This is a genomic window from Kribbella sp. NPDC026596, from assembly GCF_040638415.1.
Lineage (GTDB): Bacteria > Actinomycetota > Actinomycetes > Propionibacteriales > Kribbellaceae > Kribbella.
In genome coordinates this window covers 1-54,601 of sequence record NZ_JBEZYF010000013.1, presented here as the reverse complement: position 1 = coordinate 54,601, position 54,601 = coordinate 1, and the positions used below count along the sequence as shown (strand labels likewise).

Sequence of the window (54,601 nt, the reverse complement as noted above, 5' to 3'; positions counted from 1 at the left end):
GCGCTCTCGAGCGTCGTCGACACGACCACCAAGCGCAACGCGTTCAGCTGCGGGGCGATCGCCTCGTCGGCGGACGCCTCGGTCGGCCAGAACGCCACGAACAACCGGTACGTCTCGGCGCCGAGCAGCATGGTGTCGACGTTCTCGAGCAACGCGAGGTTGTCGTCGTCGGAATGCTCGGCGATCGAGTCGAAGAACTCCAGCCCACCGTCCAGCCCGGCGGCGTACCCGTCGAGGGTGACGTACTCCTGAAAGATCAGTCGCCTCATCCAGCGAGGCTACCCGAATCTCTTCCCCTCACCGCGGGCAACGGCCAGCAGCACGAGCCCCGACAGAACCAGCAGAACCACCATGGTGACGACGAATGTCAGCACATCTCTCCCCGTATCCCAACCCCAACACTGAGCATGACGTGCTCAGTGCACCAAAAGTTCCCCGAACGCCTTCGCGATCTCGTCGACCTGCCAATCCAGCGAGCTCGGCGTCGTCACCAGCTCCACCCACGACCAGCCCGGTACGTCGGCCGGCTGCCAGGGACCGCAGATCGACTCGCGCGTCGTCTCCATCCGCTCGACCGCGGACAGCTCGATCGCCTCGGCCGCGCGAGGCGCGTAGAGCCGGAACGAGTTGGTGTGCGGCGGTTCCGGGAAGACCCGGAATCCCTCGCTCTGCAAGGCCATCGCGAGCTCGACGGCCCGCTGGTAGAGGTCGTCCATCGCCGGCAGCACTGTCCGCAGTCCGTCGCGCGCGGACACGGCGTACGGGAAGAGCGAGTACAGGTTGCCACCCAGTCGCCGCTGCCAGCGCCGTACCTCGGCGATGACGTCATCCGGCCCGGCCAGTGCCGCACCACTCACGCCACCCAGCACCTTGTAGAAGGACACGTACACCGACGACGCGAGCGCGGCGATCTCCGCCAGGCTGTGCTCCAGGTACGGCGCGCTCTCCCACAGGCGAGCGCCATCCAGATGCAGTGGTACGCCGCGCTCCGCACAGGACTCGGCGAACACCACCAGCTCATCCCATGACGGCAGGACGAACCCGGCATCGCGCAGCGGCAACTCCAGCGTCACCGCGGCCAGCTTCCCGGGAATGGCGGCCAGCTCGTCCGGCCGGGGCTGACGCGGATCGGAGGTCAGCCGCTCGATGCGGAGGTGGTGCACCTCCTCGAGTGCGTTCAGCTCGTGCACCAGCAGGTGTGAGAGCCCGTGCACCGCTACCCGGCTGGTCCCCGCACGATCGGCGTACACGCGCAGGACGCTCTGCTGGGCCATGATGCCGGTCGGCAGGAACACTGCCGCCGGCTTGCCCAGCAGCTCGGCCACCTCCTGCTCCAGCGCCGCGACCTCGCCACCGTTGCCATAGCTGTCACCCTGGTCATCGGTGGCGACCTCCGCGAGCCGACGCAGCCGGTCCGGCACGGAGACCCGTCGGTGCGAGAGCCAGCGCTCGCAGTTGTCAGCCGCGGCCTTCCGGCGGGCCCTTAGGTCGTCAGCGGTAGTAGGCACGCTTCCATCCTCTCGTGCGCTGCAACCGGGTTGTTCAGATGGTGGCGGTCACCACGTGTTCTCCCTGAAGAGTCTTGATCTCCACTGAACGGACCTGGTCGAGCGGCACCAGGACTCCACCGCCGAAGGCGCTGCCTTCACGGGCTGCCTTCGGGGAGACCACCCAGCTGCCGGCGACCCAGGTCTTGCCGGACGTGTCGGTGACGAACATCTGGCACTGCGCTCCGGCCTTCAGACCCGTGATGTTCACCCGGACCCAGCTCCAACCGGCCCGCGGCTCGACTGTGGTCGCCATCTTCGTGCCGGTGGTGGCGTCGGTCGCGGTGACTTCCTTGTAACCGGCCACGGGCTCGTCGGCCTGCGGTGCGGTCTGCCGGCCGAGGGCTACCCCTCCAACGAGCGCCCCGGCGACCAACACGAACGCGGCTGCGACCAGCAGCCAGCGGGACCGCCGCTTCACCTTCACGGGGGCCGCAGCCGGAACTGGCTCGGGAGCCAGCGCCCGCACCTCCCGCAGCGTGCGCTGCAGCAACAGGTCGCCGCCCTCGGGTGGGCCGTCCAGGAAAGCCTCCGGTGGCACCTCGCCGAGGAAGTCGTTCATCTCCTGCAACTCGGCCAGTTCGGTCCGGCACTCGGCACAGGTGGCCAGGTGCTCGTCGACCTCGTGGACCTCGTCGGGCTCGAGCGCACCCAGGGCGTAGGCGCCCAGCTGCGTACGGTCATGCTCACTCATTGGGCCACCTCCGCTTCTGTTCCTGCCATCACCGCGCGCAGGGCTCGGAGGGCGTAATACGATCTCGATTTCACGGTACCGGGTGGGACACCCAGTTCCTTCGCGGCTTCGGCCACCGACCGGCCGCGGTAGTACAACTGCACCAGCACCTCGCGATGCTCCGGTGACACCTTGTCCAAGGCGTCCAGCACGACCATGGTGTTCACCACTGCCTCGGAGTGATCACTCTCCACCGGCGGTTTGTCCACCACGTCGGCGACCTCGGCCGGCCGCACCGCCCGCGCTCTGGCCCGGTCGGTGACGATGTTGCGCGCCACCGTCAGCAACCAGCCCCGGATGGACCCCTTGCCCTCGGCCAGGTCGTCGGCGTGCTTCCACGCCCGCACCAGCGTCTCCTGCACGACGTCCTCCGCCGCGGCCCGGTCGCCGGTGAGCCGGGTCGCGTAGGCCAGCAGGCTGCGCCCGTGCTCGGCGTACAGGGTGCGGATCAACGTCTCGGCGGCGTCCGGCCCTGGGTAGTCACCCACCGTCCGTACGATAGGGGATTCCCCGCCTTTGGCAATGGCCGGGACCCACCGCGGCAGAGTTTCAGTAGCCGTTGCCATTACCGGAGCCGGACGGCTGCGTGGTGATCTTCTTGCCATCCGCGCCGACGACCCACCAGACGCCGCCGACTGCCTGGCCTTTGGCGTCACCGGCCTGGGCGTCACTCGCGAACAGGTAGAGCGGCAGTCCGCCGATCGCCAGCTGCTTGCTTCCGTCGGACCGGGTGATCGTGCTGACCAGGGAGGTGTCGATCCCATCCAGCTGCGGAGTCCCGTCGCCGGCCGCCACCACCGGCCACTTGGCCAGGCAGTCGCCCTGGCAGTTCGACTTGCCAGAGGTGTCCTTGTCGAAGATGTACACGGTCCGCCCGTTGCCATCGACAACGACCTTGCCGAGGCCGCTGACGTCCGCGGTGGCCAGCTTCGCCGCCGACCCGGTCTGAGGAGCGGACTGTGACGCACTCGCGCTGGATCCGGACCCGGAGCTCGAGTCGTCGCCGCCACCACACGCGGTCAGCCCGGCCAGGCCGAGCGCCATCACACCGATCACACTGCCCGGTCGCTTCATCAGATCCTCCTCGGTTGACCGACCTCACCCGCCATACGTGCGGATCGCGCGACCGGTTCAACCGGGAGGGTTATCGTCACTTCCATGAGCCAAGAGATCCCGGCCGCGGTCCAGCGCGCGCTCACCGCGATCGACGAGCAGGACAACGACGCGTTCGTGGCGGCGTTCGCCCCGGACGGTTACGTCGACGACTGGGGCCGCCAGTTCCGCGGGCCGGACCGGATCCGCTCCTGGAGCGAGAACGAGCTGATCGGCAAGCGGGCCACCTTCACCGGCACCGAGGTGTCCACGCCCGGCAACCCGCTCACGATCGTCACCCAGGTCGGCGGCGACGGCTTCAACGGCCCGTCCCACTTCACCTTCGACGTCCAGGACGACCAGCTCGCCTCAATGACGATCACGGCCTGAACAAAACCTTCCCGTCCCGCCCCGGCCGCCGGGCGTGCTCGAGCGCCTGCGCGTACTCCCCCAGCGAGTACGTCGCCTCGACGCGCACCCGGAGTACGCCGTCCACCACCAGCCGGGCCAGATCGCCGTACGTCCGCTCGAGCTCCGCCCGGGGCGCAGTAGTCAGCCAGTTGACGATCCACAGGCCAGTCAGCCGCAACTGCCGGTAGATGTGGTCCCCGAGCCCGATCGCCGGCGGCTCCCCGGTCACCGACGAGTAGCTCACTACCGTGCCCTCGAACTCGGTCGCCTGCGCCAGTGCCCCGACCGTCGCGTCGCCGGTGCCGTCGAGCACCAGCTTCAGCCGGTTGTCCCCCAGCTCGGCCTCGATCCGCTCGGCCAGATCGCCGCCGTCGACGACAACCGCGTCGGCGTCCAGCGCGACCGGCCGTCGTACGACGCTCAGCACCTTGAGACCAGCGTGCTTCGCGAGGGCCGCCGCGTACTGCCCGACGGCGGAGTTCCCCAGGTTTTGCCCGATCCAGTCCCCTGGCTTCAGGTCGACGTACTTGGTGAGCGCGAGGTGGGCGGTCAGCGGGTTGATGCCGAGCATCGCGAGCTGCAGCGGGTCGCCCTCGTCCGGGATCGGAATCACGTTGGCCGCCTTGACGACGACCTGTTCCGCCCAGGTCCCCTGCTCGTAGTTCGGCAGGATGAGCACGCGCCGGCCCAACAGTTCGGCACTGCCCTCGACCACTCGGCCGACGCCCTCCGAGCCGAGGGCGAACGGGACCTCGATCCGGTAGCCGTAGTTGCCTGAGGCAAGCATGCTGTCGACCGGGTTGATCGTCGCCGCCTCGATCCTGACGAGCACCTCGTCCGGGCCGACGGTCAGGTCGGGATCGTGGTCGAGGACGGCGTTCTCCAGCACGTCGCCCAGGGCTTTCAGGATCAGCTGCATGATCAGGCTCCCGTCGTCAGGACCATGCGGAACCGGGCCGCGCCGGACAGCATCCGCGCAAACGCCTCGGGCGCCTGGTCGAGCGGGACGCGCTCGACCATCGGGCGGACGTCGTTGCTCAGCGCGAAGGCGAGGTTCTCCTCGTTCTCGCTCGGGGTGCCGGTGAGCGAGCCTTCGATCGAACGGCCGCCGAAGATCAGCGACCCGGTCGTCACCTCGATCGGGTCGGTCGCCGCACCGACGACGATCAGCTTGCCGCGCAGGCCCAGACCGTCGACCAGCGGCGTCATCGAGGCACCGCTGGCCGCAGTCGCCACAATCACCCGGGCGCCACCGAGCTCCTGCAGCGCCTTGGCCGGATCCACCGCCGCACTGTCGATGTACTCGCTCGCGCCAAGCTTCAGCGCGAGCTCGCGCTTCTCCTCGCCGCGCGCGATCGCGACCACTCGCAGCCCGAGCTTGGCGGCGTACTGGATCGCCAGGTGCCCGAGTCCGCCGATGCCCTGGACGGCGACGAGATCCCCGGGCCGCGCCGCACCCTTGCGCAGGCCGTTGAACACCGTGATCCCCGCACACAACAGCGGCGCCGCCTCAGCCGCGTCCCACTCCTCCGGTACGCCGACCAGCCCACTGGCGGGCGTGGTCAGGAACTCGGCGTACCCACCGTCGATGGTGTCGCCGGTAATGGGCTGGTTCGAGCAGTAGACGAAGTCGCCGCGGCGGCAGTTCGCGCAGACGCCGCACGGGCCGGCCAAGTAGCCGACGCCGACGCGCTGCCCGACGGTCCAGGTGGTCACACCGTCGCCGATCGCGTCGATCCGGCCGACCACCTCGTGGCCGGGGACGATCGCCGTACCGGCCGGGTGGTTGCCGAAGAGGTTGTGCACGCCGACGACGTCGCTGTGGCAGACGCCGCAGGCCTCGACGGCGATCCGGACCTGGCCGGTACCGGGGGCGGTGAGTTCGCGCTCGACCAGCGTGAACATGCCGTCCTCGACGGCCTCGATCGCACGGTAGGTGGTCATGGACACTCCTTAAGACGGTCGGTCATCTTGCTCTCGGTACAAGAAGGCCGTCCCGGGGTCGGGACGGCTTCTCAGGTCAGGAGGGCGTCGAAGGTGATGGTGAAGAAGATGGCGAAGGCGTCGCCGGTCTTGTCCGCGCGCGCCTGCAGCAGGGTGCCCTCCCAGGCGTTGGTCAGGTAGTGGGCCGTCGGCCGCGGATCGAGCGAGGCGCGGATCTCCCCCGCCTCCTGGCCCTCGGCGATCGCGTCGGCGAGCATCTCCGACCACTGGTCGAAGCTGCCCTTGACCCGCAACCGCAGCGGCTCACTGTGATCGACGATCTCGGCGCTGAAGTTGCCGAACATGCACCCGCGAGCGAAGTCCGGCAGCTCGTCACGGAGGAACTCGAAGTGCCGCCGGATCCGCTCCACCGGCGGTATCTCCTGGTTGGCGAGATCACTCAGCCGGCGAGAGTCGCCGTACCGCTCGAGAGCAACCGCGGCCAGCGCCTCCTTGCTCTCGAAGTGGTTGTAGAACGACCCCTTCGGAACCCCGGCCCGGTCCGTGATGTCCTTCACCCCAGCCGCGTTGAACCCGCGCTCCAGGAACAGGTCCACCCCAGCCCCCAGAATCTCTTCCTTCATACTCCGCCGCGCCATGCCACCAATATGACCGGTCGTCTCAGATTGCGCAAGCCCGCCCCGGCGATCAGACCGCCCGTACCGTCAGCAGGTCGTCGAGCCCGTGAAAGTCCGCTGCGTTGCGGGTGTAGAGCGGCAGATCCCGGCTGGAGGCAATCGCGGCGATCATCAGATCCATGCGCCGGGGCCGGGGATCTCGTCCAGCCGCGACCGTCAGCGCCACGAAGGTCCCGTACCGAGTCACCGCGTTCCCGTCGAAGGGCAAGGGGTCGAACGCTCGCACCGCTGAACTCAGTACCTCAGCCCGAGCAGCCCGGATGAACGGATCCTTCGCCATTCCGACACCCTGGTGCAGTTCTGCCAGCGAAATGGCCGTCAGCTCGGAACGCTGCGGGAGGTCGGCGATGTCCAGAACCAGCAGATCGATATAGGTGCAGGTGTCGAGGACACCCACTGGCAAACGCTCGCTCATGCGCGCTCGAACGGGTCATCATCGTCGCCGATCCGGTCCTCCGACCCGAAGAACTCGTCGGCCTCCCTCCGCATCGCAGAGGCGTCGATCCGAGGCAGCAGCCGATGCTGGGCGACCAGATCCTCAGTGGTCGGCTGACGCCGCGTGGCGAGCGGCCGCAACTCGGCGACTTCCGCGCCGTTGCGGGTGATGTGGTAGGTCTCTCCCGCCTCGACAGCATCCATCACCGCCGCGGAGTGGTTGCGGAACTCACGCTGGGTGATGATCTTCATACCACCAGCGTAGCGCGATGAGACACAGCTCGCTACACCGGTTCGGGTTCGCGGATTCGTTGGGAGATTACGGCGGAGACGCCGTCGCCGCGCATGGTGACGCCGTAGAGGGCGTCGGCGACCTCCATGGTGCGCTTCTGGTGGGTGATGACCAGGAGCTGGCTGTTCTCGCGGAGCTCTTCGTAGATCTCCAGGAGGCGGCCGAGATTGGTGTCGTCCAGGGCCGCCTCGACCTCGTCCAGGATGTAGAAGGGCGAGGGGCGGGCCTTGAAGAGCGCCACCAGGAAGGCGACGGCGACCAGGGAGCGCTCACCGCCGGAGAGCAGCGAGAGGCGCTTGACTTTCTTGCCGGGCGGGCGCGCCTCGACGTCGATGCCGGTGGCGAGCATGTCGTCGGGATCGGTCAGGACCAGCCGGCCCTCACCACCGGGGAACAGCCGGCTGAAGACGTGCTCAAAGGCGGTCTCGACGTCGCGGTAAGCCTCGGTGAAGACCTGCTCGACCCGATCGTCGACCTCCTTGACGATGTCCATCAGGTCGCGGCGGGACTTGCGCAGGTCCTCCAGCTGCTCGGACAGGAACCGGTGCCGCTCCTCCATCGCCTCGAACTCCTCCAGCGCGAGCGGGTTGATCCGCCCGAGCTGGTTGAGTGCGCGCTCGGCCTGCTTGAGCCGCTTCTCGACCTTGGTCCGGTTGAACGGCTCGCCCTCGAGCTCCAGCGTGCCGTCGTCGCCGTCCTTCGGCAGCGGCGGCACCAGCTGGTCCGGGCCGTACTCCGCGACCAGGGCGTCGACCTCGATCCCGATCTCGCCGAGCGCCTTCTCGTAGAGCTGCTCGAGCCGCATCTTCTGCTCTGCCCGGGCCAGCGCGTCGCGGTGCACGATGTTGGTCAGCTGCTCGAGGTCGGAGCTCAGGTTCCGCGTTGCGGACCTGGCCTGCGCCAGCGCCTGCTCGCGATCCGCCCGCTGTGCCTGGATCGCCGCCCGCTCGGACGCGGCCTGCTGCAGGGAGGACTCCAGCCGGGCGAGCACGTGACCAGCCGCCAGGTGCACGGCCTGGGCCGCCTCCGCCTGGCGGGCGCGACGTGCCGCCCGCGCGATCGCCCGCGCCCGGGCCTCGCGCTCCTGCCGCGCCGCGCGCTCGAGCGAGTCGGCCCGTCCGGACAACGCCCGTGCCCGCTCCTCGGTGGTCCGCAGGGCGAGCCGCGACTCCATCTCGGTCGCGCGCCCCGCCTTGGCCGCCTCGGCGAGCCGGTCGCGCTCCGACGTGTCCGGCTCGTCGCCATCGTCGTCGAACGCCTCGGCGTCCATCAGCCGCTCTTCGAGCTCAGCGAGACCGGAGAGGTTCTTGTCGCGCTCCTCCTCGGCCGCGGCGATCGCCTCGGCCATCCGCTGCGCCTCGCCGCGGGACGCCTTCGCCAGCGACCCGAAGTGCGCCAGCTGCTCGGCGACGGCCGCCATCGCGGCGTCCGACTCGTGCAGCCGGGCCAGCGTGATCTCGACGGACTCCTTCTGCCGGGCCCGCTCGTCCTCCAGCCCTGCCAGCTCGAACCGCAGCCGCTCGCTGCGCGCCGTCGCCTCGGTCAGCTTCTCCGCCGCCTCGTCGACCGCGGACTGCACCTCGATCAGGCTCGGCGCCGCGTCCGAACCGCCGTACGCGAAGTGCGCTCCGAGTACGTCGCCTGCCCGGGTGGCGCAGGTGACGTCGGGCAGGTTCCGTACGAGCGATCGCGCCGCCGGCACGTCGTCCACCACGGCCACCTTGCGGAGCAGCCGTCGCAGCGCCGGCCGAAGGCTCTCCGGGCATTCCACGACATCGACGGCGTACGACGATCCGTACGGCAACGGAGGCCACAGCGTGTAGTCGTCGGCCGGTGCGTCACCGAGCAGCAACCCGGCCCGGCCGAGATCGTGCTGCTTCAGGTGCCCGACGGCCTGCAGTGCGGCCTCGGTGTGCGTCACCGCGACCGCGTCAGCGGCCTCACCGAGCGCGGCCGCGATGGCGGTCTCGTACCCGGTCCGCACGCTCAGCAGGGCAGCGACCGAGCCCATCAGGCCGTTCACCTGCTCGGAGGCGGCCAGTAGGGCGCCGGCGCCGTCCTTGCGGTTCAGGCCGAGCTCCAGGGCTTCCTTCCGCGCGGCCAGGCCGGTGCGCTCGCGCTCGGCGTCGCGCTCCTCGGCCCGCAGCTTCGCCAGGCGCTCGTCCATCTCATCGAGAACCGCCTGGGCGGCCTCGTACTGGTCGTCGAGGCCCTTCTCGCCGGCATCCAGCCCGGCGACCTGGGTCTCCAACGCGGTGAAGTCGTGCTGCGCCTTACCGGCCCGGACCTCGGCCTCGTGCATGTTGCTGGCGAGGCGGCCGATCTCGGATTCGGCGGCGGCCGCGCGGCTCTGCAGCGCGTTCACCTGGCCGGTCAGCCGGGCCAGGCCCTCGCGGCGGTCGGCGGCGGCCCGGATCAGCGCGGAGATCCGGCGCTCCTCCTCTGCCTCCTGCGACTCCAGCTGCTGGCGGCGCTCGATGGCCTCCGCGAGCAGCTCGGAGTGCGCCTCGACCTCGGCCTCGATCTGCGCCTCGGTCTCGCGAACCCGGGCAGCCTCCAGCTCGAGCTCGTCGGGGTCGCGCCCGGACCGCGGGCCGTCGTCGGCTTCGTCGTTCAGCGACCGGATCCGATCCGCCGCGATCCGCGCCGTGCCCTTGATCTTCTCGCCGAAGCCGGACAGCTGGTACCAGGTGTCCTGGGCGGCCTGCAGGGCCGGCGCGTCCTCGCGGAGCGCGTCCTCGAGCTCGGCCTCCAGGTCGCGGGCCTCGCGGAGCTTGGCCTCGGTCTCGGTCCGGCGCTGGGTCAGCGCGGCCTCGTCCCGCAGCTCCGCCTCGAGCGCCGACTGCGCCTGGACGATGTCGTCGGCCAGCAGCCGCGCCCGGCCGTCCCGGACCTCGGCCTGGATCGTCACCGCTCGCCGCGCCACCTCCGCCTGGCGCCCGAGCGGTTTCAACTGGCGGCGGATCTCGGTGATCAGGTCACCGAGCCGGTGCAGGTTGCCCTCGGTGGCCTCCAGCTTCCGGATCGCCTTTTCCTTGCGCTTGCGGTGCTTCAGGACACCGGCCGCCTCCTCGACGAACCCGCGCCGGCCTTCCGGCGTGGCGCGCAGGATCGAGTCGAGCTGGCCCTGGCCGACGATGACGTGCATCTCGCGGCCGATACCGGAGTCGCTGAGCAGTTCCTGGACGTCCAGCAGGCGGCAGCTCTGGCCGTTGATCTGGTAGTCCGACCCGCCGTTGCGGAACATCGTCCGGCTGATCGTCACCTCGGCGTACTCGATCGGCAGAGCGCCGTCGGCGTTGTCGATGGTGAGCACCACCTCGGCGCGGCCCAGCGGGGCGCGGCCGGAGGTGCCGGCGAAGATGACGTCCTCCATCTTGCCGCCCCGCAGCGACTTGGCGCCCTGCTCGCCCATCACCCAGGCGAGGGCGTCGACGACGTTCGACTTGCCGGAGCCGTTCGGGCCGACGATGCAGGTGATGCCCGGTTCGAAGTTCATCGTCGTGGCCGACGCGAAGGACTTGAAGCCTCGGAGCGTCATGCTCTTCAGATACAAAGCGATGCTCTCCAACCCGTGAAAGGACAGACGATACCTGGGGAACCGTCGTAACTGCTCGTGACGCTGCCGCTACCCGGGGGAAGTAGTTCCGCCTCGCAGTCTACAAAGAGATTGCGGCGAACCCGTGGAGGCCGACCGATCAGAATGGCCGGCAAAGATCAGGGAGCACAACATTCGGTGAACATACAACCGGCGGAGGCCCGGACGGGGGCCACCGCCGTGGTGATGCGGACGGTAGAGATGGAACTCTGTTGTCGCGGCTCGGGTCCTCAGACCGAAGCAGGGGCGCGCAGTGCCTCGTCGACGGTGAGCAGTCTGCCCTCGTGGACCTGTGCGACGAGATGGTCGTTCTCTGCCTGAAGCCGCATCACGTGCGCCTCCAGATCGGCGACACGCCGGTTGAGCAGACGAACCTGCTCGAGCATGCGCGGGTCAGTGCCTCCAAGGTGCCCTAGAAGAGCCTTGGCCATTGTGCTGTCCTCCGGAAGGGTTCTGGCCGGGTGCGCCCCTGAGTCCTGGTCACGAACGGAGCGCTGAAAATGTGTGCCGTCTTTCAGGGTGACACCGGCGAGGCCGACGGTCAACCTGGGCCACGTTTATTAACGATACCTCGCTCACCAGCGGACATGGCGCGGAACCGGCTGACATTTCGGGCACCGGTACGACGAACGGTTCATGAACGGCTCCCGACGAATCGGGCGGCCGTCGCGCGGGCACGGCGATCCCTCTTGCCCGTAGACGTTCAGGCCACGCTCGAAGTAGCCGGATTCCCCGTTGACGTTGACATACAGGGCATCGAAGCTGGTCCCGCCGACGTCCAGCGCGGCGGCCATCACCTCGTGGGCGTGCCGGACGATCTCCCTTATCTGTAAGGGTTTCATCGTTTCCGTCGCCCGGGCGTAGTGCAGCTTGGCGCGCCACAACGCTTCGTCAGCGTAGATATTGCCCACTCCGCTGATCGCGGTCTGGTCCAGCAGAGCCCGCTTCAGACCGGTCTTGCGGCGCCGGATCGCGGCCACGACGGCCTCCGGATCGAACAGAGGATCGAACGGGTCGCGGGCGATGTGAGCGATCTCCGCGGGCAGCTCGGCACCACCCTCGGAGTACGACAGACCACCGAACATCCGCTGGTCCACAAATCGGACCTCTCCGCCGTCGTCGGCGAACCGGAACCGGACCCGCAGGTGCGGCTCGTCCGGCGCGCCGATCGGCTGGACCCGGAACTGCCCGCTCATCCCGAGGTGGGTCAGCACCGCGTCCCCGGACTCCAGCGGCAGCCACAGGTACTTCCCGCGCCGAGCCGGTTCGGTGAACACCTGGCCCTTCAGCCGGGCCACGAAGTCGTCCGGCCCGGCGGCGTGGCGCCGTACCGGGCGGGGGTGCAGGACCTCGACCGCGTCGATGGTCCGGCCGGTGGTGAACTGCGCCAGACCCCGGCGGACGACCTCTACTTCGGGAAGCTCAGGCACCTCAGGGCTGCTGTGAGGGGTCCGTGCTGTCCGGGTGCGCGGCGCGCAGGGCTTTCCAGGCGGTTTCGGCGGCTTGCTGCTCGGCTTCCTTCTTGCTCCGGCCGATGCCGTGACCGTACGTGTCGGAACCGATCCGGACCCGCGCCTCGAACGTCTTGGCGTGGTCCGGCCCGGACTCCGCGATCACATACTCGGGTACGCCGACGCCGAGCTGAGCGACCAGCTCCTGCAGCGAGGTCTTCCAGTCCAGGCCTGCACCGAGCCGGGCCGACGACTCCATCAGGTCGTCGAACAGCGTGTGCACGACGCCCCCGGCGGTCTCGAAGCCCCGGTCCAGGTAGACGGCGCCGATCAGTGCCTCGACGCAGTCGGCCAGGATCGACGACTTGTCCCGGCCGCCGGTCGCTTCCTCGCCCCGGCCCAGCCGCAGGTACTTGCCGAGCTTGAGGTCGCGGGCGACCCCGGCGAGGGCACGCATGTTGACCACGGCGGCGCGCAGCTTGGCCAGCCGGCCCTCGGACAGGTCCGGATGGTTGCGGAACAGCGACTCCGTGACGATGACGCCGAGCACGGAGTCCCCGAGGAACTCCAGCCGCTCGTTCGTCGGCAGCCCACCGTTCTCGTACGCGAACGAACGGTGGGTGAAGGCGTGCTCCAGTAGTGCGTCAGCCAGCGATACGCCGAGCCGCTGGTTCAGCTCGGCGTAGAGCCCCGTTTCGTTGACCGAATTCACTTCCTGGTGCCGTTTAGCTCTCGACGACCTGGCGACGCTCGCCCTTGGCGCCGTACTGACCGCAGGTCGGGCAGACGGTGTGCTGCAGGTGCTTCGCGCGGCAGGCGGGGTTCACGCAGGTCACCAGCGACGGGGCAGTGGTCTTCCACTGGGCCCGGCGGCTGCGGGTGTTGCTGCGCGACATCTTCCGCTTCGGAACGGCCACGGTTATGACTCCTCGGTTCGGCCGGGGGCTGGTTGACCCGGCCGGCTAGCTGACGTGTATTCGGTCTTCAGTTGTCCTGCGGTCGTTCATCCTGCTGGAGCAGGCCGCCGAGGGCCGCCCAGCGCGGGTCGACTCCGTCCTCGTGCTTGTGGCCGGGTTCGTCCGCCAGGCGTACCCCACACTCGGGGCACAGGCCCGGACAGTCGTCCGTACACAACGGCTGGAACGGCAGTGCGAGCACCACCTGGTCCCTCAGCACCGGCTCGAGGTCGATCAGATCGCCCTCCATCCGGCTGGCCTCGTCCGGTCCGGCTTCGCTTTCCGGGTAGACGTACAGCTCCTGGACGTCAGCGAGAAACTCGTCCTCGATATCGACCAGGCACCGCGCGCACTCCCCGACCAGTCGGCCGCGGGCCGTCCCGGTGACGAGAACCCCTTCGACAACCGATTCCAGCCGTAGATCGAACTGGATCGGATCGCCTTCGGGGACACCGATCACGTCGATTCCGAGATCTGCCGGCGCCGGTGCCGTGAAGGTGACTTCGCGCTGGGACCCGGCGCGGCGCGACAGCTCGTGCGTGTCGATCACGAGTGGGGACCGCGGGTCCAAGACGCTCAGGACATCCCTTTCAGGCGTGGGCAGGGCAAGATCTCGGTCTCATCGAGACCGGTGCTCTACATTACCAACTCCCCGGCCACACGCCCAATTCGGGGGTAATCCTAGAGTTTCGCGAGTAACCGTGCGTGAACGGCTGGCGTCACGAACGAGGATACGTCGCCGCCGAGGCGGGCGATCTCCTTGACCCAGCTGGAGGAGATGAAAGCGTTCTCCGCGCGGGTCGGCAGGAACACCGTGTCCACCCCGGTCATCGCGTGGTTGAGCTGGGCCATCTGCAGCTCGTAGTCGTAGTCGGCGGCCGACCGCAGGCCCTTCACGATCACCCCGGCGCCCTCGGCCCGGCAGTAGTCGACCAGCAGACCCTCGAAGGTGCCGATCCGGACGTTGCCGAAGGGCGCGGCGAGCTCGGTCAGCATCTCGATCCGCTCCTCGGGGCTGAACAGCCGGTTCTTCGACTGGTTCACCCCGGCCGCGACGATCACCTCGCCGAAGGCGGCCGACGCCCTGGCGATGATGTCCAGATGCCCGTTGGTGGGCGGGTCGAAGGTCCCTGGGAAGACCGCCTTAGCCATGGCGGTGACCGTACCAAAGGCGGGCCTCGCCGTACTTGCGATCCCGTAGCGCGGCGAATCCGTCCGGCCACTCCCACGGCTCCCGCTTGCCGCGCTCGACCACGACCACCGCGTCGTCGGCCAGCCAGCCCTTCGCGGCCAGGTCGGTCAGCACGTCCTGCAGCTCGGCCGTCTCCAGCTTGTACGGCGGATCCGCGAAGACCAGGTCGAACCGCGCCGGGCTGTCCCCCGACGCGACCTTCTCCACCGGGCGCGTGAGCACGGTCGCGCCGGGCAGGTCGACGACCTTGATGTTGGCCGCGATCACCTCGGCCGCTTTCCGGTCGGACTCCACCAGCACGGCGCGCGCGGCTCCCCGGGACAGTGCCTCGAGCCCGATCGCCCCGGATCCGGCGTACAGATCTAGGACGGCGAGCCCGTCGAAGCTGCCGAACTCCGACTCCAGCGACGAGAACAGCGCCTCCCGGACCCGGTCGGCGGTCGGGCGTGTCCCACTCCCCGCCGGTACGACGATCCGCCGCCCACCCGCCGCGCCCCCGACGATCCGCGTCACGGGGCCTCCCGGTCTGGACTGAGGAGCGCAGGGAGCGAAGCGACTGGAGCGACGAGGGAAGACCGGGAGGCCCCGCCCCGTGACCCCCGCGCCGGAGGCGCGGCATTCAACACAGTCACGTCTTCTCCAAGTACTCGGTGGTCTCGGATTCCAGGGCGCTTCGCACGAACGATCGCAGCGCGGGGTACTCGGCGAGGTCGGCATCGACCGAGACGATCGAGTTGGCGACGTGCCGGGCCGCGAAGATGACGTCTTCGTCCCGCAGCACGCTGAGCAGCTTCAGGCTGCTCCGCCGGCCCGACTGCGCCACGCCGAGCACGTCGCCCTCGCGCCGCGTCTCCAAGTCGATCCGGGACAGCTCGAACCCATCCGTGGTCGAGGCCACCGCGTCCAACCGCCCGTACGACTTCGAACCAGGCCACAGGTCCGTGACCAGCAAACAGAGCCCCGGCACGCGACCACGCCCGACCCGGCCGCGCAGCTGGTGCAGCTGCGAGATGCCGAACCGGTCCGCGTCCATGATCACCATCGTCGAGGCGTTCGGTACGTCGACACCGACCTCGATCACCGTGGTGGCGATCAGCACGTCGATCTCGCCGGCGGCGAAACGCGACATCACGGCGTCCTTCTCGTCGGCGGGCAGCCGGCCGTGCAGGATCTCCACGCGCAGGTCGTGCAGGATCTCGGCCAGCGCTTCCGACACCTGCATCACCGAGATCGGCGGGCGGGCCGGCTTCGTCGACCCGGGTCCGGCCGGCGGCTTGTCCTCCTCGCCGAGGACGAACTCGCCTTCCTCGTCGGCCGCATTCTTCACGTCGTCACCGATCCGCGGGCACACGACGTACGCCTGATGGCCCTTGCCGACCTCCTCGCGGACGCGGGTCCAGGCTCGCTGCAGCCAGTCCGGCTTCTCCTTGGCCGGGACCACGGACGACTGGATCGGCGACCGCCCGGCCGGCAACTGGGTCAGTGTCGAGACCGCGAGATCGCCGAACACCGTCATCGCCACGGTCCGCGGGATCGGCGTCGCCGTCATCACCAGCACGTGAGGCGTGTTCTCCCCCGACTTCTGGCTCAGCGCGGCCCGCTGCTCGACGCCGAACCGGTGCTGCTCGTCGACCACCACGAGCCCGAGATCCGCGAACTGGACCTTGTCCTCGAGCAGCGCGTGGGTCCCGACCACGATCCCCGCGGCACCGCTGGCCGCGTCGAGCATCGCCGTACGCCGGGATGCCGCGTTCAGCGAACCGGTGAGCAGACCGACCCGGGTGGCATGCTCCGCGCCGCCGAGCATGCCCTGCTCGGCCAGGTCACCGAGCATCTTGGTCAGCGTGTTGTGGTGCTGGGTGGCGAGCACCTCGGTCGGGGCGAGCAGAACCGCCTGACCGCCGTTGTCGACCACCGACAGCATCGCTCGCAGCGCGACCACGGTCTTGCCGGAGCCGACCTCGCCCTGCAGCAGCCGGTGCATAGGGTGCGGGCGGGCGAGGTCCGCGAAGATCTCCTCCCCGACCTCCGCCTGACCTTCAGTCAGCTTGAATGGCAGCCGCTGGTCGAACTCGTCCAGCAGGCCGCCTTCGGTGCGCGGCCGCGGTACGGCGTTGAGCGCGTCGGTGACCGCCCGGCGCTGGGCCAGGATCGTCTGCATCACCAGCGCTTCCTCGAACCTGAACCGCTGCTGCGCGTCCCGGATGTCCTTCTCGGTGTCCGGCAGATGCACCTTCTGCAGGGCTTCCCGCAGGCCGAGCAGCTTCTCGTTGCGGAGGATCAGCTCCGGGATCGGGTCGTCGAGGCGCTCATCCAGGCTGTCCAGGACGATCTTCACCGAGCGCTCGATCGTTGCGGTCGGCAACTTCGCGGTCGCCGGGTAGAGCGGCCGGAACGGACGGGCCCGGCGCTCGATCTCGGCCTCGGACAGGTCCTCCTCGTCGAGGATCTCGGTGCCCGGGCTCTTCAGCTGCATGATGTCGCGGAACATCGTCACCTCACCCCAGAACAGGGCGGCGGTCCCGGGCGTCAGCTTGGTCGCCAGCCAGGGCTGGTTGAAGAAGGCCAGCTCCAGGTCGCGCCGGCCGTCGGTCACGACGACCTTGGTCAGCGTCTTGCGCCTAGCCCATTTCTGTACGTCGGTCAGCGGGATCTCGGCCTTGGTGTCCAGCGACCGCACGGTGACCTTCTTGACCCGGCCGTTCACGGTCGCCTGGTCGCCGACCTCGAGCTCGTCGAACGGGGTCAGCTCACCCTTCTTCAGGTACCGCCGCGGGTAGTGCCGCAAGAGCTCGCTGACGGTCTCGATCTCGAGCACGTCCGCGAAGGTCTTGGCCGTCTTGGCACCGAGGAAGTCGCGGAGCTTCCGGTCCATATCCGTTTTCATTCCACCCCGATCAGCAACGGGTACCTGTCCTGCCCTCCGTCGTACACCACGACATCGACATCTTTGCGGTTCCGCCGGACGTGCCGCTCCAAAGCTTCGGCCAGAGCGGGGTCCGCGTCCCGTCCGGTGACGATCGTGAGCAGCTCACCACCGCCGCCGAGCAACCGGTCCACCACGCCGAACGCGGCCGCCTCCAGGTCTTCGGTGATCAGCGCGAAGTCGCCGTCGACCACGCCCAGCGCGTCGCCGATCCGGCACCGGCCGGCCATCGTCCAGGCGTCCTTGACCGCGATCGTCACGGCGCCGTGCCGGGTCTGCCCGGCCGCGGCGGACAGGTGGACGACGTCGTCGTCGAAACTGCGCTCCGGGTCGTGGATGGCGATCGCCGCCAGGCCCTGGACCTGCGCCCGGGTCGGGATCACGGCCACCCGGATCCCGTCCTGCCGGGCCGCGGTCGCGGCGGCCTCGGCGACCGCGATCGAGTCGTTGTCGTTGGGCAGGATCACGATCTCCGGTGCCTTCGAGCGCTCGATCGCCTGCAGCAGCTCACCGGTCGAACACCGCCGGCCCGGACCGCCTCTGATGATGTGCGCGCCGGCCTCGGCGAACAGCTCGGCCAGCCCGTCGCCGGCCACGACCGCGATCACCGCCCGGCTCGGGACAGGCTCGTGGTGGTGCGCCTGATCGGCGAAGTGCGTCACCCGGATCCGGTGTGGCCGGCCGATGTCGATGCCCTGCTCGACCGCGGCGCCGACGTCGTCGGTGTGGACGTGCACGTTCCACAGCCCGTCGCCGCCGACCACGACGACCGAGTCCCCCAGGCCGGCGAGGTTCTGCCGGAAGTCGCTGATCTTGTCGTCCGGCGCGTCGAGCAGATACATGACCTCGTACGCCGGGCCCTCCGGGCTCAGGTCGCCCGTACTCTCGGTCGGCACCCGCGCGGGTACGTCGACCCGCACGAGCCGCCCGGTGAGCACGGACTCCATCGCGCCGAGGATCACGACCAGGCCCGCTCCCCCGGCGTCCACGACGCCCGCGCGCCGCAGTACGTCGAGCTGCTCGGTGGTCTTGGTCAGCGCCTGCCGCGCGGACGCGACGGCGGCCAGGCAGACGTCGGCCAGGCTCTTCCCGTCGTTCGCGGCCGTCATCGCTCCGGTCGCGGCGGCGCGGGCGACGGTCAGCATGGTCCCCTCGACCGGCTGCGCCACCGCGCCGTACGCGGCATCGGCGGCGTACTTCAGGGCGTCCGCGAAAGCGACGGGCTCGCTCATGCGTGGATCGGCGAGGACCCCCTCGGCCTGGTCGCGCGGCAGGTTCTCGGCGAGGCGGAGACCGCAGGCGCGGACAAGCTGGGACGTGATGACGCCGGAGTTGCCGCGCGCGCCCAGGAGCGCGCCGCGGCCGAACGCCTGGACTGCCTCCGCGAAGGTCAGCTCACCCTGCGGCAGCGCGTCGCAAGCGGCCTCCCAGGTCAGGTAGAGGTTCGTCCCGGTGTCACCGTCCGGGACCGGGTACACGTTCAGCTCGTCGATCTCGGTCCGCGCGCGCCCGAGCTCGGCCAGCGCGGTCCGGGCCCAGGCCCGCAACACCTCGACGGTCAGTTCCTCCACGCCCGGAAGGCTAACCGGTCCGCCTACTATGTGCTGTGCTCTCCCCGGTCCTGTTCTCGGTTGCTGCTGACAGTTATGAGTGGGCTGTGCGGGAGATCCGGGGTGAGTTCGGGCGCTCAGTACGCATCGAGCGGGTCAGCGGGGACCTTGGGCGGGTCATGGACGGTCCGACGGTGCACGAGCTGGCTGAGGCGTGTGATGCCGGGCGGATCATGTTCGTGCGGCACCTGACCGTCGAGATCGCGAGCTTCGAGGAGCTGCCGCCGGACTACGAGCTCGCCGAGCTGGTGCTGGGTGAGCTGACCGAGTATCCGAAGGCGCTCGCCGTGCAGGCCTGGACGGACAACGCCGGCACGGGCGGGTCGTCGTACCACCGGATCGAGCAGGCGCTTGGCGAGCGTGGGGTGACCGTGACCCGCTCCGGTCAGGAGTTGGTCGTGTCGTGCTTTGTCGGCCGCCGGGCGACCCTGCTCGGGCTCAACCGGCTCGAGGACAGCCTGTCGGACTGGCCGGGTGGGCGGATGCGGCTGGCCCGGGCCGACGAGCGGGTGTCGCGGTCGGAGTTCAAGCTGGAGGAGGCCATCGCGACCTTCGGGCTGCTGCTGCCGGCCGGCGGGAAGGCGGTCGACCTCGGCGCCTCACCGGGTGGGTGGACGAGGATTCTGCGGCAGCACGGGAAGGAAGTGTGGTCGGTGGACCCTGGTTCGCTGGACCCGCGGCTGCGGGCTGATCGCCGGATCCACCACGAGGCGACGACGGCCGGGCGGTTCTTCGCGGCGAACCGGACGCGGTTCGACGTGGTGGTGAACGACATGCGGATGGACCAGGTGCTGAGCGCCCGGATGATGGTCGACGCGGCCGCGCACCTGCGCTGCGGCGGGCTGGCGATCGTCACGCTGAAGGGCGGCGGGAAGAACCCGCTCGACGGCGCCCGGCGTGGTCTGGACGTGCTGCGCCAGGAGTACGACGTACTGCACGCGCGGCAGCTGCATCACAACCGCAACGAGATCACCGTGGTGGCGCGGAAGCTCTGAGAACACACGCGAAATAGGCGCCCGGGGTGATCCCGGGCGCCTATTTCAAGGCCCTACACGGAGTGAAAGCTGGGGTCAGCCGACGACGCGCTGGACCTTTCCTGCCTTGATGCAGGACGTGCACACCTTGAGCTTGGTCGGGGTGCCCTTGATGAGCGCCCGGACCGGCTGGATGTTGGGGTTGAACCGCCGGGGCGTGCGAGCCTTGACCCGGCGGATCATCGCGCCCTTACCCAAGCGGGCAACGCTGTTGCCGAACGTCGGCTGCTTGCCGCAGACATCGCACTTCTTAGACATGATTCTCCGTGTTCAGGGTCGTGACACCGACAGACCATGTTACATGCGGGCCGACGCACGACCAATTCGGTCCACAGCTGTGGATCAGGCAGTGAGGTAGGCCACTTCCTCGTCCGTCAGGGTCACCGACAGGCCCGGCGTCGAGGTCCGGGTCTCGCTGATGTGCCGCGGCCCGATCAGCGGGAACACCGGGTACGGCTGGTGCAGCAGCCAGGCCAGCGCGATCGCGGTCGGCTCGACGCCCTTGGCGGCCGCCAGCTCCCGGGCCCGGTCGAGGCGGCGGAAGTTCTCGTCGGAGTAGAAGCAGCGCACCAGCTCCTCGTCCGACCGGTCCTCCGGCTTGGCCCGTCCGGTGAAGAACCCGCGCGCCTGGCTCGACCACGGGAACAGCGCGACCTGCCGCTCCCGCAACCACGCCTGCGACTCGTCGTCGGACACGTGCCGGCACCCGGCCCACGGTACGTCGTACGCCCGGGCCAGGCTGAGGTGGTTGCTCAGCAGGGTGAACGGCTGCTTGCCGCTCGCCTCGGCGTACGCGTTGGCCTCGTCGAAGCGGGCGGTGGACCAGTTGGACCCGCCGAACGCCTTGATCCGGCCGGCCCTGAAGTGCTCGTCGAGGACGTCGACGAACTCGGAGACCGCGATCTCCTCGTTGTCGCGGTGCATCAGGTACAGGTCGACGTGGTCGGTCTGCAGCCGCTCGAGGCTCTCGTTCAGCTGCCGGGTGATCGACTCGGGGTCGCAGTGCGGCGTGTGCGCACCCTTGCCGATGACAACGACCTCGTCCCGGTTGCCGCGCGAGGTGAGCCACTGGCCGAGCAGCTTCTCGCCGCGGCCGCCGCCATAGATGTAGGCCGTGTCGAACGTCGTACCGCCGCGCTCGACGAAGTCGTCGAAGATCGCGGCCGCGTGGGTGAGCGTCTGCTGGTTGTCGACACCCATCACGAGCCGGGACACCTGCTTGTCCAGGCCGGCCACCTTGCCGTAGATCATCGGGGCGTCGTCGCGGCGCTTCAGCGGCCGGCCGGTCGCGGTCGGAATCAGCGCGTCGTCGCGCTCACTCGCGTACTGCTGCCCGATCGCGGCCCGCCAGGCGTCCTGGACGGTGAGGTTGCCGAGGGTGTCGGCCCAGCTCATCTCCGGGGCCTGCCGCTGAGCGATCGCCCCGGCGACCGCTTCGGCCTCGGCCGCGTAGATGAGGGCGGGCTCCGCGGAGATGTCCCGCGGCTCCTCCCCCACCTTGTGCAGGGTGACGTGGGTCGGCTTGCCGTCGCCGCCGAACCACGGGTCCTCGATGACGAGGTAGCCCTTGCTGCCGAAGATGCGGACCTGGTTCTGGTCCTGCAGCCGTACGCCGGTACTGACCTGAGCGGTCACGCCGCCGTCGAAGAACAGCGTCGCCACCGACCACTCGTCGGCGCCGGTCTCGCCGACGGTCCCGACCGCGGTCACGGCGGCCGGGTCGGCGAACGCCTGTCCGGTCGCCGCGCCGGCGATCAACCGCGCGTACGACACCGGGTAGCCGCCGACGTCGAGGATGCCGCCGCCGGCCAGTTCGTCGGCGAAGATCCGGCTCTCCGGCCGGAACCCGGCGGCGAACGCGAACGTGGCCTGGATCTGGTGGACGGTGCCGAGTTCGCCGTCGCGGACCAGCTGGGCGACCAGCTTGGTCTGCGGCAGGCAGCGGTACATGTACGCCTCCATCAGGAAGACGTCGTTGCGCACCGCGGCCTCGATCATCGCCTCGGCCCAGGCCTTGTTGATCGCCAGCGGCTTCTCGCACAGCACGTGCTTGCCGGCCTCAGCGGCCTTGATCGCCCATTCGGGGTGCATCGGGTGCGGCGTGGCGACATACACCGCGTCCACGGTCTCGTCGGCCAGCAGGTCGTCGTACGAACCGTGCCGGTTGGCGATGTTCCATTTGTCCGCGAAGGCGTTGGCCGAGTCGATCGACCGGCTGCCGACGGCGACGACCGCGTTGGCCGCCGACGTCGGCACCTGGCTGGCGAACCTCGACGCGATGTTGCCGGTGCCGATGATTCCCCAGCGAAGCTTGGTGTCAGTCAAGAGGAGTCCCGTTCTTGTTGTGGCAGGGTCAGAACTACGGTCAGAATTTCATCGCGCCGGCGGCGATGTCGGCGATGAAGGAGCGGGCGCCGATGATGAAGACGCCGATCAGCGGAATGACACTCATCAGGGCACCTGCCATCACCATCGAGTAGTCGGTGCCGTAGATGCCGTTCAGCTGCTGCAGTGCGACCTGGAGCGGCAGCTTGTTCGGGTCGGTCATCACGATCAACGGCCACAGGTAATCGTTCCAGACATTGATGAACGTGAAGATACCCAGGAACGCCAGGCCGGGCCGCAGCACCGGGATGCCGACGGTCAGGTACTGCCGGAAGAAGCCGGCGCCGTCGACCTTGGCCGCCGAGATCAGCTCGTCGGGGATGGCGCCGCGGGCGTACTGGCGCATCCAGAAGATCCCGAACGCGTTCGCCGCGCCCGGGATGATCAGCGCCTTCAGCGACCCGATCCAGCCGAACTCGGCCAGCGTCACGAACTGCGGCACCAGGGACAGCTGGGCCGGGATCATGAAGGTGGCCAGCAGCAGCCCGAAGAGCCACTTGCTGCCGGGGAACTCGTACTTCGCGAACGCGAAGGCGGCCAGCGAGTCGAAGAACAGCACCAGCACCGTCACCGCGAGCGCGACGATCACCGTGATCAGCATCGAGCCGAAGAAGTCGATGTTGTCGAGCACCTTGCCCATGTTCTCGAACAGGTGCGATCCGATCAGCAGCTTCGGTGGGTAGGTGAAGATGTCCGGCGTGGTGTTGGAGGCCATCACCACCATCCAGTAGAAGGGGAAGATCGACAGTACGACGCCGAACATCAGCACCACGTGGCTGACGATGTTCCGGGCTCGGTCAGCGCGCATCGGCCTGCTCCCTTCCGTTCGCGGTCTGTCGTGCGTTCCGGCGGGCGGCACGGCGGGCGATCCGCTCGTCACCACCGCCGATCAGCCGCCAGTTGATGATGCTGAACAACACGATCAGGATGAACAGGGCCCAGCCGATGGCGGCGCCGTACCCGAACTGGTTGTTCAGGAACGCGCTCTGGTACAGGTACGACACGATCGTCGTCCCCGAGCCGCCGGGGCCGCCGGTGTCGCCGAGCAGCACCTGGGACTCGGTGAAGATCTGCAGGCCACCGATGGTCGACGTGACGGCGGTGAACAGGATCACCGGGCGCAGCAGCGGCACGGTGATCCGCCAGAACGTCTGCCGCGGCGAGGCGCCGTCGACCTTGGCCGCCTCGTAGACGTCGCCGGAGATTGCCTGTAGGCCGGCCAGGAAGATGATCGCGTTGTACCCGACCCAGCGCCAGGTGACGATGGAGGCGATCGCGATCTTGATCCCCCACGGCTGGGTCAGCCATTCGATCTTGGTCAGCCCGATCGACTGCAGGAACGCGTTCAGCAGACCGAAGTTGTTGCTGAAGATCGAGCCGAAGACCATCGTGACCGCGACCACGGAGGTGACGTTCGGGATGAAGTAGGCGACCCGGTAGAAGCTGCGGAACCGGGTCGCGTTGTGCAGCGCGTTGGCGATCACCAGCGCCAGCAGCAGCATCGGCACGGTCGACAGCACCCAGATGATCAGCGTGTTGCCGATCGACTGCCAGAACTTCGGATCGCTGAGCAGATAGCTGTACTGCTGCAGTCCGACCCATTTCATCGCCCCGCTGCCGTTCCAGGAATGGAACGAGATCCAGATCGAGAACAGCACCGGGAACGCACCGAACACCGCGAACAGGATGAAGAACGGCGAGACGGCCGCGTACTGCGGCAGCGCCTGGCGGTACTTGTTCGGCGGCCTGGACGGCTCGGGGTCCTTGGTCGTGCTGATCGGCGCCGGGAGCACCTTGCTGATGACAGCCATCTCAGATCGCCCCCGCTCGGGTGAGTTCACGTTCGATCTGGCGCTGCGCGTCCGCCCAGGCCTGGTCCGGCGATTTCCCGGCCACTTCGACATTCACCAGCTCGGCGCCGAGCGGCGTACCGATGATGCTGTCGTACGGCGAGAAGTAGGCGCCGGGGTACTTCTTGGCCGACGCGGCGAAGACGTCGACGATCTTCTGGCCGCCGAAGAACGGATCCGGTGCGGCCATCGTCTGGTCGGTGTAGCTGGCCGGAGTGGACGGGAACAGCACCGGGTCGAGGAACGCCTGGGCCTGGTTCTTCGCCGACTCCAGCCAGCTGATGAACGCGAAGGCCGCCTGGGGGTTCTTGCAGTACTTCGTGATCGCCAGGAAGGACCCGCCACGGTTGCCGGCGCCACCAGGAGCCGCCGTCACCCGCCAGAGTCCCTTCGTCTTCGGGGCCGCGTTCTTCGGCCCGAGCTGCGCCCACCAGACGGCAGCGTTGTACGCGACCAGCTTGCCGTTGGTGACCACGGCGTTCGCGTCCGTCGTACCGGACTGTGCGTTCGCGGACAGCCCTTCCTTGACCACGCGGATCGAGAGGTCGAACGCTTGGCGAATGTGGTCCTGGTCGCCGATGTACTGCCCGTCCTCGGTCATGTAGCGCTTGGACTGCTGGGCCAGCGCGTAGCTGTAGACACCGGTGATGTTGTCCGTGATGGCCGAGCCGGGCACGGCGGCCTTGAGCTTCTTCCCGAGCTCGATGTAGCTGTCCCAGTCGGGCGCGAGCTCCGCGACCGCGGCCGGGTCGGTGTCGATGCCGGCCTTGGTGAAGATGTCGGTGCGGTAGAAGAGTGCGGTCGGTCCGGTGTCCATCGGGTAGGCCATCATCCGGTCCTCAGGCGTGATCCCGAGCTTCCACTTCCAGGGCAGGAAGTCCTTCTCGAGGTCGTTCGCGCCGAGCGTCTTGAGATCGATGAACTGGTCCTGGTTCGGGAAGTAGGTCGCCACGTCGTCGTTGATCGCGACGATGTCGGGTACGAGCGACTTGCCGGCCAGGGAGGTCAGCACCTTCGTCTTGTAGTTGGTCCCGATCCGGGTCATCGCCAGCTTCATGCCGTCGAACCCCGGGATCGCCTTCTCCGCCTGGCCGATCAGCCCGTCGTTGACGGAGCCGACCCAGGTCCACATGCTGAGCTCGTCGGACCCGCCGAGTGAGCTGCGGGAGCCGCACCCGGTGAGACCCGCGGCGGCCGCGGCGGAGCCGAGCGCGAGGAACTTCCTTCTACTCAAGGTCATACGCCTCACCTGGCGCTTTCTGTTGGATTTCGCCGGAAGGTGTCCAGATATGTTTAGGTAGCCATTAGGTAAGCGCATACCGACTGAACCGGTCAAGGGGTTGCCGTGGCCGGTCCCGGCAGGTGAACTGTTGGCGCCTGACAGGATGGCGGCATGGTCTCCGCCGTTCTCTTCGACGCCGACGGCGTCATCCAGCGCCCCAGCCAGGACTGGTGGTCGCGCCTGTCCTCGCTCGTCCCCTCCGACACCGACGCCTTCGTGGCCGACCTGATGGCGGCCGAGAAGCCGAGTCTGGTCGGGAAGGGCGACTTCCGTGACGCGGTGGCCGAGGTGCTCGCGCGCTGGAACTCGCCGGCCTCACTGGAGGAGGCGCTCGAGCCATGGCACTGGTTCACCGCCGAACCGGCGGTCATCTCGCTGATCGGCGACCTGCGGACGGCCGGGATCGGATGCCACCTCGCGACCAACCAGCAGGCGTACCGGCGGGCGATCATGCAGGACGAGCGCGGGTACGGCGGATGGTTCGACCAGACGTTCTACTCCTGCGACCTCGGGCTGGCCAAGCCGGATCCGGCGTACTTCCGGGCCATCCTCGCGGCGATCGACGTACCGGCGTCTTCGGTGCTCTTCATTGACGACAACGAAGCCAATGTGGCGGGCGCTGCGAGCGTCGGACTGCAGGCCGAACTGTTCGACCTGTCGGCCGGTGTCGAAGCTCTGGTCGGGCTGCTTCGGCGTTATGGGCTGCCGATTCCGGGCTGAGGTCTTGTGGTGCCAGGGCGGCTGTGGCATCGTCGCCGGGCAGATGACAACGTAGGACAGTCACCAGCCGCTCCCTGGAGGCACCACATGTCCGATCGCCGACGTCTCACCCTGACCCGCCGCCGCGCCCTCGGCCTCACCGCCGGGCTGGGACTCGGCTCACTGGCGCCGTCCTTCGCCTTCGGCGCCTCGCCTTCAGTGCGGCCGTCGTACCCCAAGGGGCAGCGGCCGCGGCTGCTGAACGTGCTGACCGAAGACTCCTTGAGCCCTGCTGAGCGGACGCTCGCGACCACGCTCCAAGGCCTGATGGCGCGCCGCGGTGGCGAGTCGCTGTACCTGAACATCCCGTCGCTGGGCTACCAGTTCTGGCTCGACGACCTCGTTTCCCGGTACGGCGTACGCACCCGGACCGGAGACCTGTGGAAAACCGTCAGCCGGTCGGGCGTCGACGGATATGTTCTCTTTCGAACGGGCACCCCGTCGGTCAACGTGGCGACCACGCTGGCCGGCCTGACCGATGCCGTCGCGATCGAGGAGAGCTTGGAGGCGACCGCGGTCCAGGCCGGACTGCGCAAGGTCCTGGACGTGCGGGACAAGGACGACCGCTGGGTGTTCGACAACTACTGGCCCCGGCTGCGGCACGACGTCGCGGTCGAGCAGAGAGGAGACTGGCCGGAGCGACTGCGGGACTACGTGACGATGGCGGGGACGCTCGCCTTCTTCGACGGCAACTCCGGCTTCCGCGCCGAGGTGGTCGACGCGCTCGACGACGACGCCACGGTGATCGGCTGGGGCGACGCGTCGAACGGCGAGGACGCCTTCATCGGCGTGAACTCGACCGCCGGCGTCAAGGCCCTGCCGGCCGACCATGCCCGCAACCTGTCGGTGCTGTCCGGCATCCGCCAAGACCGGCTGACACAGCGAGGACGCCCGTACGACCCTGCGCTGGCCGCCGCGACGTCCGCCGGCGAACCGGCTCAAGGCAACGACCTGAGCGGAGGGGGTGGGGGGAGGGCCCTCGAACCGGATCCGGATGCCCACTACGTGACCTTCCTGATCACCGACGGGGACAACATCCAGTGGATGCTGGGCGACTTCCCGACCGACAAGCGCTGGTTCGGCAGCCCCCGGCGCGGAGAGGTCGACCTCGGCTGGGGCATCTCACCGTCGCTCATCGACCTCGCTCCCTCGGTGATGCGCTGGTACTACGACCAGTCGCGCACGGACCGCTGGGTCGTCGGCCCGTCCGGCGGCGGCTACATGTACCCGAGCAGGTATCCGGCCGCCGCGTTGGAGAAGCACACCGCGTCACTCGCCCAATCGATGGGCCGGGCAGACCTATCCGTCGCCCAGATCATCGACTTCGACGCCTTCGAGAACACGAGCCTCTGGTCGTCGTACCTGAAGCGCCCCGAGATCGACGGCCTGATCTACCTCGAGTACTCCCGGTACGACGGCCTCAAGGGCAAGGTCGTGTGGTCCGAAGGCAAGCCGGTCATCTCCGCCCGCACGATGCTCTGGGACGGACTCGACGGCGCCGACGAAGCATCGGTCACCGCCGAACTCAACGCGGCCACCCGCAACCCACACTCCACCGCCGGTTACTCAGTCGTCGTGTGGCACGCCTGGAGCAAGTCCGTCGACAACGTGCTGGCGGTCGTCGACGGCCTCGCCTCACACGTGAAGGTCGTCCCGCCGGACACCCTGGTCAAGATGGCCGGCCGGTACGCCCGCCCGTAGGCGACGTCGGCTCGGAGCCCGCGCCGCCTAGGGACGACGCGGGATCAGAGCTCCCGGAAGTAGACCGCGACCGGGAGCTTGACGCAGCCGAGCCTCTCGTAGAGAGCCCGGGCAGGCGCATGGAAATCGTCACCACCGGTGCCGATCTCGACCATCTCCGCACCGTGCTCTCGCATCGCCTCGAACGCGTGCTCACAGAGAGCGGTGCCGAGATTGTCTCGACGATGCGCCGCCGCGACGGCCAGCAGCACGATGCTGCCGTGCCGACGGGCAGGCTCGACGGTCCAGGCGACATAGCCGCCCAGTACGCCGTTCTCCTCGGCGACCGCGACGTACTTGTGGCTGCCGGGGTCATGGAGTTCCGGGACCTGCTTGCGGTAGTCGTCACGCCAACCACCGTGCTGGATGGCGAAGACGGTCTCGCCGACGAGCGGGCGGAAGGAATCCTCGTAGAACGGCCGGAACGTCTCGATGGTCAGCTCGGTGATCCGAGCCAGGTCAGACTGCACGTACGAACGAATGAGCATGAAGTGTGCCTCTCGCACTGAAGGGAGTCGTGCAGCGCACGACCCGCTCGCAGTTCGCGACGCGGCGGGCCGATCTTCAGCGGCGAAGACGCCAGGCGGCGAAACACTCCATGCGCGTCATCCTAGTTGCTCGATTGACGCGGACCGCCAGGCCATCACAACACCGCCCCGATGACGACCTGCCGCTCACGAGTGGCGGGAGTCGGCAATTGTGATGGCCTGCAGGTCCGCACTCGCCGTGTCAGTCGACGTGCGGGACGGGTGGGGCGAGTCGGGCGGCGCCGTCGGCGGGGTCGCGGCGGAGGTGGAGGTCGTCTCGTCCGGTGCTCTCGTCCGGGTGGCCGGTTGCCGAGGTTTTCGGGCGGCGGCTCAGCAGGAAGAGGGCGGCAAGGAGGGGGAGGGTGATGAGGTACGCCGTTCGCAGGTCGACGACACGGGCGAGTACGGCGAGGGCCGCGGGAGCGACGAGGATCGCCGTACCGGAGGCTAGGGCTCCGATTGCCGCCAAACGGGCCGGACTGAGGCCGGGGGTTGCGACCAGGGCGGCCAGAGTCACCGGGTAGAGCGGCGCCACGCCAAGGCCTGCGACTGCCAGGCCGACAGCGACCACCGCGGGTGCGTCGAACAGGCTGACGAGCAGAGTGCCCGCGGCCGCGAAGATCCCGGCGGGTACGACAGGTGACCAGCCGCGCCAGTGGATCGGGCCGATCGCCCGTCCGATCGCCATACCGATGGGGAACGCGCTGCCGAGCAGTGCGGCTGTTGCCGTTGGCAACCCAGTGGCCACCAGCCGGGCCACCGCCCACACCACGAAACAGAACTCGACGGCCACGGCCAGCACCACACGCAGCCAACCGAGCCCGACAGCCACCACCACCTGCCGCTCCAGTCGGCGGCGGCCGGCTCCCGCTTCGCGGCGGGTGCCCAGCCATTTCCGGCCGAGGCCTACTGCGGGTGCGGAGTCGATCAGGACGGGAGCGCACGGCTCGTCGAGCTGGTGGGCAGGCTTCGCGCGTCGGGTGAGGATTGCGAGGAGAAGAAGGGGTGGGGTGGCGGCGAGCATGGCCAGGCGGCCGGTGGGGCCGAGGGAGTCGATGGCGCCGATGGTGATGGGCGCGAGGATGCCGGTGGCGCTGGCGACCGCGTTGACGCGGCTCAGTCGTGACGCCGCGGTCGGCCCGTCCAGCATGAGCGGGGTGACGAGAACCATCAGTGCGCCGCCCAACCCGACGAACAGGCCGCCGGCGATCGCGACGGCGTACACCGGAGCCAGCGCGAGCAGCACCGTCCCCACCGCGCAGCCGACCGCACCGATCGCGAGAACGTTCCGCATCGACCACGACCGCAGCAGCCGCGGGCCGACTACCGCCACGATCAGAAGCCCGAGCGCAAATCCCGACGACAAGAGCGCCAGCCGGCTCGTAGGTTCGTCCAGATCCCGGGCCAGGATCGCAATGCAGGCACCGAGGCCGGCCAGCACGAACCCCATGGATGACAGCCCGATACCGATTCGGACCTCATCCCCTCGGGTTGCGGACCCCGGGTTCATTCGGCGCTCAGGTCGGTCGACCCGCCATCCTCCAGGAACAGAGCGACGAGGTGATGGAGGTCCGGGAGCTGGATGTCGGCGGGCACGCCCTTGAGGCCGGCGGTAGTGGCGCCGGAGGCTCGGCCGGCTGCCAGTCCGACAACGGTGTCCTCGACGACCAGACACTGCTCAGCAGGTACGCCGAGGAGCTCGGCGGCTCGCAGATAGCCCTCCGGATCGGGCTTGCCGCGGGTGACGTCGTCCAGCGTGACGAGGATCGACGGCGAGATCCTCGCTGCCTCCAGGCGGACCTTCGCCAGCCGGTTGGACGCACTGGTGTAGACCGCCCACGGCAGACCGAGCCGCTCCAGCGTGCTGATCAGCTCATGCGCGCCTGGCGTGGGCACGACGTCGGACAGGTCGTCACACTCGAGGTCCAGAATGCGCGCGACCGCGGCCGCCAGCTCGTCCGGTGAAAGGTCGGGCCGCAACCGGGCGATGGTCGCCTCGGCCGGGCTGCCGTGCGCGATCGCGAGGACCTCGGCGGCCGGTATGCCGTACTCCCCCGCCCAGTGGGTCCAGGTCCGGTCGACAACAGCGTCAGAATCGACCAGCGTGCCATCCATGTCGAACAGCACCGCGCGGACGTCGGGAAGCCCCATCACCCCTCCAATTAAACTCGTCCTCCGAGCATAAGGTAAAAGGATGCTATGACTCCAGTGCGCCGGGGACAGTGGCAGACGGCTTCGGACGTGCTGACACAAGTCAGCCGACAGCCCGGGATCACCCGGGCCGCGGTGGCGCGGGCGTTGCGGTTGAGCACTGGTTCGGCGACAGAGGTGACTGCTCGGCTACGCGACGTACATCTGCTCACCGAGGTTCCTGCGCCCAGTCAGGGGCGTGGACGGCCGACCACAGTGCTGCGGGCGCATCCGCGGGGGCCTGTGGTGCTGGCGCTCGACCTGCGGCAAGGCAGTTGGCGGAGTGCGATCGCCACGCTCGACGGGTCGCTTCAGGACCAGCAGTACAAGCGTCATCGGAGCAGGCGGCCGCAGGTGGTGCTCAGCAATCTGCAGCGGGAAGTGAAGCGGGTTCAGGAGGAGTACGGGGATCGGCTGCGCGTCGTGAGCCTCGCAGTACCGGGGACTATCCGTGACAACCATTTGATGCAGGCGCCGACGCTGGAGTGGTTCGAGCTGGACCTCGAGACGGTCACTGCCGGCACAGGGCTCACACTGTTCGCCGGCAACGACGCGACGCTCAGTGGGGTGGCGGAGGCTCGCACTGGTGCTGCTGCTGGGGCTGGTACGGCGCTGCACCTCATCGTCGAGGTGGGACTCGGTGGGACGCTGCTGATCGACGGTGTGCCGGCGCAGGGTGCGTCCGGAGCAGGCGGCGAGTATGGGCACATCCCGTTCGGTGATCGCACGCGGCTGTGTCCGTGTGGTGCACGCGGATGCTGGGATCTGGAGATCGACGGGCGCGCATTGGCCAGACACCTCAAGGAGCCCGCACCGGACGACCCGTACGCCTACACCGAGGGCATCCTGCTCCGCACCGACCGCGCTACGAGTCGTGCGGTCACCAAGGTGGTCACTGCCCTCGCCAGCGGCATCGCCGGACTCGTCAACGCCCATGACCCGGATGTGGTCACCATCGGCGGCCTGGCCATCCCACTCAGGGCGGCGGCCGAGACCACGTTCCAGCAGGCCTACCTAGCCGGCCTGATGACCTTCCACCGGGGCTCTCCCCCGCCGGTCCTCGCCGCGAAGCACGAGCCCGATGGTCCGCTCCGCGGCGCGGCGGCGCTGGCCCTCGACCACCTCACCAGCGAGCCGGCCATCGCCGCTTGGGCAGCACAGCACTAGCCGGCAGTCTCCGAGCTGGCCGACAGTCCCTGACCCGGCTCCGGCTCAGCCTCCTCGGTCTGAGCTTCCTCGGCACCCTCTTCCGTGATTTCTTCAGGGGCCGGCTGTGGCTTGGGGACGATGTGCGGTTCGACCTGCGCCAGGATCGTGGTGAGGTCGAGTCGGTGGTGCTGGATCTCATGTGCGGTGTGGCGGATGATCCAGCCCAGCGAGCGCGGCGCTCGTACCGGGTAGTTGTAGAGCCCCAGCCGACCGAGCTGCGGCGGCGTGAGCACACGGGCAGCGGCACCGAACTCCCGGGCGAACCGCATCAGTGCGGCCGCGACCTCCATCGGGTCCTGGTCCTCGTACTTGAGCTGCTTGACCCGACCGGTCCGGTCCATCGGCGCGTACACCGGCCGGTCCTCCGCCAGGCACTGCGCGATCCGCAGCCGCTGCACCTCGAGTACGTCGCGCACGTGGCACGCGTACTCGATCGCCGACCACACCTCCGGCTTCGGGCGCAGCCGGACGACGTTCGGGTCCGGACCGGCCGCGGCCTTGGTCAGCGCCATGCTGCACTCGGCCGCCTGCCGGACGAGCAGGGTCACCGTGCCCTGCAGGTCACCCGTGTCGTAGTTGAAGCCGCACTGCTCGCAGTACCCGTCGACCGGGGGCTGCTGGTTCGTCAACTGCCACTCCCTCGAAATCTCCACGCATGGTCGACCGGACCGATCCCACCACCGAGTGCGAACCCGGCCCCGATCGCTCCGGTCACGTACTCCTTCGCAGCACCCACTGCGCTCGGTACGTCGTACCCACGTGCCAGGTACGACGCTATTGCACTGGCCAGCGTGCATCCGGTCCCGTGCGTGTGCCGGTTGTCCGCCCGGACCGCACTGTAGGACCGGCGTACCCCTGGACCGTGCAACACGTCCACTGAAGCCGTACCGACGTCGTGACCGCCCTTCACCAGGACCCACGACGCACCTGCGTCCAACAAGAGCTTGGCCGCGAACTCTCGGTCCTCCACGGCCTCCAAGTCGACTCCGGCGACCGGTCCGAGCTCTGTCAGGTTCGGTGTGAGGACGGTGGCCAGCGGGACGATCTCGGAGCGTACGGACTCCATCGCGTCGGCGGCGAGCAAGGCGTCGCCATGTTTCGACACCGACACCGGATCGACCACCACCGGCACGGACGGCGGCAGTGTGCGCAGTAGTGAGGCGACCACGCGGACCATTGACGCCGAGGCCAGCATGCCGGTCTTCACCGCGTCGACGCCGATGTCGTCCACCACGCTGTGGAACTGGGCCCGGACCTGCTCTTCTGGCAGCTCCCACGCGCCCTGGACGCCGAGACTGTTCTGCGCCGTGATCGCGGTCAGCACACTCATCCCGTGCACGCCGTTGGCCAGCATCGTCTTCAGGTCCGCCTGGATCCCGGCTCCGCCACCGGAGTCGGAGCCGGCGATGGTCAGCACTCTGGGCAGCATCTCAACTCCTGAAATGGGCGTGACCGGACTCGGCAGCATACGGCGCGCCGTCCACCGTCACGGTCCCGGCCTGGCGCTCCTGGTTGCCCTCGGCAACCGAGCCGATGACGGTCCAGCCCTCGGGCACGTCGGCCGGTTCGAAAGTGCCGACCAGTGCGTGGTCCTCACCACCGGTCAGGACGAACTTCATCGCGTCCACGCCGGTCGCGGCCGCAACCGCCTGCAGCGGCTCGGGCACGCTCAACGCCTGCGTATGCACATCGATGGCGACCTCACTCGCCACCGCGATGTGTCCGAGGTCGGCTAGCAGTCCGTCGCTCACATCGCACAGCGAGGACGCTCCGGCGAGTGCGGCCCGCGGACCCTCGGCGTACGGCGGTTGTGGTCGGCGATGCGCCTCGACCACGGCACGTGGCGAGCGGAACCCGCGTGCCAGCACCGCCCAGCCGGCCTCGGCCCAGCCCAGCCGGCCGATGTACGCGACCTCGTCGCCCGGGCGCGCGCCCGACCGCAGCACCGGTGCACGTCCGTCCAGCGAACCGAACGCCGTCACCGAGACGACGATCTTGTCCGCCTGGACCGTGTCACCGCCGACGATGCTCACCTCGACCAGCTCGCACTCGTCCACCAGGCCCTGGTTCAGCTCCAGCGCCCAGGCCGTCGGCAGGTCAGCGGGCGCGCCGAAGCCGACCACCAGCGCCGTCGGCCGGGCTCCCATCGCCATGATGTCGGCCAGGTTCTGCGCGGCGGCCTTGCGGCCCACGTCGTACGCCGACGACCAGTCCTGGCGGAAGTGCCGGCCTTCCACCAGCAGGTCCGTCGTGATCACCATCCGCCCGTCCGGCACCGCCATCACCGCAGCGTCGTCACCGGGGCCGACCAGGACGTCCTCACCTTTGGACAGCCCTTTGGTGACGGCCTCGATCAGGCCGAACTCACCTGTGCTCCCCAACGTCTCTGTCACGTCAACAGACCTCCCATATCGCCAACCGGAGTCTAGGCGGTACCGTGACCGGGCAACGAAGAGTACGCCCGGCTGTCTCGCAGTACCGGTGGCCGGAGCCAGCTGAGGACGACTGAGTGGAGAACGACGTGGTGGTCCAGGCCTACATCCTGATCCAGACCGAGGTCGGCAAGGCGGCCGACGTCGCGGCACAGATCGCCGAGGTCCAGGGCGTCACCCTGGCCGAGGACGTCACCGGTCCGTACGACGTGATCGTCCGCGCGGAAGCCCGCAACGTCGACGAGCTGGGCAAGCTGGTGGTTGCCCGGGTCCAGAACGTGCCCGGTATCACTCGTACGCTGACCTGTCCTGTCGTCCACATCTGAACCGATTCCCGGGGTCCCGCCCGTCTTTCGCATGCCCAAAGTCCTGTTCGCTGCACTCGGCCTGATCGTGCTGGCCGGGTGCAGTGCCGGTCCTGCGCCCGTACCGGTCCCCTCCCCCGCGCCCGACGTCGCCGCCGCCTGCGCCGACCTCGTGACGGCCTTGCCCGAGAAGGTGCTGGACGGCAAGCGGCGCACGACGACACCGGAGAGTCCGCTGACCACCGCGTACGGCGATCCGCCGATCGAGGTCACGTGTGGCGTCGCCCCGCCGGCCGGGATGGCCGAGGCGCAGTCGCAATGCTTCGAGGTGAACGGGATCGGCTGGTTCGCCAAGGAAGTCACCAACGGCGTCATCTTCACCACCATCGGCCGAGCCCTCTACCTCGAGGTCGCCGTCCCCTCGAAATACGCCCCCGAAGCCAACGCCCTGACCGACGTCTCGGACGCTGTCCACAGGTTCAACAAACTCGTCACACCCTGTACCTGACGACGGCATACTCCCTGTCGAGAAGGTTGCTCTGCGGTTGGTGTCCGGTTCGGGCCGGTGGGGGCGACGTTTCGGGTGAGAGGTGCCCGCGGTGGGCGCCAGGACGACGGGAGAATCCGATGAAGTACATGATCCTGACGTACGCGTCGCAGCAGGACTACGACGGGATGGCGGGCAAGGACACCGGGAAGCCGGCCTGGACGGGCGAGGACTTCGCGGCGATGGGCGCGTTCATGGAGAAGTTCAACGCCGACCTGGCCGAGTCAGGTGAGCTGGTCGAGACCCGCGCGCTGGCGGCGCCGGTGCTGACCCGGCGCCTGGGCTCGAAGGACGGTGCCTCGGTGGTGACCGACGGTCCATACGCGGAGACCCAGGAGGTGCTCGCCGGTTACTGGATCGTCGAGTGCGAGTCCTTTGACCGAGCCACCGAGATCGCCGCCAGACTCGGCGACACACCGGCGCCGGAATTCATCCGCGCGACCGCGTACGCCGATGTCCGCCCAGTGATCGAGGGCCGCGACGACCTGGTGGAGTGATTGCCATGACCATCGCTCTCGAGGATCTGCTGCGGGAGCTGGCGCCGCAGGTGCTCGGGGCGCTGGTCCGGCGGTACGGGCACTTCGACACCGCCGAGGACGCGGTGCAGGAGGCGTTGCTCGCGGCGGCGCAGCAGTGGCCGGAAGAAGGCGTGCCGGACAACCCGCGCGGGTGGCTGATCAGGGTGGCTTCGCGTCGGCTGACGGATCTGCTCCGCCGGGAGCAGGCCCGTCAGCGGCGCGAGGACCGGGTGGCGCAGTGGGCGTTGCCTGGTGAGCCGGTCGCGGACACCGACGACACGCTGGTCCTGCTGTTCATGTGCTGCCATCCGTCGCTGTCGCCCGCGTCGCAGATCGCGTTGACGTTGCGGGCGGTCGGTGGTCTCACCACCGCGGAGATCGCCCGGGCCTTCCTGGTGCCGGAGGCAACGATGACGCGACGGATCACCCGGGCGAAGGCGAGCGTGCAGGACAGCGGTGCGCGGTTCACGCTGCCGGCCGACCGGGACGAGCGGCTGGGCGCGGTGCTCAAGGTCGTGTACCTGATCTTCACCGAGGGCTACGCGAGTACGACAGGGCCGAGCCTGCAGCGGGTCGAGTTGGCGGCCGAGGGGATCCGGTTGGCGCGGATGCTGCACCGGCTGCTGCCCGACGACAGCGAGGTCGCGGGGATGCTGGCGCTGATGTTGCTGACCGATGCGCGGCGTCCGGCCCGGACCGGTCCGCTCGGCGAGCTGGTGCCGATGGCCGAGCAGGACCGGTCGTTGTGGATCCCGAAGCTGATTCGGGAGGGCGTCGAGCTGATCACCGCGGCGCTGCCTCGAGGCCCAGTCGGGCCGTATCAGCTGCAGGCGGCGATCGCGGCGGTGCACGACGAGGCGCCGTCGGCCGAGGAGACCGATTGGGCGCAGATCGTCGCGCTGTACGAGGTGCTGTTGCAGCTGACCGACAATCCGATGGTCGCGCTCAATCACGTCGTCGCGGTGGCGATGGCGCGTGGGGCGGATGAGGGTCTCGCGCTCCTCGGCTCGATCGAGGACGACGAGCGGATTGCGAAGGATCACCGGTTGTCGGCGGTCCGAGCTCATCTGCTGGAGATGTCGGGCGACACAGTCGGTGCGCGGGCGGCGTACGAAGAGGCCGCGAGCAGGACGACCAGCCTCCCGCAGCAGCGTTACCTCCACGCCCGCGCGAGCCGACTATGAGCGGCTGACTCGGTAGCGGATGTGGGTTGCGTAGGGAGTGTCGATCACGCGGACGATGTCCAGTTCGATCCCGGCCGGGAGGACGTCGAACAGGCGGCGACCTTGCCCGAGCAGGACCGGGACTACGTCACCAGCGGGTAGCCCACCGCGCGGCCGGGCTGGGCGGACGGTGACTCGGAATGAAGATCGGCATGCCTTTGTGTCGCCGCCCCAGTGATCCATGAGTTCGGCCGGTCGAGCGGGGTAGCGCAGGCCGGTGGGCGGGGTTCAGCGGAGGCCGGTGGGGCGGGTTGCGGCGAGGGACAGGAGGCGTTCGACGAGGGCTGGGTAGTCGACGCCCGAGGCCGCCCACAGTCGGGGGAACATGCTGGTCGGGGTGAAGCCCGGCATGGTGTTGATCTCGTTGATGATCACCCGGCCGTCCTCGTCGAGGAAGAAGTCGACGCGCGCCAGCCCCTCGGCCTCGATCGCGTCGAAGGCGGTGAGTGCCTTCGCCCGGATGTCCGCGGCGATCTCCTCGGGAAGATCGGCCGGCACCGAGAGAGCAAGGTACTCCTCGCCCTCGGGGAGGTACTTGGTCTCGAAGTCGTAGAAGTCGTGACCGCCACCCGAGACCGCGATCTCGCCGCAGACGCTGACCTCCGGCGTGCCGTCCGCGCGACCGAGAACGCCGACCTCGATCTCGCGCGGGTTCTTCGCGGACGCCTCGACGATCACCTTCGGATCGTGCGCCCGCGCCTCGGCGATCGCGTCGTCGAGCTCGTCCGGGCTGTTCACCTTGCTGATGCCCAGGCTCGACCCGCCCCGGGCCGGCTTCACGAACACCGGGTAGCCGAGCGCGTCCACGGCCGCCCGGCTCGCGGCCGGGTCGTGGGTCCAGTCGCGGTCGCGGATGACGACGTACGGCGTCACCTCGAGGCCGGCGCCCTGGAAGACGACCTTCATGTAGTGCTTGTCCATGCCGACCGCGCTGGCCAGTACGCCGGAGCCGACGTACCGGATGTCGGACATCTCGAGCAGGCCCTGGATGGTGCCGTCCTCGCCCCAGGGACCGTGCAGCAGCGGGAAGACCACGTCGACCTCGCCGAGCGTGCTCGGGACCTGGCCGGGTTCGCTCACCACGAGCTCGCGGTTGGCGCCGAAGAGCACCGGCAGCGCGGTCACGTCGACCTCGGGGAGCTTGCCGTCGGTGATCGACAGCCGCTCCGGGTCACCGCTCTCCAGGACCCAGTGGCCGCTGGTGCTGATGCCGACCGGGACCACGTCGTACTTGTCCCGGTCGATCACCTGCAGCACGTTGGCCGCGGTCACGCACGAGATGGCGTGCTCGCTCGACCGGCCACCGAACACCACGGCGACGCGGGGCTTGCGTTGTTCTTCCCTCGAGTACTCACTCACCGGCTCGACTGTAGCGGCCCGGAGATCAGGAACCGATCGGGGTTCGGTTAAGAGCTCTTCAGATCGCGGACCGTAGCGGCGGGATACCTTGTGATCGCAGCGTGATCACACCGTCACTCCCAGATGATCGGGAGGGTGGTGACGCCGTACACGAGGGTGTTGTTCTTGTACTGGATCTCCTCGAAGGGGACGGCGCGCTCGCCTGACGCGCTACGTCGAGCCGATCAGGATCTGGGAACACGCTCTCGTCCCGGTTGGCCGATGACAGCGCCGCGATCAGGAAGCCACCCGCCTCGACCGTCCCGGCACCGACCGGCAACTCCTCGGTACGCTGCCCGCGGAGGTGGAGATGGGACTGCGCGAGCTGAAGCGGGAACGGACCCGGCGGCTGATCGCGGACAAGGCGTTCGAGCTGTTCTCCGACCACGGCTTCGGCCGGACCACGGTCGAGCAGATCGCCGCCGCCGCGGAGGTCGGCCCGAGCACGCTGTACCGGTACTTCCCGACCAAGGAGACCCTGGTCCTGGAGTTCGTCGAGGACTGCCTGGTCGACGCGGTCACCTGGTTCCGCGAGCAGCCCGGCCTGGATCTGCCGGACGGCCTGCAGGCGGTGATCGAACGCGTGCTGGAGCAGCTGGAGCAGAACCCGGACCGGGTCCGCGCCGTCTTCGACCTGGCCGCCCAGACTCCGTCGGTCAGCGCGCACCTCAACGAGCTGATCTGGCGCTTCCGCAACGACCTGACCGACGAGCTCGTACGCCGGTTGCCCGCGAGCGCCCCGCGGGACTCCGAGTTCACCGCCGCCCTGTCCGCCGGGATCGCGATGAACATCATCGAGACGGTGGTCCGGATCTGGGTCGAGAACCCGGATGCCACCGAAGTGCGGGACCTCGCGCGCCGTGCCATGACCCTGCTCCGCGGCGGCGGTATCCCCCTCCCCGCAGCCGATGATCAGGTCAGCGACAATTTCCGCTATGGCTCCTGATCTCGACCCGTCCACCGTTGTCGTCCACGCCGGCCGCCCCGAGCGGGTGCCGAACGCGCCGGTCGGGGGCTCCCCCGTCTTCAGCTCGACGTACGTCGCGGGCGGGGATCGTGGCTACGGGCGGTTCGGCAACGATTCCTGGTCCGCGCTGGAGGAGACGCTCGGCGCGCTCGAAGGCGGGCGCGGGCTGGCGTTCGCGTCCGGCATGGCGGCCGTCGCGGCGATCGTCGACCTCGTCCCGGTCGGCGGCCGGGTGATCGCTCCACAGCACGCGTACTCCGGCGTACTCGCGCTCCTCGACCAGCAAGCCGACGCCGGCCGGCTGATCGTGGACCGGGTCAACGTCGCGGACACCGAGGCGGTCATCCACGCTGTCGACGGCGCCGACATGCTGTGGATCGAGTCGCCGACCAACCCGGCGATGGAAGTCGCCGACATCCCAGCGCTCTCCGCGGCCGGTCGGGCGGCCGCAGCGATCGTCGTGGTCGACAACACGTTCGCGACCCCGTTGCTGCAGCAGCCGATCTCGCTCGGCGCGGACATCGTGATGCACTCGGCCACCAAGTTCATCGCCGGTCACTCCGACGTCATCCTGGGCGCGGTCGTCACCGCCGACGAGGAACTGTGGAACGCGGTCGAGCTCCGCCGCCGCAGCCTCGGCGCGATCCCCGGCCCGATGGAAGCCTGGCTAGCACTACGCGGCCTGCGGACACTCGCCCTGAGGCTGGAACGCGCGCAATCCAACGCCGCCTTCCTGGCTCAGCGCCTCCTCGAGCACCCGAAGGTCAGCCGGGTGCGCTACCCCGGTCTGGCCGGAGATCCGGGCCACAAACGCGCCGAGGCGCAGATGTCCGGCTTCGGCGCGATCCTGTCCATCGAGCTCGGTGGTGACGCCGCAGCCGCTCAGCGGGTCTGCGAATCCACCGAGCTGTGGGTGCACGCGACCAGCCTCGGCGGCGTCGAGTCGATGCTCGAACGCCGCCGCCGCTGGCCGATCGAGGTCCCGACCATTCCGGACGACCTGATCCGGCTGGCCGTCGGGATCGAGCACCCCGCCGACCTCTGGGCCGATCTCGAGCAGGCCCTCACGAACGGGACTTGAGCACCGGCCCACCGAAGAACGTCAGGACGCACAGCACGACCGGCAGGATGAACGCGATGTTCAGCGGCATCCAGTGCGCGAGTCCACCGATCAACGCCGGCCCGGCGAGCAGACCGACGTACCCGAGTCCGACCACGCGGGCCATCAGCGCACCGGCCGCGCGGGGGTCGAGGTTGCCGGCCGCGGTGAAGAGCTGCGGTACGCCGCCGGCCAGGCCGAGACCGAACAGCGCCCAGCCGAACAGAGCGACAGGCACCCAGGGGACGACGATCACGATGGTGAGACCGACCGCCGCCATCGCCGCGCCCCACAGCACGATCGCGGCCGGTCCGACGACCGCGGCGACCCGGTCGGTGAGGAAGCGTCCAACGGTCATCGCCACCGCGAAAGCGCCGTACGCGTACGCCGCTGTGCTGACCGACGTACCGAGGATGTCGCGGAAGTGCAGCGCGGCCCAGTCGTTGGCGACGCCCTCCGACAGCATCAGGCCGAAGGCGAGTCCACCGAGCGCCCAGACCAGCTTGGCCGGCGGCTTCGCGCGCTCCTGCTCCGGCTCATGCTCTTCCTCGACAGTTGCCTCGATCAAGAAGGGCCGCGCGGCCAGGGCGATCACGATGCACACCGCACCGGCGAGGCCGAGGGTTACTTCCGTCGGTACGCCGGCCCGCAGCGTGGCGGCTCCGATCAGCGCTGCGATAGCGCCACCGATCGACCACATCGCATGGAAGGCGGCCATGATCGGGCGCGGGTAACCGCGTTCGACCACAACAGCCTGGGCGTTCATGCCGACGTCGATCGAGCCGTTGCCGAAGCCGATCAGGATGAGCGCGAGGCCGAGCGTCCACCAGTTGTGCGCCAGTCCGGGACCGGCCAGCGCGATGCCGAGCAGTACGCCGGCCGCCGGGACGAGCCGGCGTTGACCGAGCCGGTCGACGAGTGGGCCGGCGACCTGCATGCCGGTGAAGGCAGCGCCACCGAGCACCAGCAGCAGAAGGCCGAGGGTGCTGTGAGAGATGCCGGTCGCGTGCTCGATGCTCGGGATGTGGACGACCCACATACCGACGGCGAACCCGTTGAGGCCGAAGTACAGCCAAGTGGCGACGCGGGCGGCTCTGGGCGGTGCGGTCTGCTGACGCAGATCGGTGGTGCTCAAGGAGCGTCCTCCACACTGGCAACCTCGACGAGTACTCCGCGTTGGGTGAGCATGGTCCGTTGGTCCTCCGGAGCACCTGGGTCGGTGATGATCAGATCTGGCCGGTCGGCCGGGCAGACGTACGCCAGCGCGGCCCGGTCCCATTTGGCGCCGTCGGCAAGCACCATCGATCGGTTGGAGACGTTCATCGCCTCCTGCTTGACCTCTGCGTCGCCCAGGTCGAAGGCGGTCAGTCCGGCGTCCAGACTGAACGCACACGGGCTCAGCACGGCCAGATCGAACCGCAGCGCCCGCAGCGAGGCGACGGTCAGCGGACCGACCAGTGAGAGCTCCCCCTTGCGCGCCTCACCGCCGGGCATGAGCAGCCTGATCCGCGGTGCGTCGGCGAGTTCGTGGGCGACGTGCAACGACAACGGCATCACCGTCAGCGTGCGATCGTGCAACAGCCGGGCTGTCTCCAGCGCCGTCGTACCGCTGTCGAGGACGATCGTCTCGCCATCGCGAATGTGTTCGACCGCCGCCTTCGCGATCGCCCGCTTGGCCGCGACCGCCGCCTGGGCGCGCAGCGAGTACGGCGGCTCGACACCGGACGGCATCGAGGACACCGCTCCCCCGTGGACGCGTTTGAGCACGCCCTGCGCGGCGAGGAAATCGAGGTCGCGGCGGACCGTCATGTCCGACGCCTCGGTGGCCTCGACCAGTTCCTGGACCGAGACTCGGTCCAGCGTCCGAAGTCGTTCTACGATCACTTGATGCCGTTCCGCACTTCTCACGCGCAGAAATCTACCATCCGCCTGATCGTTCAAACAGATTGCGTGTTTGCTTGTGGCTGAAGACACAACGCTGGTCAAGCGATCGCGGTACGCCGTGGCCGCGGTCTTCTGCGTGCACGGATCGGTGACGGGGTCGTTCGCGACCCGGGTGCCGTGGATCCAGGAACACACCGGCGCGTCCCCGGGGCAACTCGGGCTGGCACTCGCGTTCCCGGCGCTCGGCGCGGCCCTGATGATGCCGCTCGCCGCGCGGGTGAGCCACCGCCTCGGCAGCCGGACGGCGCTCCGCAGCCTGCTCGCCCTCTGGACGCTGGCGCTGATCCTGCCGTCGTTCGCCCCGAACCTGTGGACGTTGTGCGCGGCGCTGCTGGTGTACGGCGGGACCTCGGGGATGGCCGATGTCGTGATGAACGCCATCGGCGTCGAGGTGGAGCACCGGCTGCACAAGTCAATCATGTCCGGGCTGCACGGCATGTGGAGTGTCGGTGCGCTGCTCGGTGCCGCGGTCGGGACGGTCGCGGCGCACGCCGGGTTGAGTGCCCAGATCCACCATTTGGTGGCGGCCGTCGTACTGACGGTGGTCGGGGCCGTCGTGTGTCAGTTCGTGCTGAACATCCATCCCGAGGACGACGAGGAGCCGCCGGCGCGGTTCGCCTTGCCACCGAAGTCGGCACTGCTGATCGGGGCGGTCGGGTTCTGCGCGGTGTTCGCCGAGGGCGCCAGCCTGGACTGGTCCGCGGTCTACCTGCGCGACATCCTCGACAGCTCGGCCGGAGTCGCGGCGGGTGCGACGACCGGGTTCGCGTTGACGATGGCCATCGCGCGGCTGACCGGTGATGCGGTGGTCGACCGGTTCGGCGCCGTACGCACGGTCCGCTGGAGTGGGGTGGTCGCCACGGCCGGCGGCGTACTGGTCGTCGTCGCTCCCACCGCGGTCGTCGCCATGGTCGGGTTCGGGCTGATCGGTGTCGGCATCGCGGTCGTCGTACCGCTCGCCTTCGCGGCCGCGGCCCGGAGCGGCACCAACGCCAGCCAGGCGATCGCCGGCGTCGCCACCATCACCTACGCCTCCGGCCTGGTCGCGCCGTCGATCATCGGCGGCATCGCGCAGGCGAGCAACCTGACGGTCTCGTTCGTGGTCGTCACCGTCCTCGCTGCCGCCCTGGCCGTCTTCGCCCCGGTTCTGCGCACCAGGCCCCGCGTACGCGCCTAGCTCAGCAACTGGTTGAGGACTTCTCCCGCCTCGTCGTAGCCGGCGTCGCTGATCCGTTGGAGCTCCAGCAGGTCTTTGGCGGCGGCCGCGCGGCGGGTGAGGTGCTCGCCGGCCCGCTCGTTGCCCTCGTCGAGCAGTTCGTTCAGCACGTCCACGTCGGAGCGCTCGTCGGCCAGGTCGGCGAGGCGGTCCATCGCCTTCTCGTTGCCCTCGTCGGCGAGGGCGCGCAGGGTCTCCCAATCGCTCATGAGTCGATCATGCGACCTTGCCCCAGGGGCAAGGTCAAGAATGGACCTGTGCTCACCATCGGACAGCTGGCCCGGTACGTCGGGGTGTCGACGAAAACTGTCCGTGTGTACCACGCCAAAGGCCTGCTGCCCGAGCCCGAGCGAGACTCATCCGGTTACCGCCGGTACCCGGCGCAGGCCGTCGTCGAGCTGGTCAGGATCCGCACACTGGCCGAGGCCGGCGTACCCCTCGCCCGGATCCGCAACCTGGGGTCCGCACCGGGCGAGCTCGAGACCGCACTGGAGCAGATCGACGCCGATCTGGCCGCTCGTATCCGGCAACTCCGCGCCACCCAGCGCCGGCTTCGGCAACTCGCCGCCGGCGACATCCGCCTGCTTCCCGCCGAGGTCGACCGCCACCTCGCGGGGCTGAGCGACCTCGGTTTCAGCGACCGCTGGATCAGGATGGAACGCGACCTCTGGATCGTCGTGTACGCGACTCATCCGCAGGTCGCCGCTACCTTCTTCCACGACCAGGCGCAGGCCCTGACCGATCCCGACCTTCGGCAGCTCTACCTCGCCTACGACCAGGCGCACGATCTGGATCCGGCCGATCCGTTCCTCAGCGAACTCGCCGACCGCATCGTTGCCGCAAGCATCGACCGGTACGGCACGGACCTGCCCGCCCAGCCCGAGGACACCCCGATTCCCCAACTCCTCCAGACCACCGTCAACGCCTCCTCCCCCGCCTGGCAGCGCCTGGACTCCCTGATCCGGCACCGCCTGAGCGATCTAGGGGTGCCCGGCGTCAGCGAGCACGGCTGAGATACTTCGGCCGTGAAGATCGATGAGGACCACCAGGTGGCCTGGGAGCTGCGGTCCGCGGAGCCGGCTGATCTCGAGGCGATCGTCGAACTGCGGGCGGTGGTGATGCGCCCGGATCTGGTGCGGCTGGGGAGATTCGACGAGCATCGGGTCCGGCAGCGGCTGCGAGACGGCTACTCGCCGCAGCACACGTCCGTCATCGTGGTCGACGGCGCCTTCGCCGGCTCCGTCGCCGTACGACCGGCCGAGGACGGCCGATGGCTGGAGCACTTCTATCTCGCCCCGGAACTCCAGGGCCGGGGGCTCGGATCAGCTGTCCTTCGGACACTGCTGCAGGACAGCGATGCCAACGGCGCGGTCGTCCGGCTGAACGTACTCCAGGGGAGCCCTGCACAACGCCTGTACGAGCGCCATGGGTTCGCCGTGGAGTCTCAGGACCCCGTCGACGTCTTCATGGTGCGACAGCCGGTCTCCCCTGGAGTGTGAGACTACTTGTCCGTGGCGAAGGCGGCGTCGAACGCGGCCGCGGGCTTGTCGAAGGCGAGGGCGCGGATGACGTTCACGGCCTCGGCGGCGCCGACCTTGCGCTCCATCCCGGCGTCTTCCCATTCGACCGAGATCGGACCGTCGTACCCGATCGAGTTCAGGACGCGGAAGCAGTCCTCCCACTGCACGTCACCATGGCCGGTGGAGTAGAAGTCCCAGCCGCGCCGCGGGTCACCCCAGGGCAGGTGCGAGCCGAGCCGGCCGTTGCGCCCGCCGCCGACCCGCATCCGGGTGTCCTTGCAGTCGACGTGGTAGATCCGGTCCTTGAAGTCCCACAGGAACGCGACCGGGTCGATGTCCTGCCAGACCATGTGGCTCGGGTCCCAGTTCAGCCCGAACGCCTCGCGGTGACCGATCGCCTCCAGCGTCAGCGTGGTGGTCCAGTAGTCGTACGCGATCTCCGACGGGTGCACCTCGTGCGCGAACCGCACGCCCTCGGCGTCGAACACGTCGAGGATCGGGTTCCACCGGTCGGCGAAGTCCTGGTAACCGGCCTCGATCCGCTCCGCGGGCACCGGCGGGAACATCGCGACGTACTGCCAGATCGACGAGCCGGTGAAGCCGATGACGGTGTTCACACCCAGCTTCGCGGCGGCGCGCGCGGTGTTCTTCAGGTCCTCGGCCGCCCGCTGCCGGACGCCCTCGGCGTCGCCGTCGCCCCAGATCCGGGACGGCACGATCGCCTGGTGCCGGAAGTCGATCGGGTTGTCGCAGACGGCCTGGCCGACCAGGTGGTTCGAGATCGCGAAGACCTGCAGGTTGTACTTCTCCAGGATGTCCTTGCGACCCTGGACGTACGAGTCGTCGTCGACGGCCTGCTGGACATCGAAGTGGTCACCGGAGCAGGCGATCTCCACGCCGTCGTAGCCCGCCGAGGACGCGAACTCGCAGACCTCCTCGAACGGCAGGTCGGCCCACTGACCGGTGAACAGAGTGATCGGACGAGGCATCTGACTGGCTCCTAAGCGATTAAGCGTTGTCGACTGTGGTCCAGGCGCTGTCGTTCGCGGCCGAGCGCAGTACGGCGTCGACCACGCGGGCGGACCGCGCTCCGGCGGTGAAATCGGGCAGGCCGTCCGGCTGGTCGCCCAGTACGGCGGCATAGCTGTCGGCGACGAACGAGTCGAACGCGTCCTGGTACCCCTGCGCGTGCCCGGCCGGCAGCCGGTTCACTCGCGCCGCGGGCGGGCTCAGCGTCTCGGGGTCGCGGGTCAGCACCTGCGATGCGGTACGACGGCCGACCCACAGGCGGTCCGGGTCCTCCTGGTCGAAGCCGAAGCTGGACTCGGTGCCGGAGACCTCCAGGTACAGGCGGTTCTTCCGGCCGGCCGCGACCTGGCTGACCACGATCGTGCCGACCACTCCGGCTTCGGTCCGGAACTGCGCGGTGGCCAGATCCTCGGTGCGGACCTCGACACCGCCACGCTGCGCTCGGACGGTCCGGAGTTGGGCGCTGATGGCAGCGATCCGGTCACCGGTCACGAACTCGGTCAGGTCGCACCAGTGCGACCCGATGTCGGCGAACGTCCGCGACGGACCGCCGGTGGAGTCGTCGACTCGCCAGTTCTGGTCGTCGGCGCCGGCCAGCCAGTCCTGCAGGTACGACCCGTGCAGGCTGGTGATCACTCCGGCGTCGCCCGCCGCGATCCGGGTGCGCAGCTCCCGGACCATCGGGTGATAGCGATAGACGAACGGCACCGCGCCGACGAGGTCTTTCTCGACCGCGGCGGCTTGCAAGCCGGTCGCGTCGCGGACCGAGGTCGCCAGCGGCTTCTCGCAGATCACGTGCTTGCCAGCCTCGAGCGCCTTCAGCGTCACCTCGAGGTGCGTGTTGTTCGGCGTACAGACGTGGACCACGTCGATGTCGGCGGCCAGGAGTTCGTCGAGGGTCGCGAAGCCGCGCTCGGCGCCGGTCGCCTCGGCTGCTGCCTCAGCCTTTGCAGGCGAGGAGCCGACAGCCCCGACCACTGAGGCTCCGGAGACCAATGCGGACCTGCCGTGAACGCCGCCCATGAAGCCGCCGCCGACAATCCCGATCCGGAGCTTGCGCGCACTGGTGGACACGTCGAAGGACGCTATGTGACACTTTTGAACCCTGTCAAGCAAAAGTCCACCGACCCAGCGACGGAAGTGTGGCGATGAGCGATCTCGGTACGGCGGAAACCGCGGCCGTACTGCGCCTGCTCCTGGACGGGCAACCGCGGACCCGCGCCGAACTCATCGACCTCAGCGGCCTGGCCCGGTCCACGGTGACCGGACGGATCGAGGCGTTGCTCGCGTCGGGTCTCGTCGTCCCGTCAGGCGAAGCGGCCTCGACCGGCGGGCGGCCGCCGGCGCGGTTCCGGTTCAATCCGACGGCGCGACTGATCCTGGCCGCGGATGTCGGCGCGACGCATCTGTCGGTCGCGCTCACCGATCTGACCGGAGAGATCCTGGACCGCTCGACAACCCCGCTGAACATCGCCGAAGGACCAGAGGTGGTCCTGAGCGAGGTCGCGCGACTAGGACGGGTGCTTCTGCGGGCCGCGCGACGGTCCGTCCTGGATCTCGCGGGCACCGGCGTCGGACTACCAGGCCCCGTCGAGCACAGCACCGGCAGACCGAACCATCCGCCGATCATGCCGGGCTGGGACTCGTACGACGTCGTCGGCCGGCTGAGCAGTGAACTCACCGGCCCGGTCCTGGTCGACAACGACGTGAACATCATGGCGCTCGGCGAACACGCGACCGAGTACGCCGACGTCGAGCACCTGCTGTTCGTGAAAGTTGCCACCGGCATCGGCGCGGGCGTGATCAGCGGCGGCCGGCTCCATCGCGGCGCCCAAGGTGCGGCCGGCGACATCGGCCACATCCAGGCACCGGGTCACACCGAGCTCTGCCGGTGCGGCAACACGGGCTGCCTGGAGGCGGTTGCGTCCGCCGCGGCCATCGCCACCCGACTCGGAGTCGCCGGCAGTCGCGACGTTGTCGAACTGGTCCGGGCGGGCAACACCGCCGCGACCACGGCGGTTCGCCAAGCCGGACGGGAGATCGGGACAGTGCTTGCCGCGGCCGTCAGCCTGCTGAACCCGTCCGTGATCGTCGTCGGCGGCTCACTCTCCCAGGCCGGTGACAATCTGCTGGCCGGTATCCGGGAAGCGATCTATGCCAGATCGTTGCCTCTGGCCACCACCGATCTGCGCGTGGTCACCGCGAGCTCCGGCCAGGACGCCGCCCTCCGCGGCGCGGCGACCCTCGTCCTTCAGCACCAGCTGACGACGAGCTGATCCACGAGCGCGATGATCCGCTCCAGGTGCGGACCACTTCGGGCGCGCCCGAAGCCATGTCGTCGCCCGTGGAACGCAGCCTGCACTATCTGCAGGTGTGCCCAGCTCCGGACGCGTTCCGGGTCGAGCTCCGCGGCTTCAGCGAACACGGCCAGCTCGTGCCGCAGCGCCTTCATCAGGTCCTCGGCCTCGATCAGTGCCAACGCGCGAGGTTTGAGCAACGTCGCCCCGTCGTACGCCGGATCTCCCACGTACCCCTTGGGATCGACGGCCAGCCACGGCTCGCGCTCGCCACGCAGGATGTTGCGGGGATGGAAGTCGCCGTGCACGAGGAGGTCCGGCTGCTCACGGCCCAACTCGTCGACGACAGCCAGCGCGGCGTCCAGCGCGACGCCGGGCACCGCACCTGGAAAGTCCGCCGCCCCTTGGCGCAGCTCCTCCTCCCAGCTGTCCGCGTGATCCGCCAACCTGGGCAGCTCAGCAGTCGTCGCAACCGACAACCGGCTACTGAGCCGCCCAGCCACCGCGACGATCTGGTCGCCGTCGCCGAGCTCCCACAGCGTTGACGACTGCACGCGCTCGAGCAGCATCGCGAAGTGCTCGTCACTGCGCTCGTACAGCAGAACAGCGCCGCGTCCTTCCCAAGCTGCATAGGCATCCGGCTCATGCACATTGCCGGGATGCGGAAAGGACACCTTGAGCGCCGCGGGCCCAGCAGTCGACCGCACCGGCACAATCACCCCGACCTGCCCATGCATCACCGGACCGTCAGCCACACAGCCCCACTGCGACAACAGCCCCTCGACGATCCCAGGCAGCTCTGCCAGCCACGCCGCACCGGCCTCGCCTTCACGATCGATCGTCGATTGCGCGAAGGCGGCCGGGATCAACCCCAACGCTCCGACTTGGCAGAGCGGGAGACCAGGCTGAACAGCATGTCCTTCGGGGTCATTTCGCCGGCGACGACCTTGGTGACGTGTTCGGCGATCGGCATCTCGACGTCGTGGTGGTGGGCCAGCTCGGAGATCGACGCGCAGGACTTCACGCCCTCGGCGACCTGACGAGTGGCACCGGCGATCTCGGCCACCGTCATGCCCTGGCCGAGCTTCTCGCCGAAGGTCCGGTTGCGCGACAGCGGCGACGAACACGTCGCGACCAGATCGCCCAGGCCGGCCAGCCCCGAGAACGTGTGCTCGTCCGCACCCAGCGCCGTACCGAGGCGAGCGATCTCCGCCAGCCCGCGGGTGATCACAGACGCCCGCGCGTTGTCGCCGAACCCGAGCCCGACCGCCATCCCGACCGCCAGGGCGATCACGTTCTTGCAGGCGCCGCCGAGCTCGCAGCCGATCACGTCGACGTTCGTGTACGGGCGGAACGTCGGTGAGTGGCACAGCTTCTGCATCCGGGTCGCGGTCCCCTCGTCGGCACACGCGACTACCGCCGCGGCCGGCTGTCCCTCGGCGATCTCGCGGGCGAGGTTGGGACCCGACACCACTGCGATTCGCTCCGGCCCGGCGCCGGTCAGCTCGGCGATCACCTCGCTCATCCGCTTCGTCGTACCAACCTCGACGCCCTTCATCAGGCTGACCAGGGGTACGGCCTTCGGCAGGACGCCGGCCCAGTCCGTCAGGTTCTCCCGCAACGACTGGCTCGGGACCGCGAGTACGACGGCCTCCGCGCCATCGGCCGCCGCGGCCGGATCGTGGGTCGCTGTGATCGCGTCCGGGAGACGAAGGCCGGGCAGGTAGTCGGCGTTCTCGTGCTGGGTGTTGATCGCCTCGCAGAGCGACTCACGCCGGCCCCAGACGGACACCTGGTTCCCCGCGTTCGCCAGCACGACGGCGAACGCCGTACCCCAGGATCCGGCTCCGAACACAGCCACCTTCGTCATGCCGTCTCCTCACCGTCAATGGGCTTGCGGGTTTTGCGTAGGTCGTAGAGCTCCTTCGGCGGGGTCTCGCCACGCAGTTCGCCGAGCGTCTCGGCGACCGCGGTCATGATCACCTCGGTTGCCTCGTGCAACAGCTCGTTGGTCAGCGGCCTGCTCTCGAACGCACTCAGATCGACCGGCTTCCCGGCCCGCACCTGGATGGTCTTGCGCGGCAGCAGCCGGATCCTGATCTTGCCGGTGTAGGACTTCAGGACCTCCTGCGCACCCCAGTTGGCGACCGGGATCACCGGGCACCCGGTCTGCAGCGCGATCCGGGCCGCGCCGGTCTTGCCCGTCATCGGCCACATTTCCGGGTCGCGGGTGATCGTGCCCTCCGGATACATGCCGACGCACTCGCCCCGCTCGACCGCGGCGACGGCATCCCGGTAGGCGTCGGCCGCCTGTGCCGAGTCCCGGTGCACCGGGATCTGCCCGGCACTGGTGATGATCCGGCCGAGGACCGGCAGCTTGAACACCGACGCCTTGCCGAGGAACCGCGGGATCCGGCGGCACTCCCAGATGTAGAACCCGAGCACGAACGGATCGAAGTGCGAGATGTGGTTGGCCGCGAACACCACGCCACCCGACCGCGGCATGTTCTCCCGGCCGGTGAACTCAGGCTTGGTGAACACCAGCATGAACGGCTTGACGATCGCCACCACCAGGCCGAACCAGAAGCCCCGCCGTGGCCGGGGATCGCTGCCTTGGCCGTCCACTACTGCCTCCTGGTGCTCGTCACTGCCATCCGTCATGGGAGAATCCTGCCTGATGGCAGACCTACAGGTCGCTCCCTGGATCCTGGCGATCCCGGTGAAGCGTACGGCGATCGCGAAGAGCCGGCTCGCCCCCGCGTACCCTCAGCACCGCCCGGAGCTCGCCCGCGCCTTCGCTGTCGACACTACTGCGGCCGCCCTCGCCTCTCCCCTGGTGCGTGCGGTCCTGGTCGTCACCGACGATCCCGTGGTGGCCGCGGACGTGACCGCGGTGGGCGCGCGCGTCGTCCCCGATCTCCCGGGCGCCGGGCTGAACGAAGCCTTGCTGCATGGAGCCACTGTGGCCGCTGCCGAGTTCCCAGGCAACGCGGTGGCCGCTCTCTCCGCGGATCTGCCCGCGTTGCGTCCGGCCGAGCTGACCGCCGCACTGGCCGCGTGCGTGGCGCCGCGGTCGTTCGTGGTCGACCTTCCCGGCACGGGTACGACGTTGCTCGCGGCAGCTCCCGGGGTCGCGCTGGATCCGCGCTTCGGCGTCGGTTCCGCACTAGCCCACCAGGCCTCCGGGGCGGTGCCGATCGAGCTGACCACCATCGAGTCGGTACGTCGTGATGTCGACACGGCAGCCGATCTGGCGCACGCCGTACAACTGGGTGTGGGTCCGGCCACCGCGGACGTGATGTCGCTGGTCCTCGGTGCGGCGACCGGGACCGAGGGTCTAGCCTGCTGACATGCAAGGGACTGTGAGTCGCTACGACACCGAGACGTTCTCCGGTGCTGTGCTGACCGACCGCGGCGTCGAGCTGCCGTTCACCGTGCACGCGGTGGCCGATACCCCGGTCCGGCATCTGCGCGTCGGCCAGCGGGTGCGGCTGGAGACCAAGGGTTCCGGGGAAGGGCTGACCATCACCAAGGTGGAGTTCGCCACCGAACTCTGAACGTTGCCGGAGGCACCCGGACACGGTCCGGCCAGGATTGCACTGTGCACACGGCGAAGGCCGGTCGCCCCTGGAGTGGGGTGACCGGCCTTCGCTGTAGTGCGGTGCTGTCGTGCGGTGCTGCAGTGCTGAAGGTCAGCGAGCGGCTGCGCGCTTCACCGGAGCCTTCTTGGCGGGGGCCTTCTTCACCGGCGCCTTCTTGGCAACGGTCTTGGCCGGGGCCTTCTTCGCCGGCGCCTTCTTGGCGACGGTCTTGGCCGGGGCCTTCTTGGCAGCCGCCTTGACCGGGGCCGCCTTCTTCGCGACCGTCTTGGTCGCCGTCGCCTTCTTCGCGGCGGCGGTCTTGGTCGCTGCGGCCTTGGCCGGAGCGGCCTTCTTCGCCGGGGCAGCCGCCTTGGTGGCGGTCGCGGCCGGCTTCGGAACGACCAGCTTCGGCAGCTTCTTCGCGCCGGAGACAACGGCCTTCAGCTCCGCACCCGCACGGAACTTCGGAACCACGGTCTTCTTGGCGCGCTTGGTCTCACCGGTCCGCGGGTTGCGCACGATGCGCGCCCCACGCTCGATGGCCTCGAAGGCACCGAAACCGGTGATGGCGACCTTGCCACCCTTCTTGGTCAGCTCGCGCTCAACGGTGTCGATCACCGATTCCAACGCGTGCTGGGCCTGGCGGCGGTTTCCGTCGAAGTGCACTGCGAGCGCTTCGACCAACTGGCTCTTGTTCACTGCTTCCCTCCGTGAACTAGACGTCGAGCACAGCGCTCGATCTCACAGGAACGTTATGGACTCAAGTGGCGGTTCACAAACACCAACGCGGCAATTCGGCCTTGTTTTGGGCGATTCGGGCCACAATTTCGCCCGATCCGGCCTCTGAAGGGTCCTGATGAGGTCTCCGAATCCCTGTAGAGCAACGATCCGATGCCCACAGTGATACCGCTGCGATCACCTTCGCACCACCCCGAAGCCCCGTTCAGCGGCGCTTTCCGCGCAGCGTTCGTACCCCTGACTGGGCGGTGTCGAGCCCTCTGGTCAGGGCCGAGTCACCTTTCCTGGCACGCAACTCGGCGGCCACCCTGCCGAGCAGCCAGTCCAGCAACGGGATCGCGATCGCCAGGATCGCCCACATGATCAGCTTTCTGCGCAGGAACACCCACATGGCTGTCCACCTCCTTGGCGGACAGCATGTCAGAGCCAGCTGAGCCGTTTGAAGATGAGGTACAGACCGCCACACACCATGCCCATCAGGCCGACCGCGAACGGGTAGCCGTACTCCCAGTGCAGTTCGGGCATGTTGTCGAAGTTCATCCCGTAGACGGTGCCGATCAAGGTCGGCGCGAACAGGATGGCCGCCCACGCGGAGATCTTCTTGACCTCTTCGTTCTGCGCGCTGCTGGCGATCGCGAGGCTCTTCATCTCCTCGTTCTGTTCCTGGGCGACCAGCGTCGAGTTCACCGTCAGGATGTCGCGCAGCAGTTCGCGGAAGCCGTCGACCTTCTCCACCACTTCGGTGACGTGGTCGGCCACATCGCGCAGTGAACGTTGCAGTTCCTCGTCGACGCCGTACTTCTCGAAGCCGCCGCGCAGGGACTCCAGCATGCCGACCAGTGGGCGGGTCGCGCGCTGGAACTCGATCACCTCACGGGACAGTTCGTAGATGCGCCGCGACACCTTCGGGTCACCGCGGAAGACCTCGGTCTCGATCTCGTCGATGTCGTTCTCGAGACCGGCGACCACCGGAGCGTAGCCGTCCACGACCTTGTCCATGATCGCGTAGAGCACGGCTTCGGTGCCGCGGTTGAGGAGTTCGGGATCGCGTTCGACCCGGCGGCGGACCGCGGCCAGGTTGGGCGCTTCGGCATGCCGGACCGTCACCACGAAGTCCGGGCCGACGAACAGGTGCACCTCGCCGAACTCGACCTCCTCGGTCGCGTCCCGGTAGCGAGCGGCCTTGAGGACCACGAACAACGTCTCGCCGTACCGCTCCAGCTTGGGCCGCTGGTGGGCCTGGATGGCGTCCTCGATGGCGAGCTCGTGCAGGTCGAACTCCTGCGCCAGGGACGCGAGTTCGCGGCTGTCCGGCCGGTACAGGCCGATCCAGGCCAGGCTCTTCGGGGCCTTGTGCAGCACGCGATAGGTCTCGGCCAGCGATCCCGGTGACGCGACCCGGCGGCCGCCGCAGTAGATCGCGCTGTCGACGACGCTGTGCCCCTTGGGCTTCGGGGCCTCGCGCGGCAAGGCGTCCGGCTCCACGACGGGAGCGATCTCGGCATGACGGCGGGCGGCGGCACGCAGCGACGGGGTACGGCCGAAGGCACGGAGCGTGCGCAGGCGCAGGTCGGACATGGGTCCTCCAGGTGCGGTGAAGCGAGTGAGTGGTGGGCACGCGTCTGCCCGACCCCCACGGCACTCAAGCCGCAACTACCAGAGGATTCAGCCTCTCAAGGTCGAGCGAGACCGGTATGTCTGGAGGGATCGCTGTTCATCAGCGCCTCACCTCCTTGGTCTCGCAAGCCTTGTTCTGACAACCCCGCAAGGGTAACACCAGAGTTATCGCCGCCGACGTCCCCGACGTTACGGCGGCGACAACTCTGCTTTTGGCCGGGCCTTCGGCACCGGCGTGGTCATGGGGGCCTTGGCTCCCGGCCTTCCCTCGTCGCTCCGGTCGCTTCGCTCCCTGCGCTCCTCAGTCCAGGCCGGGAGGCCCCATGACCC

60 protein-coding genes (1 of these 60 cut by a window edge) are annotated in these 54,601 nt (G+C 68.9%); 17 read left to right on the top strand and 43 right to left on the bottom strand.

Annotated features, from left to right (window positions below):
* From AB0E63_RS13405 to AB0E63_RS13385, 5 genes are all read right to left on the bottom strand, one after another.
* On the bottom strand, nucleotides 1–269 hold the 5' end (the start) of the coding sequence (locus AB0E63_RS13405) for a dihydrofolate reductase family protein (RefSeq protein ID WP_360365024.1). It extends 292 nt beyond the left edge of the window; only the first 269 of its 561 coding nucleotides appear in the window; the start codon lies at nucleotides 267–269; the stop codon falls past the left edge of the window.
* A gap of 147 nt (nucleotides 270–416) precedes the next feature.
* Nucleotides 417–1,508, bottom strand: a complete 1,092-nt coding sequence (locus AB0E63_RS13400; RefSeq protein ID WP_360365022.1) for a beta-eliminating lyase-related protein — start codon at nucleotides 1,506–1,508, stop codon at nucleotides 417–419.
* Nucleotides 1,509–1,542: 34 nt separating this feature from the next.
* Nucleotides 1,543–2,241 (bottom strand): zf-HC2 domain-containing protein, encoded by a 699-nt coding sequence (locus AB0E63_RS13395; RefSeq protein WP_360365020.1) that lies wholly within the window; start codon nucleotides 2,239–2,241, stop codon nucleotides 1,543–1,545.
* The gene (locus tag AB0E63_RS13390) at nucleotides 2,238–2,768 is read right to left on the bottom strand and encodes a sigma-70 family RNA polymerase sigma factor (RefSeq protein ID WP_360365018.1); all 531 of its coding nucleotides are present in this window, start codon (nucleotides 2,766–2,768) and stop codon (nucleotides 2,238–2,240) included. Before AB0E63_RS13390 ends, AB0E63_RS13395 begins: the two co-directional genes overlap by 4 nt.
* Nucleotides 2,769–2,829: 61 nt before the next feature.
* Nucleotides 2,830–3,354 (bottom strand): hypothetical protein, encoded by a 525-nt coding sequence (locus AB0E63_RS13385; protein ID WP_360365016.1) that lies wholly within the window; start codon nucleotides 3,352–3,354, stop codon nucleotides 2,830–2,832.
* 84 nt (nucleotides 3,355–3,438) lie between these two features.
* On the opposite strand from AB0E63_RS13385, the gene AB0E63_RS13380 reads away from it, so the two are divergent.
* Nucleotides 3,439–3,762, top strand: coding sequence for a nuclear transport factor 2 family protein (locus AB0E63_RS13380; RefSeq protein WP_360365014.1), 324 nt, complete (start codon nucleotides 3,439–3,441; stop codon nucleotides 3,760–3,762).
* Here the strand turns inward: AB0E63_RS13380 and AB0E63_RS13375 are convergent.
* The 15 genes from AB0E63_RS13375 to AB0E63_RS13305 form a co-directional block, all read right to left on the bottom strand.
* On the bottom strand, nucleotides 3,752–4,702 hold the full coding sequence (locus tag AB0E63_RS13375; protein WP_360365012.1) for a zinc-dependent alcohol dehydrogenase family protein: 951 nt from the start codon (nucleotides 4,700–4,702) through the stop codon (nucleotides 3,752–3,754). The genes AB0E63_RS13380 and AB0E63_RS13375 overlap by 11 nt on opposite strands.
* A gap of 2 nt (nucleotides 4,703–4,704) precedes the next feature.
* Complete coding sequence (locus tag AB0E63_RS13370) at nucleotides 4,705–5,727, bottom strand: alcohol dehydrogenase catalytic domain-containing protein (RefSeq protein WP_360365010.1); 1,023 nt, start codon at nucleotides 5,725–5,727, stop codon at nucleotides 4,705–4,707.
* 71 nt (nucleotides 5,728–5,798) lie between these two features.
* A complete protein-coding gene (locus tag AB0E63_RS13365; protein ID WP_360365008.1) occupies nucleotides 5,799–6,365 on the bottom strand; it encodes a TetR family transcriptional regulator C-terminal domain-containing protein in 567 nt (188 codons plus the stop codon).
* Between the two features lie 49 nt (nucleotides 6,366–6,414).
* On the bottom strand, nucleotides 6,415–6,819 hold the full coding sequence (locus AB0E63_RS13360; RefSeq protein WP_360365006.1) for a type II toxin-antitoxin system VapC family toxin: 405 nt from the start codon (nucleotides 6,817–6,819) through the stop codon (nucleotides 6,415–6,417).
* A complete protein-coding gene (locus tag AB0E63_RS13355; protein ID WP_360365004.1) occupies nucleotides 6,816–7,091 on the bottom strand; it encodes a type II toxin-antitoxin system Phd/YefM family antitoxin in 276 nt (91 codons plus the stop codon). The genes AB0E63_RS13360 and AB0E63_RS13355 overlap by 4 nt, the downstream gene beginning before the upstream one ends.
* A 32-nt stretch (nucleotides 7,092–7,123) precedes the next feature.
* A complete protein-coding gene (gene smc, locus AB0E63_RS13350; RefSeq protein ID WP_360365245.1) occupies nucleotides 7,124–10,687 on the bottom strand; it encodes a chromosome segregation protein SMC in 3,564 nt (1,187 codons plus the stop codon).
* A 272-nt stretch (nucleotides 10,688–10,959) separates the two neighbouring features.
* Nucleotides 10,960–11,115, bottom strand: coding sequence for a hypothetical protein (locus AB0E63_RS13345; protein ID WP_233712037.1), 156 nt, complete (start codon nucleotides 11,113–11,115; stop codon nucleotides 10,960–10,962).
* A 189-nt stretch (nucleotides 11,116–11,304) separates the two neighbouring features.
* Nucleotides 11,305–12,159 carry a bifunctional DNA-formamidopyrimidine glycosylase/DNA-(apurinic or apyrimidinic site) lyase gene (gene mutM / locus AB0E63_RS13340; RefSeq protein ID WP_360365001.1) on the bottom strand — a complete coding sequence of 285 codons (855 nt, stop codon included), beginning with the start codon at nucleotides 12,157–12,159 and terminating at the stop codon, nucleotides 11,305–11,307.
* A 1-nt stretch (nucleotide 12,160) separates the two neighbouring features.
* Nucleotides 12,161–12,892: a ribonuclease III gene (rnc, locus tag AB0E63_RS13335; protein WP_360364999.1), complete on the bottom strand. Its 732-nt coding sequence runs from the start codon at nucleotides 12,890–12,892 to the stop codon at nucleotides 12,161–12,163.
* A gap of 13 nt (nucleotides 12,893–12,905) precedes the next feature.
* Nucleotides 12,906–13,097, bottom strand: a complete 192-nt coding sequence (rpmF, locus tag AB0E63_RS13330; protein WP_077012766.1) for a 50S ribosomal protein L32 — start codon at nucleotides 13,095–13,097, stop codon at nucleotides 12,906–12,908.
* Between the two features lie 67 nt (nucleotides 13,098–13,164).
* Nucleotides 13,165–13,686 (bottom strand): YceD family protein, encoded by a 522-nt coding sequence (locus AB0E63_RS13325; RefSeq protein WP_360364997.1) that lies wholly within the window; start codon nucleotides 13,684–13,686, stop codon nucleotides 13,165–13,167.
* A 131-nt stretch (nucleotides 13,687–13,817) separates the two neighbouring features.
* A complete protein-coding gene (coaD, locus tag AB0E63_RS13320) occupies nucleotides 13,818–14,288 on the bottom strand; it encodes a pantetheine-phosphate adenylyltransferase (protein ID WP_360364995.1) in 471 nt (156 codons plus the stop codon).
* A complete protein-coding gene (gene rsmD, locus AB0E63_RS13315) occupies nucleotides 14,281–14,841 on the bottom strand; it encodes a 16S rRNA (guanine(966)-N(2))-methyltransferase RsmD (RefSeq protein WP_360364993.1) in 561 nt (186 codons plus the stop codon). Before rsmD ends, coaD begins: the two co-directional genes overlap by 8 nt.
* 115 nt (nucleotides 14,842–14,956) lie before the next feature.
* Nucleotides 14,957–17,203, bottom strand: a complete 2,247-nt coding sequence (recG, locus tag AB0E63_RS13310; protein WP_360364991.1) for an ATP-dependent DNA helicase RecG — start codon at nucleotides 17,201–17,203, stop codon at nucleotides 14,957–14,959.
* Nucleotides 17,204–17,211: 8 nt separating this feature from the next.
* Nucleotides 17,212–18,825 carry a DAK2 domain-containing protein gene (locus AB0E63_RS13305; protein ID WP_360364989.1) on the bottom strand — a complete coding sequence of 538 codons (1,614 nt, stop codon included), beginning with the start codon at nucleotides 18,823–18,825 and terminating at the stop codon, nucleotides 17,212–17,214.
* A gap of 86 nt (nucleotides 18,826–18,911) precedes the next feature.
* On the opposite strand from AB0E63_RS13305, the gene AB0E63_RS13300 reads away from it, so the two are divergent.
* The gene (locus AB0E63_RS13300) at nucleotides 18,912–19,859 is read left to right on the top strand and encodes an SAM-dependent methyltransferase (protein WP_360364988.1); all 948 of its coding nucleotides are present in this window, start codon (nucleotides 18,912–18,914) and stop codon (nucleotides 19,857–19,859) included.
* A 75-nt stretch (nucleotides 19,860–19,934) separates the two neighbouring features.
* Here the strand turns inward: AB0E63_RS13300 and rpmB are convergent, their stop codons facing one another.
* From rpmB to AB0E63_RS13275, 5 genes are all read right to left on the bottom strand, one after another.
* Nucleotides 19,935–20,156, bottom strand: a complete 222-nt coding sequence (gene rpmB, locus AB0E63_RS13295) for a 50S ribosomal protein L28 (RefSeq protein WP_130449155.1) — start codon at nucleotides 20,154–20,156, stop codon at nucleotides 19,935–19,937.
* Nucleotides 20,157–20,240: 84 nt separating this feature from the next.
* The gene (locus AB0E63_RS13290) at nucleotides 20,241–22,223 is read right to left on the bottom strand and encodes an aldo/keto reductase (protein ID WP_360364986.1); all 1,983 of its coding nucleotides are present in this window, start codon (nucleotides 22,221–22,223) and stop codon (nucleotides 20,241–20,243) included.
* A gap of 40 nt (nucleotides 22,224–22,263) precedes the next feature.
* Nucleotides 22,264–23,091, bottom strand: a complete 828-nt coding sequence (locus AB0E63_RS13285; RefSeq protein ID WP_360364984.1) for a carbohydrate ABC transporter permease — start codon at nucleotides 23,089–23,091, stop codon at nucleotides 22,264–22,266.
* Nucleotides 23,081–24,094, bottom strand: coding sequence for a sugar ABC transporter permease (locus AB0E63_RS13280; protein ID WP_360364982.1), 1,014 nt, complete (start codon nucleotides 24,092–24,094; stop codon nucleotides 23,081–23,083). The genes AB0E63_RS13285 and AB0E63_RS13280 overlap by 11 nt, the downstream gene beginning before the upstream one ends.
* A gap of 1 nt (nucleotide 24,095) precedes the next feature.
* Entirely contained in the window at nucleotides 24,096–25,373 is a 1,278-nt protein-coding gene (locus tag AB0E63_RS13275) for an extracellular solute-binding protein (protein ID WP_360364980.1), read from the bottom strand.
* Nucleotides 25,374–25,526: 153 nt separating this feature from the next.
* Between AB0E63_RS13275 and AB0E63_RS13270 the strand changes: the two genes are divergently transcribed.
* Entirely contained in the window at nucleotides 25,527–26,135 is a 609-nt protein-coding gene (locus AB0E63_RS13270) for an HAD-IA family hydrolase (protein WP_360364978.1), read from the top strand.
* A gap of 87 nt (nucleotides 26,136–26,222) precedes the next feature.
* A complete protein-coding gene (locus AB0E63_RS13265; RefSeq protein ID WP_360364976.1) occupies nucleotides 26,223–27,875 on the top strand; it encodes a GxGYxYP domain-containing protein in 1,653 nt (550 codons plus the stop codon).
* A 44-nt stretch (nucleotides 27,876–27,919) separates the two neighbouring features.
* Here the strand turns inward: AB0E63_RS13265 and AB0E63_RS13260 are convergent, their stop codons facing one another.
* The 3 genes from AB0E63_RS13260 to AB0E63_RS13250 all read right to left on the bottom strand — a co-directional run bounded on the left by AB0E63_RS13260 (nucleotide 27,920) and on the right by AB0E63_RS13250 (nucleotide 30,592).
* Complete coding sequence (locus AB0E63_RS13260; RefSeq protein WP_360364974.1) at nucleotides 27,920–28,402, bottom strand: GNAT family N-acetyltransferase; 483 nt, start codon at nucleotides 28,400–28,402, stop codon at nucleotides 27,920–27,922.
* A 241-nt stretch (nucleotides 28,403–28,643) separates the two neighbouring features.
* On the bottom strand, nucleotides 28,644–29,951 hold the full coding sequence (locus tag AB0E63_RS13255; RefSeq protein WP_360364973.1) for an MFS transporter: 1,308 nt from the start codon (nucleotides 29,949–29,951) through the stop codon (nucleotides 28,644–28,646).
* Complete coding sequence (locus tag AB0E63_RS13250; protein ID WP_360364971.1) at nucleotides 29,948–30,592, bottom strand: HAD-IA family hydrolase; 645 nt, start codon at nucleotides 30,590–30,592, stop codon at nucleotides 29,948–29,950. Before AB0E63_RS13250 ends, AB0E63_RS13255 begins: the two co-directional genes overlap by 4 nt.
* 48 nt (nucleotides 30,593–30,640) lie before the next feature.
* On the opposite strand from AB0E63_RS13250, the gene AB0E63_RS13245 reads away from it, so the two are divergent.
* Nucleotides 30,641–31,798: an ROK family transcriptional regulator gene (locus AB0E63_RS13245; RefSeq protein WP_360364969.1), complete on the top strand. Its 1,158-nt coding sequence runs from the start codon at nucleotides 30,641–30,643 to the stop codon at nucleotides 31,796–31,798.
* Here the strand turns inward: AB0E63_RS13245 and AB0E63_RS13240 are convergent.
* The 3 genes from AB0E63_RS13240 to AB0E63_RS13230 are packed head-to-tail and all read right to left on the bottom strand — an operon-like array spanning nucleotide 31,795 to nucleotide 34,233.
* Nucleotides 31,795–32,469 carry a DinB family protein gene (locus AB0E63_RS13240; protein WP_360364967.1) on the bottom strand — a complete coding sequence of 225 codons (675 nt, stop codon included), beginning with the start codon at nucleotides 32,467–32,469 and terminating at the stop codon, nucleotides 31,795–31,797. The genes AB0E63_RS13245 and AB0E63_RS13240 overlap by 4 nt on opposite strands.
* Complete coding sequence (gene thiD / locus AB0E63_RS13235; protein WP_360364965.1) at nucleotides 32,466–33,269, bottom strand: bifunctional hydroxymethylpyrimidine kinase/phosphomethylpyrimidine kinase; 804 nt, start codon at nucleotides 33,267–33,269, stop codon at nucleotides 32,466–32,468. The genes AB0E63_RS13240 and thiD overlap by 4 nt, the downstream gene beginning before the upstream one ends.
* A 1-nt stretch (nucleotide 33,270) precedes the next feature.
* Nucleotides 33,271–34,233, bottom strand: a complete 963-nt coding sequence (locus AB0E63_RS13230; RefSeq protein WP_360364963.1) for a thiamine-phosphate kinase — start codon at nucleotides 34,231–34,233, stop codon at nucleotides 33,271–33,273.
* A 131-nt stretch (nucleotides 34,234–34,364) separates the two neighbouring features.
* Here AB0E63_RS13230 and AB0E63_RS13225 point away from each other — a divergent pair, with 131 nt between their 5' ends.
* The 4 genes from AB0E63_RS13225 to AB0E63_RS13210 all read left to right on the top strand — a co-directional run bounded on the left by AB0E63_RS13225 (nucleotide 34,365) and on the right by AB0E63_RS13210 (nucleotide 36,826).
* A complete protein-coding gene (locus tag AB0E63_RS13225; protein WP_041290445.1) occupies nucleotides 34,365–34,598 on the top strand; it encodes an Lrp/AsnC ligand binding domain-containing protein in 234 nt (77 codons plus the stop codon).
* A 31-nt stretch (nucleotides 34,599–34,629) separates the two neighbouring features.
* Nucleotides 34,630–35,085, top strand: coding sequence for a DUF3515 domain-containing protein (locus tag AB0E63_RS13220; protein ID WP_360364961.1), 456 nt, complete (start codon nucleotides 34,630–34,632; stop codon nucleotides 35,083–35,085).
* Nucleotides 35,086–35,204: 119 nt separating this feature from the next.
* Nucleotides 35,205–35,621, top strand: coding sequence for a YciI family protein (locus tag AB0E63_RS13215; protein ID WP_360364959.1), 417 nt, complete (start codon nucleotides 35,205–35,207; stop codon nucleotides 35,619–35,621).
* Nucleotides 35,622–35,626: 5 nt separating this feature from the next.
* Nucleotides 35,627–36,826, top strand: coding sequence for a sigma-70 family RNA polymerase sigma factor (locus AB0E63_RS13210; protein WP_360364957.1), 1,200 nt, complete (start codon nucleotides 35,627–35,629; stop codon nucleotides 36,824–36,826).
* Nucleotides 36,827–37,093: 267 nt separating this feature from the next.
* Here the strand turns inward: AB0E63_RS13210 and AB0E63_RS13205 are convergent, their stop codons facing one another.
* Nucleotides 37,094–38,224, bottom strand: a complete 1,131-nt coding sequence (locus AB0E63_RS13205) for a D-alanine--D-alanine ligase family protein (RefSeq protein ID WP_360364955.1) — start codon at nucleotides 38,222–38,224, stop codon at nucleotides 37,094–37,096.
* Nucleotides 38,225–38,573: 349 nt separating this feature from the next.
* Here AB0E63_RS13205 and AB0E63_RS13200 point away from each other — a divergent pair, with 349 nt between their 5' ends.
* A complete protein-coding gene (locus AB0E63_RS13200; RefSeq protein WP_360364953.1) occupies nucleotides 38,574–39,209 on the top strand; it encodes a TetR/AcrR family transcriptional regulator in 636 nt (211 codons plus the stop codon).
* On the top strand, nucleotides 39,199–40,311 hold the full coding sequence (locus AB0E63_RS13195; protein ID WP_360364951.1) for an aminotransferase class I/II-fold pyridoxal phosphate-dependent enzyme: 1,113 nt from the start codon (nucleotides 39,199–39,201) through the stop codon (nucleotides 40,309–40,311). Before AB0E63_RS13200 ends, AB0E63_RS13195 begins: the two co-directional genes overlap by 11 nt.
* Here the strand turns inward: AB0E63_RS13195 and AB0E63_RS13190 are convergent.
* Nucleotides 40,295–41,464, bottom strand: coding sequence for an MFS transporter (locus AB0E63_RS13190; RefSeq protein ID WP_360364949.1), 1,170 nt, complete (start codon nucleotides 41,462–41,464; stop codon nucleotides 40,295–40,297). The two genes, AB0E63_RS13195 and AB0E63_RS13190, sit on opposite strands and share 17 nt — an antisense overlap.
* Nucleotides 41,461–42,213: a DeoR/GlpR family DNA-binding transcription regulator gene (locus tag AB0E63_RS13185; RefSeq protein WP_360364947.1), complete on the bottom strand. Its 753-nt coding sequence runs from the start codon at nucleotides 42,211–42,213 to the stop codon at nucleotides 41,461–41,463. Before AB0E63_RS13185 ends, AB0E63_RS13190 begins: the two co-directional genes overlap by 4 nt.
* Before the next feature lie 76 nt (nucleotides 42,214–42,289).
* Between AB0E63_RS13185 and AB0E63_RS13180 the strand changes: the two genes are divergently transcribed.
* The gene (locus AB0E63_RS13180) at nucleotides 42,290–43,450 is read left to right on the top strand and encodes an MFS transporter (RefSeq protein ID WP_360364945.1); all 1,161 of its coding nucleotides are present in this window, start codon (nucleotides 42,290–42,292) and stop codon (nucleotides 43,448–43,450) included.
* Here the strand turns inward: AB0E63_RS13180 and AB0E63_RS13175 are convergent.
* Nucleotides 43,447–43,698 (bottom strand): hypothetical protein, encoded by a 252-nt coding sequence (locus AB0E63_RS13175; protein WP_360364943.1) that lies wholly within the window; start codon nucleotides 43,696–43,698, stop codon nucleotides 43,447–43,449. The genes AB0E63_RS13180 and AB0E63_RS13175 overlap by 4 nt on opposite strands.
* Before the next feature lie 48 nt (nucleotides 43,699–43,746).
* On the opposite strand from AB0E63_RS13175, the gene AB0E63_RS13170 reads away from it, so the two are divergent.
* Complete coding sequence (locus AB0E63_RS13170) at nucleotides 43,747–44,502, top strand: MerR family transcriptional regulator (protein WP_360364941.1); 756 nt, start codon at nucleotides 43,747–43,749, stop codon at nucleotides 44,500–44,502.
* Nucleotides 44,503–44,514: 12 nt separating this feature from the next.
* The gene (locus AB0E63_RS13165) at nucleotides 44,515–44,988 is read left to right on the top strand and encodes a GNAT family N-acetyltransferase (protein WP_360364939.1); all 474 of its coding nucleotides are present in this window, start codon (nucleotides 44,515–44,517) and stop codon (nucleotides 44,986–44,988) included.
* 2 nt (nucleotides 44,989–44,990) lie between these two features.
* On the opposite strand, the gene AB0E63_RS13160 is transcribed toward AB0E63_RS13165, so the two are convergent.
* The gene (locus tag AB0E63_RS13160) at nucleotides 44,991–45,998 is read right to left on the bottom strand and encodes a sugar phosphate isomerase/epimerase family protein (RefSeq protein ID WP_328519374.1); all 1,008 of its coding nucleotides are present in this window, start codon (nucleotides 45,996–45,998) and stop codon (nucleotides 44,991–44,993) included.
* A gap of 19 nt (nucleotides 45,999–46,017) precedes the next feature.
* Nucleotides 46,018–47,112, bottom strand: a complete 1,095-nt coding sequence (locus AB0E63_RS13155; protein ID WP_360364937.1) for a Gfo/Idh/MocA family oxidoreductase — start codon at nucleotides 47,110–47,112, stop codon at nucleotides 46,018–46,020.
* 74 nt (nucleotides 47,113–47,186) lie between these two features.
* Between AB0E63_RS13155 and AB0E63_RS13150 the strand changes: the two genes are divergently transcribed.
* Entirely contained in the window at nucleotides 47,187–48,314 is a 1,128-nt protein-coding gene (locus AB0E63_RS13150; RefSeq protein WP_360364935.1) for an ROK family protein, read from the top strand.
* Here AB0E63_RS13150 and AB0E63_RS13145 read toward each other — a convergent pair.
* From AB0E63_RS13145 to AB0E63_RS13135, 3 genes are read right to left on the bottom strand one after another with little or no spacing between them, the layout of a single operon-like run.
* The gene (locus AB0E63_RS13145) at nucleotides 48,290–49,210 is read right to left on the bottom strand and encodes an aminoglycoside phosphotransferase family protein (RefSeq protein WP_360364933.1); all 921 of its coding nucleotides are present in this window, start codon (nucleotides 49,208–49,210) and stop codon (nucleotides 48,290–48,292) included. The genes AB0E63_RS13150 and AB0E63_RS13145 overlap by 25 nt on opposite strands.
* Complete coding sequence (locus tag AB0E63_RS13140; protein WP_360364931.1) at nucleotides 49,201–50,205, bottom strand: NAD(P)H-dependent glycerol-3-phosphate dehydrogenase; 1,005 nt, start codon at nucleotides 50,203–50,205, stop codon at nucleotides 49,201–49,203. The genes AB0E63_RS13145 and AB0E63_RS13140 overlap by 10 nt, the downstream gene beginning before the upstream one ends.
* Nucleotides 50,202–50,996, bottom strand: a complete 795-nt coding sequence (locus tag AB0E63_RS13135) for a lysophospholipid acyltransferase family protein (RefSeq protein ID WP_360364929.1) — start codon at nucleotides 50,994–50,996, stop codon at nucleotides 50,202–50,204. The genes AB0E63_RS13140 and AB0E63_RS13135 overlap by 4 nt, the downstream gene beginning before the upstream one ends.
* A 16-nt stretch (nucleotides 50,997–51,012) precedes the next feature.
* Here AB0E63_RS13135 and cofC point away from each other — a divergent pair, with 16 nt between their 5' ends.
* Nucleotides 51,013–51,684: a 2-phospho-L-lactate guanylyltransferase gene (cofC, locus tag AB0E63_RS13130; protein WP_360364927.1), complete on the top strand. Its 672-nt coding sequence runs from the start codon at nucleotides 51,013–51,015 to the stop codon at nucleotides 51,682–51,684.
* Nucleotide 51,685: 1 nt separating this feature from the next.
* Nucleotides 51,686–51,892: a hypothetical protein gene (locus AB0E63_RS13125; RefSeq protein WP_360364925.1), complete on the top strand. Its 207-nt coding sequence runs from the start codon at nucleotides 51,686–51,688 to the stop codon at nucleotides 51,890–51,892.
* 135 nt (nucleotides 51,893–52,027) lie between these two features.
* On the opposite strand, the gene AB0E63_RS13120 is transcribed toward AB0E63_RS13125, so the two are convergent.
* The 3 genes from AB0E63_RS13120 to corA all read right to left on the bottom strand — a co-directional run bounded on the left by AB0E63_RS13120 (nucleotide 52,028) and on the right by corA (nucleotide 54,232).
* Nucleotides 52,028–52,615, bottom strand: a complete 588-nt coding sequence (locus AB0E63_RS13120) for an HU family DNA-binding protein (protein ID WP_360364923.1) — start codon at nucleotides 52,613–52,615, stop codon at nucleotides 52,028–52,030.
* A 244-nt stretch (nucleotides 52,616–52,859) separates the two neighbouring features.
* On the bottom strand, nucleotides 52,860–53,045 hold the full coding sequence (locus AB0E63_RS13115; protein ID WP_360364921.1) for a hypothetical protein: 186 nt from the start codon (nucleotides 53,043–53,045) through the stop codon (nucleotides 52,860–52,862).
* A gap of 29 nt (nucleotides 53,046–53,074) precedes the next feature.
* Nucleotides 53,075–54,232 (bottom strand): magnesium/cobalt transporter CorA, encoded by a 1,158-nt coding sequence (gene corA / locus AB0E63_RS13110; protein WP_360364919.1) that lies wholly within the window; start codon nucleotides 54,230–54,232, stop codon nucleotides 53,075–53,077.
* Between the last annotated feature and the right edge of the window lie 369 nt (nucleotides 54,233–54,601).

Bases quoted from the DNA above. Each gene is read 5' to 3' on its own strand.
- AB0E63_RS13395 (WP_360365020.1), bottom strand. From the start codon at position 2,241: ATGAGTGAGCATGACCGTACGCAGCTGGGCGCCTACGCCCTGGGTGCG.
- AB0E63_RS13385 (WP_360365016.1), bottom strand. From the start codon at position 3,354: ATGAAGCGACCGGGCAGTGTGATCGGTGTGATGGCGCTCGGCCTGGCC.
- AB0E63_RS13380 (WP_360365014.1), top strand. From the start codon at position 3,439: ATGAGCCAAGAGATCCCGGCCGCGGTCCAGCGCGCGCTCACCGCGATC.
- AB0E63_RS13375 (WP_360365012.1), bottom strand. From the start codon at position 4,702: ATGCAGCTGATCCTGAAAGCCCTGGGCGACGTGCTGGAGAACGCCGTC.
- AB0E63_RS13370 (WP_360365010.1), bottom strand. From the start codon at position 5,727: ATGACCACCTACCGTGCGATCGAGGCCGTCGAGGACGGCATGTTCACG.
- AB0E63_RS13365 (WP_360365008.1), bottom strand. From the start codon at position 6,365: ATGGCGCGGCGGAGTATGAAGGAAGAGATTCTGGGGGCTGGGGTGGAC.
- AB0E63_RS13360 (WP_360365006.1), bottom strand. From the start codon at position 6,819: ATGAGCGAGCGTTTGCCAGTGGGTGTCCTCGACACCTGCACCTATATC.
- AB0E63_RS13355 (WP_360365004.1), bottom strand. From the start codon at position 7,091: ATGAAGATCATCACCCAGCGTGAGTTCCGCAACCACTCCGCGGCGGTG.
- AB0E63_RS13345 (WP_233712037.1), bottom strand. From the start codon at position 11,115: ATGCTCGAGCAGGTTCGTCTGCTCAACCGGCGTGTCGCCGATCTGGAG.
- coaD (WP_360364995.1), bottom strand. From the start codon at position 14,288: ATGGCTAAGGCGGTCTTCCCAGGGACCTTCGACCCGCCCACCAACGGG.
- recG (WP_360364991.1), bottom strand. From the start codon at position 17,203: ATGGACCGGAAGCTCCGCGACTTCCTCGGTGCCAAGACGGCCAAGACC.
- rpmB (WP_130449155.1), bottom strand. From the start codon at position 20,156: ATGTCTAAGAAGTGCGATGTCTGCGGCAAGCAGCCGACGTTCGGCAAC.
- AB0E63_RS13285 (WP_360364984.1), bottom strand. From the start codon at position 23,091: ATGCGCGCTGACCGAGCCCGGAACATCGTCAGCCACGTGGTGCTGATG.
- AB0E63_RS13280 (WP_360364982.1), bottom strand. From the start codon at position 24,094: ATGGCTGTCATCAGCAAGGTGCTCCCGGCGCCGATCAGCACGACCAAG.
- AB0E63_RS13275 (WP_360364980.1), bottom strand. From the start codon at position 25,373: ATGACCTTGAGTAGAAGGAAGTTCCTCGCGCTCGGCTCCGCCGCGGCC.
- AB0E63_RS13270 (WP_360364978.1), top strand. From the start codon at position 25,527: ATGGTCTCCGCCGTTCTCTTCGACGCCGACGGCGTCATCCAGCGCCCC.
- AB0E63_RS13265 (WP_360364976.1), top strand. From the start codon at position 26,223: ATGTCCGATCGCCGACGTCTCACCCTGACCCGCCGCCGCGCCCTCGGC.
- AB0E63_RS13260 (WP_360364974.1), bottom strand. From the start codon at position 28,402: ATGCTCATTCGTTCGTACGTGCAGTCTGACCTGGCTCGGATCACCGAG.
- AB0E63_RS13255 (WP_360364973.1), bottom strand. From the start codon at position 29,951: ATGAACCCGGGGTCCGCAACCCGAGGGGATGAGGTCCGAATCGGTATC.
- AB0E63_RS13250 (WP_360364971.1), bottom strand. From the start codon at position 30,592: ATGGGGCTTCCCGACGTCCGCGCGGTGCTGTTCGACATGGATGGCACG.
- AB0E63_RS13245 (WP_360364969.1), top strand. From the start codon at position 30,641: ATGACTCCAGTGCGCCGGGGACAGTGGCAGACGGCTTCGGACGTGCTG.
- thiD (WP_360364965.1), bottom strand. From the start codon at position 33,269: ATGCTGCCCAGAGTGCTGACCATCGCCGGCTCCGACTCCGGTGGCGGA.
- AB0E63_RS13220 (WP_360364961.1), top strand. From the start codon at position 34,630: ATGCCCAAAGTCCTGTTCGCTGCACTCGGCCTGATCGTGCTGGCCGGG.
- AB0E63_RS13215 (WP_360364959.1), top strand. From the start codon at position 35,205: ATGAAGTACATGATCCTGACGTACGCGTCGCAGCAGGACTACGACGGG.
- AB0E63_RS13210 (WP_360364957.1), top strand. From the start codon at position 35,627: ATGACCATCGCTCTCGAGGATCTGCTGCGGGAGCTGGCGCCGCAGGTG.
- AB0E63_RS13200 (WP_360364953.1), top strand. From the start codon at position 38,574: ATGGGACTGCGCGAGCTGAAGCGGGAACGGACCCGGCGGCTGATCGCG.
- AB0E63_RS13195 (WP_360364951.1), top strand. From the start codon at position 39,199: ATGGCTCCTGATCTCGACCCGTCCACCGTTGTCGTCCACGCCGGCCGC.
- AB0E63_RS13175 (WP_360364943.1), bottom strand. From the start codon at position 43,698: ATGAGCGATTGGGAGACCCTGCGCGCCCTCGCCGACGAGGGCAACGAG.
- AB0E63_RS13160 (WP_328519374.1), bottom strand. From the start codon at position 45,998: ATGCCTCGTCCGATCACTCTGTTCACCGGTCAGTGGGCCGACCTGCCG.
- AB0E63_RS13150 (WP_360364935.1), top strand. From the start codon at position 47,187: ATGAGCGATCTCGGTACGGCGGAAACCGCGGCCGTACTGCGCCTGCTC.
- AB0E63_RS13140 (WP_360364931.1), bottom strand. From the start codon at position 50,205: ATGACGAAGGTGGCTGTGTTCGGAGCCGGATCCTGGGGTACGGCGTTC.
- AB0E63_RS13135 (WP_360364929.1), bottom strand. From the start codon at position 50,996: ATGACGGATGGCAGTGACGAGCACCAGGAGGCAGTAGTGGACGGCCAA.
- cofC (WP_360364927.1), top strand. From the start codon at position 51,013: ATGGCAGACCTACAGGTCGCTCCCTGGATCCTGGCGATCCCGGTGAAG.
- AB0E63_RS13125 (WP_360364925.1), top strand. From the start codon at position 51,686: ATGCAAGGGACTGTGAGTCGCTACGACACCGAGACGTTCTCCGGTGCT.
- AB0E63_RS13115 (WP_360364921.1), bottom strand. From the start codon at position 53,045: ATGTGGGTGTTCCTGCGCAGAAAGCTGATCATGTGGGCGATCCTGGCG.
- corA (WP_360364919.1), bottom strand. From the start codon at position 54,232: ATGTCCGACCTGCGCCTGCGCACGCTCCGTGCCTTCGGCCGTACCCCG.